This window comes from Pseudohalocynthiibacter aestuariivivens, from assembly GCF_018457175.1.
In the GTDB taxonomy this organism is placed as follows: Bacteria; Pseudomonadota; Alphaproteobacteria; order Rhodobacterales; family Rhodobacteraceae; genus Pseudohalocynthiibacter; species Pseudohalocynthiibacter aestuariivivens.
In genome coordinates, this window is record NZ_JAGFNU010000001.1 from 393725 (window position 1) to 450304 (window position 56580).

The 56580-nt window shown below is 51.6% G+C and carries 59 protein-coding genes (2 of these 59 only partly in view); 37 read left to right on the forward strand and 22 right to left on the reverse strand.

What is annotated here, in order from left to right:
* Both J4E70_RS02005 and J4E70_RS02010 read right to left on the reverse strand, forming a co-directional pair.
* Nucleotides 1–244 carry the 5' end (the start) of a metal-dependent hydrolase gene (locus tag J4E70_RS02005; RefSeq protein WP_213887381.1) on the reverse strand. 449 nt of this gene lie to the left of the window's left edge, so only the first 244 of its 693 coding nucleotides appear in the window; it begins with the start codon at nt 242–244; its stop codon lies off the left edge, out of view.
* Nucleotides 245–295: 51 nt separating this feature from the next.
* Nucleotides 296–892, reverse strand: a complete 597-nt coding sequence (locus tag J4E70_RS02010) for a TetR/AcrR family transcriptional regulator (protein WP_213887382.1) — start codon at nt 890–892, stop codon at nt 296–298.
* A 189-nt stretch (nt 893–1081) separates the two neighbouring features.
* Here J4E70_RS02010 and rpmG point away from each other — a divergent pair, with 189 nt between their 5' ends.
* Nucleotides 1082–1249, forward strand: coding sequence for a 50S ribosomal protein L33 (gene rpmG / locus J4E70_RS02015; RefSeq protein ID WP_213887383.1), 168 nt, complete (start codon nt 1082–1084; stop codon nt 1247–1249).
* 110 nt (nt 1250–1359) lie between these two features.
* Nucleotides 1360–1872, forward strand: a complete 513-nt coding sequence (locus tag J4E70_RS02020) for a GNAT family N-acetyltransferase (protein WP_246531563.1) — start codon at nt 1360–1362, stop codon at nt 1870–1872.
* Nucleotides 1873–1927: 55 nt separating this feature from the next.
* Here J4E70_RS02020 and J4E70_RS02025 read toward each other — a convergent pair whose 3' ends face one another.
* Nucleotides 1928–2647 (reverse strand): Bax inhibitor-1/YccA family protein, encoded by a 720-nt coding sequence (locus J4E70_RS02025; RefSeq protein WP_213887384.1) that lies wholly within the window; start codon nt 2645–2647, stop codon nt 1928–1930.
* 150 nt (nt 2648–2797) lie between these two features.
* Nucleotides 2798–2992: a DUF1127 domain-containing protein gene (locus J4E70_RS02030; protein ID WP_213887385.1), complete on the reverse strand. Its 195-nt coding sequence runs from the start codon at nt 2990–2992 to the stop codon at nt 2798–2800.
* A gap of 123 nt (nt 2993–3115) precedes the next feature.
* Here J4E70_RS02030 and J4E70_RS02035 point away from each other — a divergent pair, with 123 nt between their 5' ends.
* Entirely contained in the window at nt 3116–3970 is an 855-nt protein-coding gene (locus J4E70_RS02035; protein WP_213887386.1) for a LysR family transcriptional regulator, read from the forward strand.
* Here J4E70_RS02035 and J4E70_RS02040 read toward each other — a convergent pair.
* Nucleotides 3967–4926, reverse strand: a complete 960-nt coding sequence (locus J4E70_RS02040) for an NADPH:quinone oxidoreductase family protein (protein WP_213887387.1) — start codon at nt 4924–4926, stop codon at nt 3967–3969. The genes J4E70_RS02035 and J4E70_RS02040 overlap by 4 nt on opposite strands.
* A gap of 331 nt (nt 4927–5257) precedes the next feature.
* Between J4E70_RS02040 and J4E70_RS02045 the strand changes: the two genes are divergently transcribed.
* The 4 genes from J4E70_RS02045 to J4E70_RS02060 all read left to right on the forward strand — a co-directional run bounded on the left by J4E70_RS02045 (nt 5258) and on the right by J4E70_RS02060 (nt 8539).
* Nucleotides 5258–5632 carry a helix-turn-helix domain-containing protein gene (locus J4E70_RS02045; protein ID WP_213887388.1) on the forward strand — a complete coding sequence of 125 codons (375 nt, stop codon included), beginning with the start codon at nt 5258–5260 and terminating at the stop codon, nt 5630–5632.
* A gap of 76 nt (nt 5633–5708) precedes the next feature.
* On the forward strand, nt 5709–6521 hold the full coding sequence (hisN, locus tag J4E70_RS02050) for a histidinol-phosphatase (protein ID WP_213887389.1): 813 nt from the start codon (nt 5709–5711) through the stop codon (nt 6519–6521).
* Between the two features lie 150 nt (nt 6522–6671).
* Nucleotides 6672–8006, forward strand: coding sequence for an 8-oxoguanine deaminase (locus J4E70_RS02055; RefSeq protein ID WP_213887390.1), 1335 nt, complete (start codon nt 6672–6674; stop codon nt 8004–8006).
* A 59-nt stretch (nt 8007–8065) separates the two neighbouring features.
* A complete protein-coding gene (locus J4E70_RS02060; RefSeq protein WP_213887391.1) occupies nt 8066–8539 on the forward strand; it encodes a CAP domain-containing protein in 474 nt (157 codons plus the stop codon).
* On the opposite strand, the gene guaD is transcribed toward J4E70_RS02060, so the two are convergent.
* A complete protein-coding gene (gene guaD / locus J4E70_RS02065; RefSeq protein WP_213887392.1) occupies nt 8540–9841 on the reverse strand; it encodes a guanine deaminase in 1302 nt (433 codons plus the stop codon).
* Nucleotides 9842–9963: 122 nt separating this feature from the next.
* On the opposite strand from guaD, the gene mgtE reads away from it, so the two are divergent.
* From mgtE to J4E70_RS02090, 5 genes are all read left to right on the forward strand, one after another.
* Nucleotides 9964–11346, forward strand: coding sequence for a magnesium transporter (mgtE, locus tag J4E70_RS02070; RefSeq protein ID WP_213887393.1), 1383 nt, complete (start codon nt 9964–9966; stop codon nt 11344–11346).
* Entirely contained in the window at nt 11331–11894 is a 564-nt protein-coding gene (locus J4E70_RS02075; protein ID WP_213887394.1) for a 5-formyltetrahydrofolate cyclo-ligase, read from the forward strand. Before mgtE ends, J4E70_RS02075 begins: the two co-directional genes overlap by 16 nt.
* A gap of 81 nt (nt 11895–11975) precedes the next feature.
* Nucleotides 11976–12788 (forward strand): TIGR00282 family metallophosphoesterase, encoded by an 813-nt coding sequence (locus J4E70_RS02080; RefSeq protein WP_213887395.1) that lies wholly within the window; start codon nt 11976–11978, stop codon nt 12786–12788.
* The gene (locus J4E70_RS02085; protein WP_343229437.1) at nt 12785–13711 is read left to right on the forward strand and encodes a DMT family transporter; all 927 of its coding nucleotides are present in this window, start codon (nt 12785–12787) and stop codon (nt 13709–13711) included. The genes J4E70_RS02080 and J4E70_RS02085 overlap by 4 nt, the downstream gene beginning before the upstream one ends.
* A gap of 19 nt (nt 13712–13730) precedes the next feature.
* Nucleotides 13731–15512 (forward strand): SLC13 family permease, encoded by a 1782-nt coding sequence (locus J4E70_RS02090; protein WP_213887396.1) that lies wholly within the window; start codon nt 13731–13733, stop codon nt 15510–15512.
* A 367-nt stretch (nt 15513–15879) separates the two neighbouring features.
* On the opposite strand, the gene J4E70_RS02095 is transcribed toward J4E70_RS02090, so the two are convergent.
* Together J4E70_RS02095 and J4E70_RS02100 are read right to left on the reverse strand one after the other, a co-directional pair.
* Complete coding sequence (locus tag J4E70_RS02095) at nt 15880–16248, reverse strand: hypothetical protein (RefSeq protein ID WP_213887397.1); 369 nt, start codon at nt 16246–16248, stop codon at nt 15880–15882.
* Nucleotides 16249–16791: 543 nt separating this feature from the next.
* On the reverse strand, nt 16792–18573 hold the full coding sequence (locus J4E70_RS02100) for an SLC13 family permease (RefSeq protein WP_213887398.1): 1782 nt from the start codon (nt 18571–18573) through the stop codon (nt 16792–16794).
* Between the two features lie 121 nt (nt 18574–18694).
* Here J4E70_RS02100 and J4E70_RS02105 point away from each other — a divergent pair, with 121 nt between their 5' ends.
* Complete coding sequence (locus J4E70_RS02105) at nt 18695–19435, forward strand: YebC/PmpR family DNA-binding transcriptional regulator (protein ID WP_213887399.1); 741 nt, start codon at nt 18695–18697, stop codon at nt 19433–19435.
* A 118-nt stretch (nt 19436–19553) separates the two neighbouring features.
* Here the strand turns inward: J4E70_RS02105 and J4E70_RS02110 are convergent, their stop codons facing one another.
* Complete coding sequence (locus J4E70_RS02110; RefSeq protein WP_213887400.1) at nt 19554–20438, reverse strand: LysR family transcriptional regulator ArgP; 885 nt, start codon at nt 20436–20438, stop codon at nt 19554–19556.
* A gap of 84 nt (nt 20439–20522) precedes the next feature.
* Between J4E70_RS02110 and J4E70_RS02115 the strand changes: the two genes are divergently transcribed.
* Nucleotides 20523–21119: a LysE/ArgO family amino acid transporter gene (locus J4E70_RS02115; protein WP_213887401.1), complete on the forward strand. Its 597-nt coding sequence runs from the start codon at nt 20523–20525 to the stop codon at nt 21117–21119.
* 38 nt (nt 21120–21157) lie between these two features.
* Nucleotides 21158–22075, forward strand: coding sequence for a DMT family transporter (locus tag J4E70_RS02120; RefSeq protein ID WP_213887402.1), 918 nt, complete (start codon nt 21158–21160; stop codon nt 22073–22075).
* A gap of 87 nt (nt 22076–22162) precedes the next feature.
* Here the strand turns inward: J4E70_RS02120 and choV are convergent, their stop codons facing one another.
* The 3 genes from choV to choX all read right to left on the reverse strand — a co-directional run bounded on the left by choV (nt 22163) and on the right by choX (nt 25038).
* Nucleotides 22163–23188, reverse strand: coding sequence for a choline ABC transporter ATP-binding protein (gene choV / locus J4E70_RS02125; RefSeq protein WP_213887403.1), 1026 nt, complete (start codon nt 23186–23188; stop codon nt 22163–22165).
* Between the two features lie 3 nt (nt 23189–23191).
* Entirely contained in the window at nt 23192–24022 is an 831-nt protein-coding gene (gene choW, locus J4E70_RS02130) for a choline ABC transporter permease subunit (RefSeq protein ID WP_213887404.1), read from the reverse strand.
* A 98-nt stretch (nt 24023–24120) separates the two neighbouring features.
* A complete protein-coding gene (gene choX / locus J4E70_RS02135; protein ID WP_213887405.1) occupies nt 24121–25038 on the reverse strand; it encodes a choline ABC transporter substrate-binding protein in 918 nt (305 codons plus the stop codon).
* A gap of 82 nt (nt 25039–25120) precedes the next feature.
* On the opposite strand from choX, the gene betI reads away from it, so the two are divergent.
* The 5 genes from betI (at nt 25121) to J4E70_RS02160 (ending at nt 30735) form a co-directional block, all read left to right on the forward strand.
* A complete protein-coding gene (betI, locus tag J4E70_RS02140) occupies nt 25121–25702 on the forward strand; it encodes a transcriptional regulator BetI (RefSeq protein WP_213887406.1) in 582 nt (193 codons plus the stop codon).
* Nucleotides 25699–27207 (forward strand): choline-sulfatase, encoded by a 1509-nt coding sequence (gene betC / locus J4E70_RS02145; RefSeq protein ID WP_213887407.1) that lies wholly within the window; start codon nt 25699–25701, stop codon nt 27205–27207. The genes betI and betC overlap by 4 nt, the downstream gene beginning before the upstream one ends.
* A gap of 43 nt (nt 27208–27250) precedes the next feature.
* Nucleotides 27251–28711: a betaine-aldehyde dehydrogenase gene (gene betB, locus J4E70_RS02150; RefSeq protein ID WP_213887408.1), complete on the forward strand. Its 1461-nt coding sequence runs from the start codon at nt 27251–27253 to the stop codon at nt 28709–28711.
* Between the two features lie 30 nt (nt 28712–28741).
* Complete coding sequence (gene betA / locus J4E70_RS02155; RefSeq protein WP_213887409.1) at nt 28742–30400, forward strand: choline dehydrogenase; 1659 nt, start codon at nt 28742–28744, stop codon at nt 30398–30400.
* Between the two features lie 98 nt (nt 30401–30498).
* Complete coding sequence (locus J4E70_RS02160) at nt 30499–30735, forward strand: HP1242/YdcH family protein (protein WP_213887410.1); 237 nt, start codon at nt 30499–30501, stop codon at nt 30733–30735.
* A 55-nt stretch (nt 30736–30790) separates the two neighbouring features.
* On the opposite strand, the gene J4E70_RS02165 is transcribed toward J4E70_RS02160, so the two are convergent.
* Entirely contained in the window at nt 30791–32191 is a 1401-nt protein-coding gene (locus tag J4E70_RS02165) for a helix-turn-helix domain-containing protein (protein WP_213887411.1), read from the reverse strand.
* Nucleotides 32192–32255: 64 nt separating this feature from the next.
* Nucleotides 32256–33479, reverse strand: coding sequence for a multidrug effflux MFS transporter (locus J4E70_RS02170; RefSeq protein WP_213887412.1), 1224 nt, complete (start codon nt 33477–33479; stop codon nt 32256–32258).
* Nucleotides 33480–33672: 193 nt separating this feature from the next.
* Here J4E70_RS02170 and J4E70_RS02175 point away from each other — a divergent pair, with 193 nt between their 5' ends.
* From J4E70_RS02175 to J4E70_RS02200, 7 genes are all read left to right on the forward strand, one after another.
* On the forward strand, nt 33673–35205 hold the full coding sequence (locus tag J4E70_RS02175) for an acyl-CoA carboxylase subunit beta (RefSeq protein ID WP_213887413.1): 1533 nt from the start codon (nt 33673–33675) through the stop codon (nt 35203–35205).
* Nucleotides 35206–35216: 11 nt separating this feature from the next.
* The gene (locus J4E70_RS02180) at nt 35217–35657 is read left to right on the forward strand and encodes a DUF6497 family protein (RefSeq protein ID WP_247076978.1); all 441 of its coding nucleotides are present in this window, start codon (nt 35217–35219) and stop codon (nt 35655–35657) included.
* Nucleotides 35658–35853: 196 nt separating this feature from the next.
* The gene (locus J4E70_RS19495) at nt 35854–35985 is read left to right on the forward strand and encodes a hypothetical protein (protein WP_281414275.1); all 132 of its coding nucleotides are present in this window, start codon (nt 35854–35856) and stop codon (nt 35983–35985) included.
* 219 nt (nt 35986–36204) lie between these two features.
* The gene (locus J4E70_RS02185) at nt 36205–36564 is read left to right on the forward strand and encodes a hypothetical protein (protein WP_213887414.1); all 360 of its coding nucleotides are present in this window, start codon (nt 36205–36207) and stop codon (nt 36562–36564) included.
* 319 nt (nt 36565–36883) lie between these two features.
* A complete protein-coding gene (locus tag J4E70_RS02190; RefSeq protein WP_213887415.1) occupies nt 36884–37084 on the forward strand; it encodes a hypothetical protein in 201 nt (66 codons plus the stop codon).
* Between the two features lie 141 nt (nt 37085–37225).
* Nucleotides 37226–39226, forward strand: coding sequence for an acetyl-CoA carboxylase biotin carboxylase subunit (locus J4E70_RS02195; RefSeq protein ID WP_213887416.1), 2001 nt, complete (start codon nt 37226–37228; stop codon nt 39224–39226).
* A gap of 5 nt (nt 39227–39231) precedes the next feature.
* Nucleotides 39232–40794, forward strand: coding sequence for a hypothetical protein (locus J4E70_RS02200; protein WP_213887417.1), 1563 nt, complete (start codon nt 39232–39234; stop codon nt 40792–40794).
* Nucleotides 40795–40825: 31 nt separating this feature from the next.
* Here the strand turns inward: J4E70_RS02200 and J4E70_RS02205 are convergent, their stop codons facing one another.
* Nucleotides 40826–41287, reverse strand: coding sequence for a DUF4174 domain-containing protein (locus tag J4E70_RS02205; protein WP_213887418.1), 462 nt, complete (start codon nt 41285–41287; stop codon nt 40826–40828).
* A gap of 292 nt (nt 41288–41579) precedes the next feature.
* Between J4E70_RS02205 and scpA the strand changes: the two genes are divergently transcribed.
* From scpA to J4E70_RS02235, 6 genes are all read left to right on the forward strand, one after another.
* Nucleotides 41580–43715 carry a methylmalonyl-CoA mutase gene (gene scpA / locus J4E70_RS02210; protein ID WP_213887419.1) on the forward strand — a complete coding sequence of 712 codons (2136 nt, stop codon included), beginning with the start codon at nt 41580–41582 and terminating at the stop codon, nt 43713–43715.
* Nucleotides 43716–43844: 129 nt separating this feature from the next.
* Nucleotides 43845–44462, forward strand: coding sequence for a VOC family protein (locus J4E70_RS02215; protein ID WP_213887420.1), 618 nt, complete (start codon nt 43845–43847; stop codon nt 44460–44462).
* Nucleotides 44462–44947, forward strand: a complete 486-nt coding sequence (locus J4E70_RS02220; protein ID WP_213887766.1) for a GNAT family N-acetyltransferase — start codon at nt 44462–44464, stop codon at nt 44945–44947. Before J4E70_RS02215 ends, J4E70_RS02220 begins: the two co-directional genes overlap by 1 nt.
* Before the next feature lie 42 nt (nt 44948–44989).
* Nucleotides 44990–45670, forward strand: a complete 681-nt coding sequence (locus J4E70_RS02225) for a molecular chaperone DjiA (protein WP_213887421.1) — start codon at nt 44990–44992, stop codon at nt 45668–45670.
* A complete protein-coding gene (locus tag J4E70_RS02230) occupies nt 45670–46719 on the forward strand; it encodes an endonuclease/exonuclease/phosphatase family protein (RefSeq protein WP_213887422.1) in 1050 nt (349 codons plus the stop codon). Before J4E70_RS02225 ends, J4E70_RS02230 begins: the two co-directional genes overlap by 1 nt.
* A gap of 37 nt (nt 46720–46756) precedes the next feature.
* Entirely contained in the window at nt 46757–47086 is a 330-nt protein-coding gene (locus J4E70_RS02235; protein WP_213887423.1) for a hypothetical protein, read from the forward strand.
* Nucleotides 47087–47129: 43 nt separating this feature from the next.
* On the opposite strand, the gene J4E70_RS02240 is transcribed toward J4E70_RS02235, so the two are convergent.
* The 4 genes from J4E70_RS02240 to J4E70_RS02255 are packed head-to-tail and all read right to left on the reverse strand — an operon-like array spanning nt 47130 to nt 52695.
* Nucleotides 47130–48674 (reverse strand): Ppx/GppA family phosphatase, encoded by a 1545-nt coding sequence (locus tag J4E70_RS02240; protein WP_213887424.1) that lies wholly within the window; start codon nt 48672–48674, stop codon nt 47130–47132.
* Between the two features lie 51 nt (nt 48675–48725).
* Complete coding sequence (locus J4E70_RS02245; RefSeq protein ID WP_213887425.1) at nt 48726–50900, reverse strand: RNA degradosome polyphosphate kinase; 2175 nt, start codon at nt 50898–50900, stop codon at nt 48726–48728.
* A gap of 40 nt (nt 50901–50940) precedes the next feature.
* Nucleotides 50941–51624 (reverse strand): P-loop NTPase family protein, encoded by a 684-nt coding sequence (locus tag J4E70_RS02250; RefSeq protein ID WP_213887426.1) that lies wholly within the window; start codon nt 51622–51624, stop codon nt 50941–50943.
* 3 nt (nt 51625–51627) lie between these two features.
* On the reverse strand, nt 51628–52695 hold the full coding sequence (locus J4E70_RS02255; RefSeq protein ID WP_213887427.1) for an AI-2E family transporter: 1068 nt from the start codon (nt 52693–52695) through the stop codon (nt 51628–51630).
* Between the two features lie 260 nt (nt 52696–52955).
* Here J4E70_RS02255 and J4E70_RS02260 point away from each other — a divergent pair, with 260 nt between their 5' ends.
* From J4E70_RS02260 to J4E70_RS02275, 4 genes are all read left to right on the forward strand, one after another.
* On the forward strand, nt 52956–53195 hold the full coding sequence (locus J4E70_RS02260; RefSeq protein ID WP_213887428.1) for a hypothetical protein: 240 nt from the start codon (nt 52956–52958) through the stop codon (nt 53193–53195).
* Between the two features lie 207 nt (nt 53196–53402).
* A complete protein-coding gene (locus J4E70_RS02265; protein WP_213887429.1) occupies nt 53403–53609 on the forward strand; it encodes a hypothetical protein in 207 nt (68 codons plus the stop codon).
* Nucleotides 53610–53846: 237 nt separating this feature from the next.
* Complete coding sequence (locus J4E70_RS02270) at nt 53847–54053, forward strand: hypothetical protein (protein ID WP_213887430.1); 207 nt, start codon at nt 53847–53849, stop codon at nt 54051–54053.
* Between the two features lie 42 nt (nt 54054–54095).
* Nucleotides 54096–54311, forward strand: a complete 216-nt coding sequence (locus J4E70_RS02275) for a hypothetical protein (protein ID WP_213887431.1) — start codon at nt 54096–54098, stop codon at nt 54309–54311.
* A gap of 75 nt (nt 54312–54386) precedes the next feature.
* Here the strand turns inward: J4E70_RS02275 and J4E70_RS02280 are convergent, their stop codons facing one another.
* The 3 genes in view from J4E70_RS02280 to J4E70_RS02290 are tightly spaced (at most 21 nt apart) and all read right to left on the reverse strand, a layout consistent with a single transcriptional unit that may run on beyond the window.
* Entirely contained in the window at nt 54387–55460 is a 1074-nt protein-coding gene (locus tag J4E70_RS02280) for a BMP family ABC transporter substrate-binding protein (protein ID WP_213887432.1), read from the reverse strand.
* Nucleotides 55447–56214 carry an ion transporter gene (locus J4E70_RS02285; protein ID WP_213887433.1) on the reverse strand — a complete coding sequence of 256 codons (768 nt, stop codon included), beginning with the start codon at nt 56212–56214 and terminating at the stop codon, nt 55447–55449. Before J4E70_RS02285 ends, J4E70_RS02280 begins: the two co-directional genes overlap by 14 nt.
* Before the next feature lie 21 nt (nt 56215–56235).
* Nucleotides 56236–56580 carry the final stretch of an ABC transporter permease gene (locus tag J4E70_RS02290; RefSeq protein ID WP_213887434.1) on the reverse strand. Its footprint extends 588 nt past the window's final position, so the window shows 345 of its 933 coding nt (coding positions 589–933); its start codon lies beyond the right edge, outside the window; the stop codon is at nt 56236–56238.

Consider the following 56580-nt stretch of genomic DNA (forward strand, 5'->3'; position numbering starts at 1 on the left):
GGCCCAACACGGCTGCAAGGATGACACTTGTTCCGACCGAATGTGAGAAGGGCATGTGCACAAGGTGGACATCCGAGACAGATTGCATTTCTGGCCCAATATCCGTTTTCTCGAGCCCAACTATATTAAGACCTACCCAAAGGTATTCGACAGCTTCAGTCGTCAGGATCAGTCCTAAGAGGGGTGCTTCGGGGAATGTTTTTTTTAGTATTAGCGCCGTGACGGCGTGATTTATGGCTTGCATGGTGTTTTTCCTCTTTAGTTAGCAAACGCTAACCTTTTGCGTAAAAAAAAGTTAACCTAGACCCGCCCTAAGAATTTTTTCGATGCCAGCTGCATGTTTCTTCGCAGGACCCTCTATCGCGTTGAGATAGAATTGTCTGTTCAACTGATTTATTGTTCCGGTAACGAGGACCAGTAGAAGGGACAGGTCTGCGGTTTTTGAAACCAGGCCTTCCTGTTTGCCGTCTTCAAGAAGCTGACGCGTAATGGTAATAACCGTCCTGTCGCCCATAGTGCCAGAAACGCGCGGCCAGAGAACCGCAAGATTGTTGGTAGTAAATATTGAGGCATGCGGATGCTCATCGTAAAATTCGCAGAACGTTTTAACATAAGTGCGGAACTTCTCAGAAAACCCGGTTTCGCGGCATAGGGCCAATGTTATGCGGTGCATAAGTTCCTTGTAAGAACGCTCAAATAGAACGAGGACGAGTTCGTCTTTGGTTTTGAAGTGTTTGTAAAGCGCCGGGTTGCTGTAGCCAGTTGCCGAGGCGATATCCCTGATTGACGTTGCCGAAAGTCCACGCTCGGCAAACAGGCGCAGGCCTTCTACCAGAATGCGCCTTTTAGAAGGCGGATCGTCGTCCGAGATATAGAATATGGAATCAGTCATATTGGTGTAGTTAGCAAGCGCTAACTATAAGGTCAATTTATTCTGTTGCGCTTGAACCTTTCACGTTTTTCACTATTCCCCGGCTTTACGGTTGACTCGGGCCTTCAAGCGTATAAAAGGCGGGCTTCAAGGATTTCACGGGTGGCCCCGAACGCTGTTTGTTGCCGCCCCGTTGACTGGAGCAAGACCATGGCGAAGCCGACCACAATTAAAATCCGCCTGAACTCCTCGGCGGGCACAGGCCACTTCTATGTGACCAAGAAAAATGCACGCACCATGACCGAAAAGATGGTGGTCAATAAGTATGACCCCGTTGTGCGCAAGCACGTGCCGTACAAAGAAGGCAAAATCAAGTAAGCCCTTTTTAAGAAACGACACGATGAGGCCGCGCAACGAGCGCGGCTTTTTCATTTCCCCCTCTCGCCGCGCGGATCTCGACACCTCAACTGCGAAGCGGAGCGCGTGAAATGTTTAAGACACAATCACTGACGATCAAAACGGCAACTATGGCAGATCTCTCTGTTGTTGAGGAATTGCTGCGGAAGAGTTACCCAGTTCTGCTGAAGCCGGATTACAAGCCATCGGTACTTGCAATGGCATTGCCGATGATCACCAAAGCCAACCCACGATTACTTCGTTCTGCCAGCTATTACGTTGTACGGGATTCAGAAGGTGTTGCGGTCGGCGTTGGTGGTTGGACATGGATCAGCCCAATGGGTGGCGCAGGTCGAAACGATCTTGCCCATATACGCCACGTCGCGACCGATCACAGGCGCACGCGGCAAGGTATCGGGAGAGCACTGATGCGTCATATCTATCAGCGCGCCTATGAGGCGGGAGCAAGGCGTATGGATTGCATGAGCACCGTAACTGCAGAACCGTTTTACGAAGCTATGGGATTTCAGAGAATCGGCTCTGTTGAACTGAGCCTTGCAGCGGGTATCCGGTTTCCAGCGACACAAATGCACATTGGTTTGTAACAAAAAAAAGGGCCAATCCGCAGACTGGCCCTTTTACTTGAATTTTTCAGGTGTTTTATTCGCGGTTGCCGAAAAGGTGCAGCAAGAACATGAACATGTTGATGAAGTCGAGGTAAAGGTTCAGCGCGCCCATAATTGCCGCTTTTCCCATCCATTCGCTGTCACCCATGTGTGCATGTTGCAGGTAGGTATTCTTGATCTTCTGTGTGTCATAGGCTGTTAATCCCGCAAAGATCAGCACACCGATCATTGAGATCGCGAACATGATGGCAGGTGAGCCAAGGAAGATATTGATGATCGACGCGACGATCAGGCCAATTACACCCATGATCAGGAAGGATCCCCAAGCCGAGATATCTTTCTTAGTGGTGTAACCCCAGAGGCTGAGCCCGGCAAATGCGATAGCGGTCACGAGAAAGGTCTGCGTAATTGAGAAATCAGTGTAGATCGCGAAGATATAGCTGATTGATAGGCCCATCGCTGCTGCGAAGGCATAGAAAAACAACTGCGCACCTGCAGCAGACAACCGATTGATCATAGCACCGAATGCGAAAACCATGATCAACGGTGCAAACATTACGATGTAACGGGTGAACCCGGTGAACAACATTGAAAGCATTGCTTCGTTATTGCCGACTGCCCACGAAACGAGCCCAGTCATCAGAAGGCCCACGGACATAGTGCCGTAGACTTTGTTCATATGCGCGCGCAGGCCCGCATCAATGTCGGCGGTGCGTGTCCCTGCCCGTGCGCCAACTTGGTCAAATTCTGCCATTTTAGGCCTCCAAACCTGTTAATAAGGTAGGCAGCCCTCGAAAAAGGGCCGTCCTCGCTGCTAAATATCGGCAATGACGACCCATTTTACAAGATTTTCCGCAGATAAATGCGGAAATAATCTTTTTGTGCTTAAGGACTCGTTTACGAATTAGATGTCCCAGAACGCGCGGCGGCTTTCGCGCGCTGCTTCGGTGGCCGTGATGCCAAGGTCATTCAACCGGAAATCGTCAAGGCGGCTTAGTGCATTTCTTTGACGTGCGGCAGCAAATGCCAATGAGATTTTCTTACCCAGTTTTACCCGGTTGCTTGAAGCCCGTAGGGCGTTGGCGGTTATTGAAGTCATCGCTGTTCCCTTTCTATTGTGTGATGCGATTATGGTTTTTCATCAAAAGACTTGATGTATATGACAACATGTGTATCATTTTAAAAATGAATGTTTTTGAAACTATACATCAAGGATTGTGATATGCCTCGAAATATGGACATGACTGCCCTGCGTTCATTTGTTGCAGTGTCAGATGCTGGCGGCGTGACAAAGGCCGCGGGGTTTTTGCATGTGACGCAATCGGCGGTGTCAATGCAGCTCAAGAGGTTGGAGGAATCGCTGAATGTTCAATTGCTTGATCGGTCTGCACGACAGATTGGCCTCACAGTGCATGGTGAGCAGTTATTGGGCTATGCCCGGCGTATGCTTGACCTGAATGACGAGGTATACGCCCGACTCACCCATCAGGCGTTTGAGGGAGAGCTTACACTTGGTGTCCCGCATGACATCGTTTACCCGGCGGTTCCCAAGGTATTGCAGCGATTCAATGCAGCCTATCCTCGTGTCAGGGTTCATTTGGTTTCGTCCTTCACCCGCAATCTTCACAACCTATTCGGGCACGGCGAATGTGACATTATCCTGACCACCGAAGATTTCTGCGAGGCGGGGGGCAAAACATTAACAGAGATACCTCTGGTCTGGATTGGTGCCCCCGATGGCACCGCCTGGAAATCCCGACCGCTTCGATTGGCTTTTGAGCATAACTGTATTTTTCGGATAGGCGTGCAGGAAGCGCTGGATCGCGCTGGTATCCCCTGGGAGATGGCAGTTGAATCAGACAGCTCGCGTACCATCGAAGCAAGCGTAAGCGCAGATCTGGCTGTTCATACTGTTTTACAGGGAATGGGTGCTCCCTATTTGGAGCCGGTGCGTCATGGAGGGGCCCTACCAGAACTTACATCGAAAAAAATTAATCTCTATGTTTCGGATTTAGCAAAGGGGCAGGCGGCAGAAGATCTTGTGCAGTATATACGTTCTGCATTTAGCAGCCTTTAGAGCGTAACAATAACCTTGCCTGTTGATTTTCGCTGGCGCAGCGTTTCAAACGCGTCGTCCAGTTGATCGAAAGGAAAGCTGTGGCTGATATGCGGCTTTAAGGTACCTTCGGCGTACCATTCAAAAAGCCGAGCCATGCTTCCGGTCAGCGTTTCCGGGCTAAACTTAAGATACCCACCCCAGTAGAGGCCGACGACACTTATGTTTTTAACGAGCAGAAGGTTGGCGGGTATTTGTGGAACAGTCCCACTGGCAAAACCGATTACAAGTATCCGCGCTTCTGGGTTACATGCGCGAAGCGCAGCAGTGAATTGTTCTCCACCGATCGGGTCGTAAACAACATTTGCACCGCCAAGCGCTTTTACGGCTTCGCGGATATCTTGGGTGTCACTGTCAATCAGGTGGTCTGCACCGGCTTCTTTGGCCACAGCAAGTTTGTCTTTCCCGCGCGCGCAGGCAATCACCCTTGCGCCCATTTGCTTGCCAATTTGCACTGCAGTTAAACCAACACCGCCCGCTGCACCCAAAACAAGAAGAGTCTCGCCTCTGCGCAAGCCGGCTTTGTGGTCCAACGCCATATGAGACGTTCCATACGCGATCTGAAAAGCAGCAGCGTCTGAGAACGGCATGTCGTCAGGCAGGGGAACGCAACGGTCCGCTCCGAAACACCCATATTCAGCCAACCCTCCTTGCCCGGAAAATACTGCAACTCGCGTTCCGATTGACGGGGAAGTTACATTCGGCCCCAAAGCGTCAACCGTGCCTGCGAGTTCCATTCCAGGTATGAATGGAAGCACAGGCTTTTCCTGATATTGCCCTTTCATCATCAATAGATCAGCAAAGTTTAATCCGCAGGTTTCTATTTTAACGCGAACCTGACCCGCTGCGGGTTCCGGGGTCGGGATGGAGCAAAGCTGCGCCTTCACGTTGTAGTTTTTGACTTGATAAGCGCGCATTTTCCGATTTTTCCTCGTTAATTTTGCCAATGCGACTGCTAAGCATTTCGGTGTAGGCAGGTCAAGATTCGCAATTTGCGAAATAAACGAATGAGTAATAATTGCAAAAAGCATTGCAAAATGCTAAACACGCAGAGGTAGATTAAAATAATATGTGATTCTTCTTAATGGAGAAATGGAAATTATGTGGGAAAAGTCTCCTTTGAGTACCGTTCAAGGCGTGATTGGCGCGTTAAACGTGAAAAATAAAAAAATATGGATTTTTTGTTGGGTTTGGCACGAAACTTGCTTGTATATAGTTTGGTAGCTACAGATTTTGGGAGTAACGAGAATGAAGCATCCTGTTGATGTGCACGTAGGGAAACGCATACGCCATCGTCGTTGGATGGTTGGCATGACTCAGCAGCAATTGGCTGAGAAAGTCGGAATTAAGTTTCAGCAAATACAAAAGTATGAAACTGGCATGAACCGGGTAAGCGCATCTCGTCTATGGGATATTTCTGAAACGCTCGGTGTTCCGATTTCGTTTTTCTTTGAAGGCATTCGTGAAAGCGAAGGCGCAGAGGGCGAAAAAGGTCAAACCATTCCAGGTGATATTCTTGCTGACAAAGAAGCGCTGGATCTTATTAGGTCGTACTACAAGATTCCCGAGAATCAGCGTCGGCGTTTGTTCGACTTGGCAAGAGTGCTTAGCGACGCGGCTTAGGTCTCAGGTTACGCGGGCTTGACGCAGTTAATCGTTGCAAGCTAGGGCGTGGGTGTAACCCGGCTCTGGTGGTGGAATGTCAAAATTAAATGAAACAGAAAAGCAGTCTCTGAAGGAGACTGCTTTTGCTATGGCTGATGTCGCACGGGCTGTTACGCTCCGCTATTTTCGACAAGCTAACCTTCAAACCGATAATAAATATGTTGAAGGGTTTGATCCCGTCACAATTGCTGACCGTGAAGCAGAACAGGCGATGCGCGCGATTCTGCAAGAAAGACGCCCAGACGATGGAATTCGTGGTGAAGAATTTGGAGACGAGCCCGGTTCCAGCGGATTGACTTGGGTGCTTGACCCGATTGATGGTACGCGAGGTTTTATCAGCGGCACTCCGACCTGGGGGGTCCTGATTTCCATTCGGGATCAGAGCGGCCCAATTTTTGGCGTAATAGACCAGCCCTATACGGGCGAACGTTTTATCGGTGGGATGGGCGAAGCCTATATGGCCGGACCCCATGAAACAAAACCGCTGGGTGTGCGTGGTGCCCGCCCCCTGCATCAATCTGTTCTTTTTACGACATTTCCTGAAGTAGGGTCTGCCGAGGAAGGCGCTGCGTTTCACGATGTTGCCAAACAAGTGCAACTGACGCGATACGGGATGGATTGTTATGCTTATGCGCTACTCGCCCACGGGCAGATTGATTTGGTGATTGAAGCCGGGCTTCAGGATTTTGATATTCAGGCACCGATAGCGGTGATCGAAGCTGCGGGCGGAATTGTGACAGACTGGCAAGGACGTCCTGCACATGACGGCGGGCGCGCGCTGGCAGCGACGAACCCGGAAACACACGCAGCAGCGCTTGCGATCCTTTCAAAAACGCCAGAGCAATAGCCGCACCAACCTATCAATATCGCGCCAGCAAGATATTGGCGCGGAAGTGCTTATGGGTTAGTCTGTAAAAGTCTGCCGAGTCCTTTTCCCCTTTCTGTCGGCGGGAACACACATGTGCCGAAGGGGGCAGAAACATGTGTGGAGCGGAAAATGTCCGAAGTTGTTATTAAGAATGCCGATTACGTGGTCACCATGGATGATACGCGCGCGACCATTGCGAATTGCGATATCCTGATGCGCGATGGCGTGATTGCCGAAGTAGGGAAAAACCTCAGTTCAACCGGTGAAATCGTCAATGCTATTGGGTGTGTTGTGACGCCGGGCTTGGTGAATACGCATCACCACCTTTATCAAACACTGACACGCGCGGTGCCAGGTGCGCAGGACGCGCTTTTGTTTGGCTGGTTGCAGCGTTTGTATCCAATCTGGTCGCGTTTCGGACCCGAAGAAATGCGTGTGTCTGCTCAGGCTGGCTTGGCCGAGCTTGCGTTGTCTGGGTGCACCATGAGCGCAGATCATCTGTATCTTTATCCAAACGGTGCGCGGCTTGAAGATACGATAGAAGCCGCAGCTGAGGTTGGCCTCAGGTTCCACCCGACGCGTGGCGCAATGTCGATTGGGGAAAGCGATGGCGGATTGCCCCCTGATAATTTGGTCGAACGCGAACAAGACATTCTGAACGATTGCATCCGTATGGTTGATGGTTTTCACGATGCGACCGAAGGTTCGATGGTCAGGGTCGGTATCGCGCCATGCTCCCCATTTTCGGTCAGCCGCGAACTGATGCGTGACGCTGCTATTTTGGCCCGGGACAAGGGAGTGATGTTGCACACTCATCTGGCGGAAAATGATGAAGATATTGCTTACAGTCTTGAAAAGTTCGGCTGTCGTCCGGGCCAGTATGCCGAGGATCTTGACTGGACTGGCGCGGATGTCTGGCATGCCCACTGCGTAAAGCTTAATTGTCAGGAAATTGATCTGTTTGCGCGCTCCTCAACCGGTGTTGCACATTGTCCCTGTTCGAACTGTCGACTTGGCTCGGGCATCGCACCAGTTCGCGCGATGCGTGATGCTGGCGTCAATGTTGGGCTTGGGGTTGATGGCTCAGCTTCGAATGACACTGGCAACCTGATGAGCGAGGCACGGCAAGCCATGCTCTTGCAACGCGTTTTCCGGGGAGCGGACGCGATGAGTGCACAAGAAGCACTGGAGATTGCGACACGTGGCGGGGCCGAGGTGCTGGGGCGTAAAGATTGCGGCCAGATCGTGCCCGGGAAACGTGCCGATCTTGCCGTCTGGGATGTTTCGGGTGTCGAGAGTGCAGGTAGTTGGGACCCTGCGGCCTTGCTACTGGCCGGACCAAATAAGGTGCGTGATCTGTTTGTCGAGGGGCGGCAAGTTGTTCGAGACGCGCAAATGGTGACAATCGATTTGCCAAAGGTGGTAGAGCGGCAGAACGCGTTAGCACGTCGTCTCATCGAATGAGAACTGGCATATCGCGGTTCTGGTGTTAGGTTTGAAGCCCACTTTCAGAGGTTTGCAGAATGAGAAAATTGATTCTGGCGCTGATAAGTCTTGTCCTGATCTCAGCCTGTGGTTTGGGTAAGGATGATAGCACAGCAACTGCGCCCCGAAACGCGGACGAAGCCGCGCAACAGATGGTTTCGTTGCTGAACAGCACGCGCCGCACACGCGGGATTGGCATGTTGTCACTTTCCAGCGCTCTCAATACAGCGGCGCAGATCCATGCGAACGATATGTCTTCACGCAGTTATTTTTCACATATATCGCCCGAAGGTGCGACTTCGCAAAGCCGCGTCGCTATGCAAGATTACAATGCCTGTGTTGTTGCAGAAAACATATCAAAGGGCCACGTTACAGCAGCAGCGACTTTGCAGGACTGGATGAATTCCCCCGGTCACCGAGATAACAATTTACGCGCGGAAGTCTCGGAAATTGGTGTTGGTTATGCAGCCGGGGATTACTGGGTTCTTTTGTTTGCGGAACCGGGGTGCTGATTAAGTTTGGGCTTGGTAGCGCTGTCCGCCGATCCATGTGTCTATAATGGCACGGTCGTCGCCCATCATAATTGTCGGAAAAAGCGCTTCCCACAGATTTTCGGCACGGGCAGTTCGCTGTGCAATCGCTGGTGTTGAGCTGAGGTCCAGCACTACAATGTCGGCCTCCATTCCGGGCGCGAGATTGCCAATCTTATCATCAGCGCGCAGCGCGCGGGCCGAACCGACAGTTGCCAACCAGTAAATCTGTGCCGCGTGAAGCGGTGTGCCGCGTAGCTGGCCAACTTCATAAGCCGCAGCCATCGTGCGCAGCATTGAAAAGCTCGATCCTCCCCCTGTATCGGTGGCCAGACCTATGCGCTGACCCTCTGCCATCAGACCAGCCATATCAAACAGTCCAGAGCCGATGAATGTGTTGGAGGTTGGGCAATGGATCAGGCTTGCGTCAGCTTCTTTCAAGCGCGTGCGTTCGCGTTCTGTCAGGTAAATGGAATGGCCATACAAACCCCCGGGGCCAATCAGCCCAAATTGCTCATATGTGTCCAGATAATCGCGCGCATCCGGGAAAAGGTCAGCAACCCAAGCAACCTCGTCCGTTTGTTCAGACAAATGGGTCTGCATGAGGCAACCTGGATGCTCCGCCCAAAGTGAACCCATCGCGTCCAGTTGTTCGGGTGTTGAGGTTGGGGAAAATCGCGGTGTGATGGCGTAGGATAAACGTTCCTGACCATGCCATTTTTCTAACAATTGCTTGCTATCGTCATAACCCGATTTCGCCGTGTCCAGCAGCCCGTCGGGCGCATTTCGGTCCATGCAGGTTTTCCCGGCAAATACACGTTGCCCACGCGCAAGCGCTGCCTCAAAAAAGGCGTCAACGCTTTCTGGATGTATGGTGCAGAAACTGGCGACAGTTGTTGTGCCATGCGCGAGTGTCAAATCCAGATAGCGCCCCGCGACTTCGTCAGCGAAACCTTTATCTCCAAAACGCATTTCTTCGGGAAAAGTGTAGGCGTTCAGCCAGTCGATCAGCCGTTTCCCCCAACTCGTAATTATCGCGGTTTGGGGATAGTGCACATGCGCATCGACAAATCCTGCTGTGATAAGCGCATCGCCATAATCATGTACTTTTGCATGGGGATAAGCTGCGCGCAGTGTGTCACCCTCACTTACCCCAAAGATCACTCCATCTTTGACCAGCACACCGCCGTTTTGTCGAACCTCTGCTGAGTCAACAATTGGCGAGTGAAATGGATCACTGGTGTAAGATAAAGTCTGACCAAGTAAAAGATGAGTGGTTGTCATAAATGTCGCGCTCCTTGCTGCCTAAAGATACGGGGGGTTTTGGCACAGGTAAATCGCCCTATTTGCACTGTTTATTTGAAAGTCTTTTGTCTAATGTAGCGCAAAAGCTTGGGGGCAAAGGCATGAGCGAAGACATCCTTGAAAATGATGATCGCGAAGACGAAGACTTTGCACTTGATGATGAACTTGTGGATCAGGTCCTCAGGGCATTGGAAGCTCAGGATTTTGTCCATCTTGAAGCCCTGCTTGAACCTCTTCATGCGGCGGATATCGCTGACATGTTGGAACAAATCGACTACAAAGACAGACGCGCGCTTGTTGTCTTTTGGAGAGGCGGGATAGATGGCGACATCCTGTCTGAACTTGACGAAGGACTACGAGAAGAAGTTATCGGTTTTCTTGAACCGGAAGAATTGGCCGGTGCCGTTCGCGGTCTGGAAACAGACGATGTCGTCGATCTACTTGAAGATCTCGAAGGCCCTCAGAAAGAAGCTATTCTCGTTGCTTTGGAAGACGCTGACAGGGTGGCAGTGCAACAAGCGCTGTCTTATCCGGAAGAATCTGCTGGTCGCCTCATGCAGCGCGAAGTTGTCATCGCGCCGGAGCATTGGAATGTTGGTCAGGCCATCGATCATCTTCGCGCACAAAATGATCTGCCCGAAGAGTTTTATCATGTCATTCTGGTTGATCCAAGGTTTAAGCCAACAGGCTATGTCACGCTTGGAAAACTACTTGGCGCGCCGCGTGCGGTCAAATTGCGCGATTTGACTGAAGAAAGTTTCATGACAGTCAGGGTGACACAGCCCGAAGAAGATGTCGCCTATGCCTTTAATCAGTATCACCTGATATCAGCCCCAGTCGTTGATGAAAATGACCGACTGGTGGGTGTTATTACAATTGATGACGCTATGGTAGTTTTGGATGAGGGTCATGAAGAAGATATTCTTCGTCTGGCGGGTGTTGGCGAAACAAGTCTGTCTGACAAGGTTTTTGAAACAACCAAGGCGCGGTTTCCATGGCTTTTTGTTAACCTGATTACTGCGATTTTAGCCTCATTGGTGATTGCACAGTTTGAAGCTTTGATAGCGCAGCTTGTTGCGCTTGCCGTACTGATGCCAATTGTGGCGTCGATGGGGGGCAATGCAGGAACACAGGCGTTGACGGTCGCCGTGCGGGCCTTGGCAACCAAAGACCTTACAAGCTCTAACTTCTGGCGTGTTATTCGACGCGAAGCATTGGTTGGTCTCGCCAATGGCCTGGTTTTTGCCGTGGTAATGGGGCTGGTCGGTTACTTCTGGTTCGGAAACGCGTTGCTTGGCGTCGTTATCGCATCAGCTATGGTGATCAATCTGGTAGTAGCTGGGCTGGCGGGGATTTTCGTGCCCGTGTCACTTGATAAAATGGGTGTGGATCCGGCGCTTGCATCTGGTGCTTTCGTTACAACGGTGACGGATGTGGTCGGGTTTTTTGCCTTTTTGGGGTTGGCGGCATGGGTACTGATTTAGCGGTTCGTAAGGCTGAGGCTCGTAAAGCAGCCTTTGCACGCCGAAAAGCAGCGCATGCAGAAGGGCAGGGCGCAGTTGGTGCGGCACGGCTTCTGGAGTTGCTGGAACCCTACGGCGGTAAAACCATCTCTGGTTTTCTGCCGATCCGTACCGAGATTGATCCCCGTCCTGCGATGACAAAAATGGCAGAAAGCAGTTTCATAACTGTTCCGGTGATCGAGGGGGCAGGTCTCCCTTTGAAATTCAGTCAGTGGACGCCGGGCTGCGCGTTGATTGACGGGCCCTTCGGTGCGCAAATTCCGGCGGAAGCACGCTACCTCGAACCTGAAGTTTTGATTGTTCCACTGGTCGCATTCGACCGCACAGGAAACCGGCTTGGCTATGGTGGTGGTTTCTATGACCGAACGCTCGAACGGCTGCGTGCCATTCGGAAAACAATCGCAATCGGTTTTGCATTCTCAGCCCAAGAAGATAACGATTTGCCACTTGAAGAAACGGATCAACCTCTGGATTTCATTGTCACGGAAAAAGAAATCGTTAGGTTCTGACCTTACCTTTTTCCCAAAATATCCCCGCCGGAGGCATGAAAGTTTATTGCACATCCTTGATATGCGGCCTAGGCAGATTGCATGAGAATTCTGTTTTTAGGTGATGTCGTAGGCCGTTCAGGCCGCACTGCGATCAAGGAACGACTTGCAGGTCTGCGTGCAGACTGGCGGCTTGATTTTATTGTTGTGAATGGTGAAAACGCAACATCGGGCGTTGGTTTGTCGGGCGCACATGCAAAAGTATTGTTCGATGCGGGGGCCGATGTTGTCACTTTAGGTGATCACGCTTTTGATCAGCGGGATATGCTGACCTTTATCGAACGGGAACCACGCGTGCTGCGCCCATTGAATTTCGCAAAAGATGCGCCCGGTAAAGGCGCGCGATTGTATGATGCAGGTCGGGGCCGCAAGATTCTGGTGATGCAGGTCCTTGGGCAGGTCTTTATGAAACGCCCATTTGATGATCCGTTTTCAGCTGTTGAGACTGAACTGAAGAAACATCCGTTGGGCGGTATGGCGCAGGCGATTTTGGTCGACGTTCATTGTGAAGCAACAAGTGAAAAGATGGCTATGGGGCATTGGTGCGACGGCCGAGCCAGCATTGTTGTCGGAACGCACACCCATATTCCTACGGCCGATGCCCAGATATTGCCTGCTGGTACAGCCTTTCAGGCAGATGCCGGGATGTGCGGCGACTATAATTCCGTGATCGGTATGGATAAGGCAGAGCCAATGCGTCGGTTTGTGACGGGTATGGGCAAGGGCCGCTTCACGCCAGCAACAAACGAGGCGACGCTTTCCGGCCTTTTCATTGAAACAGATGACCGGACGGGCAAGGCAAACCAGGTGAAAATGGTGCGTGTTGGCGGCCGCCTTGAAGAAAGCACCCCGTGACAACCCGGATGGGGCCAATACTTGTGCTGTTGCTGATGGGGGTAGGGTGGGGTCTCACGCAGCCACTGTCAAAACTCGCGGTCAGCGGCGGCTACCGGGCGTTTGGGCTCATATTCTGGCAATTGGTCATTGCTGCTGTCGTGCTTGGTGCAGTCACAAAACTACGTGGTAAATCTTTGCCTTTTAAAGCAAGGCATCTGCAGCTTTATCTCGTGATCGCTTTGGTTGGTACACTCATGCCTAATACAGCGTCATACAAAGCGATCCAGCATTTGCCCTCAGGTGTGATTTCAGTTTTGCTTTCGCTTGTTCCTATGTTTGCCTTTCCGGTTGCTCTTTTGTTTGGTGTCGACCGTTTCAGTTGGTTGCGTCTTTTAGGCCTTTGTTTTGGATTGCTTGGTGTCCTTTTGATCATTGGCCCAGAGGCAAGCTTGCCGGAGCGGGCGATGTTGATTTTCATTCCGCTCGCGCTGATAGCTCCGGTTTTTTACGGACTTGAAGGCAACATCGTCGCAAAATGGGGCACGGCGGGACTCGACCCAATTCAGGTGCTCTATGGGGCATCCCTGATGGGTGCATTTATCGCATTTCCGCTCGCAATATTATCTGGCCAATGGATTGACCCGCGTCCGCCTTACGGTGTGCCCGACTATGCATTAGCCTTATCATCTGTAATTCATGCTATCGTCTACACGACCTATGTTTGGCTTGTGGGGCGTACTGGGCCGACATTTGCGGTCCAGGTTGCATATCTTGTCACTGGCTTTGGCGTGATCTGGGCGATGCTGGTTTTGGGGGAAAGCTACTCGGGCTACCTATGGCTCGCGATGGGAATGATGTTTGTCGGAATCTTTCTTGTGCAACCGCGTGATAACAACGAGCTTGTATCAGAGACACCTACGGGCAAAGATGCCAGTCAGTAGCTGGAATTGACAGGACCTGATGATTTCAAATTCCTTTTTCTCACCCACTGGTGAAGCCGTCGTCGCGCTGACCGTTGTTGCGGTGATGTTTATTCTTTTTATCCGCGAAAAATATCCGACCGAAGTCGTTGCAATTGCCGGGGCAGCAGTGATGCTGACGCTTGGTATTTTGCCTTATGACAAGGCCTTGACGGTTCTGTCAAATCCCGCGCCATGGACGATTGCGGCAATGTTCATCGTGATGGGTGCCTTGGTGCGGACGGGCGCACTTGACTGGTTTACACAGGTCGCGGAACGCAATGCAGAAGCACGACCCGTTTTGGCGATAGGCGCTTTGATGGGGTTTGTGATTTTTGCGTCTGCGATTGTGTCTAATACGCCGGTTGTTGTAGTCATGATACCGGTCTTTGTACAACTATCACGAAAGCTGAAAGTATCAGCTTCCAAGCTTCTTATACCTCTCAGCTATGCTGCGATATTAGGTGGCACCCTGACGCTTATCGGTACCTCGACAAACCTGTTGGTTGACGGTGTTGCACGCGCGAATGGGTTAGAAGCGTTTTCGATTTTCGAAGTCACACCACTTGGCTTGATCCTTGTGGCTTGGGGAATGATCTATTTGCGGTTTATCGGCCCGCGTTTGTTGCCTGATCGGGACTCGATGGCAAATCTGCTGTCTGACCGCACAAAGATGAAATTTTTTACAGAGGCCGCAATTCCGCCTGATAGCGATCTGATTGGACGTGAAGTGACCGGGGTGCAATTGTTCAAACGCGAAGGCGTTCGTCTGGTTGACGTTTTGCGCGGCGACGACTCCCTTCGGCGAAACCTGAAGGATGTAACGCTTCAGGTTGGGGACCGGGTGGTTTTGCGTACGGAAGTAACGGAACTGCTTTCACTGCAACGTAACAAAAGCCTGAAACGGGTGGATCAGCTTTCGGCGGTTGAAACGTCAACGGTTGAGGTTCTTATTTCACCCGGATGCAAGATGATTGGGCGTTCGCTTGGGGCATTGCGGTTGCGGCGGCGGTACGGGGTTTATCCTTTGGCGGTGCATCGGCGAAACCAGAACATCGGACTGCAGTTGGATGATTTGATTGTAAGGGTCGGCGATACGCTTCTTCTTGAAGGGGCGCCTGAAGATATTCAGCGGCTCGCGTCTGATATGGAAATGGTCGATATCAGCAAACCTTCTGGACGCGCCTATCGAAGGACGCATGCGCCCCTTGCCGTAATAACCTTGTTGTCGATCGTTGTTTTGGCGGCCTTTGGGGTCGCGCCAATTTTCATGCTCTCCGTCCTCGCTGTCGCCCTGGTCCTGATTGCGCGGTGCATTGATGCAGAAGAAGCATTTTCTTTCGTTGACGGGCGCTTACTTGCGTTGATTTTTTCGATGCTTGCCATCGGGGCCGCGCTGGAAGCTTCGGGGGCTGTAAAACTGATTGTAGACGCGGTCGCACCTATGCTTGGGAACATGCCTCCGTTCCTGATTATCTGGGCGATTTATCTGCTCACGTCTGTCCTGACAGAGCTTGTGTCGAACAACGCTGTTGCTGTGGTCGTTACACCCATTGCTATCGGGTTGGCTGACGCATTGGGAGTAGATGCGCGCCCCTTAGTCGTGGCGGTGATGGTCGCTGCTTCAGCGAGCTTTGCAACGCCTATTGGCTACCAGACAAACATGTTGGTCTATGGACCGGGCGGGTACAGATTTACCGATTTCATGCGCGTTGGCATTCCCCTTAATCTGAGTGTCGGGTTGCTTGCTTCGGCGATTATTCCATTTCTTTGGCCGCTGTAAATGTGCTCGGGACGGTAAGGTTATGTCAGATAGAAAAGGTAATGCGACAATACGGGCAGGCAACGACATGCCTATGACCAGGTGGTTATTCCGTTGTTTGACGGCTTGTTGGATATTGACCTGCTCTTAAGTGATAGAAGTACGTCAAGCCGTTGCCAAACGCATGCAAGAACAAGGTGCGGTCCTCGAAGCAAACGAGCGGAAAACTTTCATCACTGAGGTCAGCACAATAGCAGCCACCGTAGCAACGCTGCGCGGGTTGGTAAGCCCTTTGAATCGGAGTTATACCGCTCGCCGTTCATCAGAACTACCGATTCCTGAGAAGGCCCAAGCATAACAAGCGCGGTAACCCAGATCTCACGCTGTGCTAACCTGCGGGCTTGCACTCTGAGTTGCCGTAATTCCTGTTGCAGGCGCTTACTGTACACATACTGATCCGCTGATCTCTCACGGATTTGCGAATATCAACAGTTTCAATTGCAGTGTACGGAATGTATTCCGTTTTCATCTCTTGAATGCAATTCGCGGAGCCTGTGTTGCCGGATCCTTGTGTTTGGCACGTGACGTTGCCGGTAGGTACTTCGGTAGCCCTTGTTCTCTGCACGGCAATTTGCTGGTACATTGGTGGTATTTTTTCTATCCACTCTGCAGCGCAAACAGCTTTTTCGGCCTGAAACTCTTTCGTACTACAGCTGGCTACCGCAGCAAATAGTAGCAACGCATTCACGAATCTCATGGCCACCCTCCTTCAATTAAAGCGCTGAAGATAAACAAGAAATATCTCCCTCAAAAAGTTTAGTTTGATTTAAATTGTCACTATTTGGGTCCCGAAATTTATCTCTACCTTTTGTGCTGACGTGGGATCTCTTGGAGCAGCTCTTTCAAATCCATGAAACCGCAGAGGGCGTGTCGTTCAGCCGTTCGGCCCTCGCTTTTTCTCTACGAAGGGCCACCCGTACAAAGTCTTGCCGTCCTGTAGAAAGTAAGTCGTGCGGGCGAGACAGGCCGCTACTTTTCTTGCATGGGGTAGAGCGTTTTTAGGCAGTTACGAAAATGGTGATCAATTCATGGTTTCCCACTAATTATCTCAAGTTTGAACCTTAGGCGTCGCTTCAAGATTTGTGGAAAAAAATCCGAGTGGCTTACATTACATGAGCTTGACTGCACTTTCCCCCGCCGCGCCCTCGTTATCCTTAGGTTAAACGACAAGGGTGCGGGAAGTCTCAGAGTGCGTTTCGGGGTATTCGTCTGGGTAAGAGATGCCGTTATTTTTCACGTATTATAGAGGCCAGAACACCAAAATCGCCGGAATCGACACCGCGACGACAAGAATCTCAAGCGGCAGACCCATTCGCCAGTAGTCCCCAAATTTATACCCGCCCGGCCCAAGGATCAGTGTGTTGTTCTTATGCCCAATCGGCGTCAGGAAGGCGCAGGAAGCGGCGACTGCGACGGCCATCAGGAATGGGTCAGGGTTCACCTCCAATGTATTCGCCATTTGAATCCCGACAGGCGCTGCAACAATGGTTGTGGCGGTGTTGTTCAGAACATCCGAAAGGGTCATGGTTACAACCATCAGAACTGTCAGGATGCCCCATGCTGGCATGCCGTTTGTTACGGAAATCAGCGTTCTGGAAATCAACTCTGTCCCACCAGAAGTTTCAAGCGCTGCGCCGAGCGGGATCATGGAACCAAGCAACACCACAACCGGCCATTCAATATGTGTGTAAACTTCTGAAATTGGTATGATTTTAGTCAAGACAAAGGCGATGACCACAAGACCAAGCGCAACAGGAAGGTAGATCAGACCAAAGCTTGCCGCCGCAACGGCGGCCGCGAACAGCCCAATTGCCATCCAGACTTTCTTATCGTCTGTCACGGCAAGCCCGCGATCTGCAAGCGGCAACCCACCCAGCCAGTCGACTATTTCAGCTGCGTTTTGTTGTGGGACCAGCAATAGCAGAATGTCGCCCACACGAACTTCGGTCTTACGTACGTGGTCGGTGATCTGTTTGCCTTGCCGGGAAATTCCCATAAGCACCGTCTGTCGTCGCCAACTTAGCCCAATTGCCTGCGCAGTTCTTCCGTTGATACGTGAACTCTCGGTCACGACCATTTCAACAATTGCCAAACCTTCTGCGTCCGCGTGGAGCGCATCCTGACGCTTGGAATCTGTAAAATCGAGCGACAGTGCGGACCGGAATTCGTCAAGCGCATCAGGTTCTGCTTCCAGAACAAGCGCGTCTCCTGCGGCGAGTGTCGTGTTGCGCTGCGTTCCAAACTTACGCTTGCCGTCGCGCACAAGACCCAGAATAGCGACATCGTTTTTTTCCGCAGTTTCGTAAAGTTCGAACAACCGTTTCCCAATATGTTTGGACTCAGCGGGAATGGTAAGTTCGGCGATATACTGAGCAATTTCCGCCATCGGGTTGCCTGCGGCGCCAGTTTCTGCGCTTTGGGGGATAAGTCGCCAACCAATAAATGCCACGAAAGCCAGCCCGACTATCGCGGTAATGCCTCCGACCGGCGCAAAATCAAACATGCGGAACGGCTCGCCCAGCGCATCCTGCCGTATCGAGGCGATTATGATGTTTGGCGGTGTTCCGATCATTGTCACCATTCCGCCGAGAATGGTTGCAAAAGAGAGTGGCATCAGGCTCAGGCTTGGTGCACGATCAGCTTTTCGGGCGGTTTGAATGTCAACGGGCATCAAGAGGGCAAGTGCTGCAACATTGTTCATAAACGCTGAAAGGATGCCGCCTATTCCACCCATCAATGCGATGTGGCCACCTAGACTGCGTGAACTATCGACAAGTGTGCGTGTTATCAGAAACACCGCACCTGACCTGACCAATCCGGCAGAAACCACCAATACCAAAGCTACGACCAAGGTTGCAGGGTGCCCAAACCCGTTAAACGCGTCTTTCGAGGGAACAACTCCCAGCACCACACCAACCATCAAGGCAGCAAAAGCGACCAGGTCATATCGGAACCGCCCCCAAAGCAACAACGCGAAGACTGCGCCAAACAGGCTGAACAAAATAATCTGGTCACTGGTCATGAACGCGTCCTCTGCTTTGCATACAGCCAATCTGAATGGCGTGAAAATTGCAATGGCTTGCAGCCAGTAGGGACGCTGTTTTATAGAGGGCCAAATAGAAATTCCGCCCAAGGAGAAACTTATGGCAGGTCATTCAAAATGGGCCAACATCCAGCACCGCAAGGGGCGGCAGGATGCAGCGCGTTCGAAACTGTTTTCTAAGCTGTCAAAAGAGATCACAGTCGCCGCGAAAATGGGTGACCCGGACCCAGACAAGAACCCGCGTTTGCGGTTGGCGGTCAAAGAGGCAAAATCGAACTCTGTCCCCAAGGATGTTATTGATCGCGCAATCAAGAAATCACAAGCTGGCGAAGGTGATACCTACGACGAAATCCGCTATGAAGGTTATGGCCCCTCCGGTGTGGCGGTGATCGTCGAAGCAATGACCGATAATCGCAACAGGACGGCCTCTAACGTGCGTTCAACATTCGGAAAAAATGGTGGAAATCTGGGTGAAACCGGATCAGTATCTTTTATGTTCGACCGCAAAGGCGAGGTGGTTTATCCTGCGTCAGTTGGAGACGCAGACACGGTTTTAATGGCTGCAATAGAGGCAGGCGCTGAAGATGTCGAAAGCAACGAAGACGGGCATACGATCTATTGTGCAGACACAGATCTTAATGACGTCTCGAATGCGCTAGAATCGGAACTTGGCGAATCCGAATCCACCAAGCTCGTTTGGCAACCACAGACAACCACCGAGCTTGATCTTGAAGGCATGCAGAAGCTGATGAAGCTGATTGATGCCTTGGAAGATGATGACGATATTCAACGCGTGACCGCCAACTTTGAGGCATCTGACGAAGTGCTGGAACAGCTTTAAATTCTGCGAAATTCGGAACGCGGCACCTTTACTTGGTGCCGTGTTTTTCATTCTGGACTACCTCTATTCATGCAGGCAAATCGGGTTTGACCTTTTAGATCCCGGTCTGAGAGATTGTCTACCAAGCGATCAAATATCGTTTTGCCGCTGTCCGGACGGCCTTGGTCAAAGGTGCAAGTGCTTTACGCGTAGCCCGGTTTGACTGCCAGTAAAGTGGAATATCCAGGGCTGGTTTTGTGCCCAATGTCACCAAATTTCCGTTTTCAATATGTGCTTTGACCAGTGATTCGGGGTTCATTCCCCATCCAAGCCCCGCTAATGCTGCATCTACAAATCCACGGCTCGATGGCAGCATGTGTGTCGGAAATGAGATCAACGTACCAAGCTGGCCATGAAGCCATGTTTCCTGAAGTTTGTCCTTATTGTTGAAAGTTAACGCCGTTGCGTGCCGGGCGGCGTACTCAGTCAGCCCATCTGGGAAAAAAAGTTTGACGAATGCTGGACTCGCGGCCGCGATATAGCGAAGTGCCCCTAGAGGTTGCGAGTCGCACCCCTGAACCGGACCGGGATGCGCCGTTACCGCTGCCATGACCTCGCGCCGTCGCAGCAGATCAGCGGAGTGCTCCTGATCATCTGTAACAAGATCAAAAAGCATTCCAGTCGTTTCTGCCAACGCTTCAATGAACCACGTCGCAAGGCTGTCAGCATTTACAGCGATGCGTATTGTCGGAATGCTTTCATCGGGTAAAAGACCCTTCAAGTCAGCGGCAAGTGTATGTTCAAGTAAGCTGACTTCTTCGGTGTGCCGGAACAGGCGTGACCCAGCAGGCGTTGCAGAACAAGGATGACCGCGGACTATAAGAACGCAACCCAATCTTTCTTCCAACAACTTAATGCGTTGCGACACTGCTGAAGGCGTAATGCTTAAGCTATGTGCAGCAAGTTCAAAACTTCCGGTGCGCAGCACCGAGGCCAAGGCATTAAGAAGCGGGTATTCCAGCATTAGAATTACTTCATTCTCTTAAGGAAAATTAATTTGAATTAGTTTGCGCACCGGAATAGGCATGCGTCAAGTTTGGAGGTTGCAGTGCAGGCATTGAGTGCAGGGTTTTTACTTAGTTTGAGTCTGATCGTCGCGATCGGAGCTCAAAACGCGCTTGTTTTACGGCAAGGTCTGAGACGCCAGTTTGTTTTTGCTGTTTGTCTTACCTGTGCGTTATCCGATGCGATACTGATCGCTGCGGGCGTTTCTGGTTTTGGATGGGTTGCGAACGCAGCTCCGTGGATTGCGCCCATGTTTAGGTACGGCGGGGTTGTGTTTTTGATATGGTATGGTTTTCTGAATGCGCGAGCCGCTATTCGGGGCGGGGAAGCGCTGGCTGAATCGAAAGAACAAGGAAGTAGCCTTAAGAAAGTGGTTTTGACCAGTCTTGCAATCACGTGGCTTAATCCGCATGTCTACCTTGATACGCTTGTGTTGTTGGGCTCTGTCTCAACCGGTTACGAAAACCGGCTTGCATTCGGAACAGGGGCAGTCACGGCTTCCTTTATGTTTTTCTTTGTCCTTGGATACGGCGCAAGGCTTCTAGGCCCGGTGTTTGCCCAGCCAAATGCCTGGCGGGTTCTTGACGCAGGCGTTGCGTTAACGATGTGGGTGATCGCAATTGGGTTACTGATTGAATAGCGCTTGCTTGCCCCTTCTCGTTCGTATCATCTGCCATCATGAGAAATTCACCTAAACCAACAATTGCACAACGCCCTTTGTGGGGCGTGTTCTGGATGTTGGTGACGGGGCTTTGTTTTGTTGCAGTCACGGCAATCGTAAAACATGTTGGCGGGGCCGTTCCCGCTGCCGAGGCAGCCTTTTTGCGGTACGCGCTTGGTTTGGTTTTCGTGATCCCGATGATCCGTCCAATTTTAAATGCGCAGCTCACAAGACAAGACCTCGCGCTTTTTTCGCTACGTGGCGCGACGCAAACGATTGGTGTCATCCTGTGGTTCTATTCGATGACTCAGATATCAATCGCCGAGGTGACGGCAATGAACTATCTTTCCCCGGTATACGTAACAATTGGGGCTGCTCTTGTGTTGGGTGAACGCTTTGCCGCACGCCGCTTCCTGGCCGTTATGGCTGCACTCATAGGCGCATTGATTATTCTGAGACCCGGTTTTCGAGAGATATCATCAGGCCATTTTGCAATGCTTCTGACTGCCATTTTGTTTGCGTTCGGATATCTTATTGCGAAACGGATGGCCGATATCGTAAGCCCCGGCGTTGTTGTGGGAATGTTGTCTATAACGGTCACAATCGGGCTTGCGCCCTTTGCCTGGGCGGTATGGGTGACGCCGACGCTCGCACAGCTGTTCTGGCTTTTTTTGGTCGCTGTTTTCGCAACAGCAGGCCATTTTTCAATGACTCTGGCGTTTCGCGCAGCGCCGGTATCCGTCACGCAACCGGTCACATTCCTGCAGTTGGTTTGGGCAACATTGCTTGGCGCTGTGTTTTTTAACGAGCCGGCGGATAGCTGGGTTATGTTCGGTGGCGGCATCATCATAGCGGCGATCAGTTTTATCAGTTGGCGCGAAGCGGTCCTTAAACGAAGGGCGATAACGCCACCTGTTTCCGCGACAAAAGTTTAAAAGAAAGATTCAGACCATCCTACTTTCGACCCCGGAAACCCGGGCGATCTCTTTCTTTATTCTAAGAATATCCCCGCCGGAGGCATTCTAACTTCTTGGATCAAGAAGCTTTGAGAGAACCCGGTCCTTTGTAACCTGACCTATAAGTGTGCCGTTTTCGATGACTCCGACGGGTTGGCCAGTTTCCTGCACCTTTTCCATGACTTCGCGTATATCTGTGTCTGGCCCGACGGTGATGGTCGGAACACCGTCAACAGCTTCCAGAACGTCGCGCGCGCAGAGTACCCCAAGGGGATTCATATGAGCAACGAAATCGGCAACATACTCGTTCGCGGGATTTGAAAAGATATCCTGCGGTGTGCCGCATTGCACGATGCGCCCCCCTTCCATGATCGCGATGCGATTGCCTATCTTGAAGGCTTCGTCCAGATCATGGCTCACAAAGATGATGGTACGCTGGAGCTTTTCCTGAAGTTCAAGCAACTCGTCCTGTAGCCGCGTGCGGATCAACGGGTCGAGTGCCGAGAAGGGTTCGTCCATCAACAGGATCGGAGCATCTGTCGCAAAGGCGCGGGCAAGGCCGACGCGCTGTTGCATACCACCGGAAAGATCGCCAACTTTGCGCTCCGCCCAATCGGACAGACCAACCAGCGTAAGCTGTTCATCGACTTTGCGGTGCCGTTCTGCTTTGGACATACCCCCAAGCTCTAATCCGAGGCCTGTGTTTTCGCGCACAGTGCGCCAGGGCAGCAGACCAAATTGCTGAAACACCATTGCAATGCGGGTTTGGCGCATGCGCCGCAATTCTGTTGGAGGGGCCGCAGTTACGTTAATCATGCCCGATCCATCGTTGACGTGGACCGCTCCGCGAACAACAGGGTTCAACCCGTTTACCGCGCGCAGCAAGGTCGATTTTCCCGATCCGGACAGGCCCATCAAGACAAGAATTTCACCCTCGGACACTGTGAGCGAGCAGTCGTGCACCCCCAGAACCTGCCCAGTCGCGGATTGTATTTCGGCGCGCTCTTTCAATTCGTCCATCATAGGTAAAGCAAGCTGTGGTTTTTCGCCAAAAACGATAGAGACGTTGTCAAATTCTACTGAAGTACCCATGATTTAACGCTCCACTCTCAGCATACGGTCAAGCATGATTGCAACAACAACGATCACAAGACCACTTTCAAAACCAAGGGCGGCATTCACCTGGCTCAATGCGCGGACAACCGGTACGCCAAGTCCGTCAGCACCCACAAGACCCGCGATTACAACCATTGAAAGCGACAGCATAATAGTTTGGTTCAACCCTGCCATTATTTGCGGTAGCGCGTAGGGTAATTCAACTTTCCACAGAGTTTGTCGAGGTGTAGCACCAAAGGCGCGCGCGGCTTCCAAAAGGGGCATGGGAGTGGAACTGACCCCGAGGTGCGTAAGGCGGATCGGAGCGGGAAGCACAAAGATCACAGTGGCAATAAGCCCAGGAACCATACCAATGCCAAAGAAAACGATCATCGGAATAAGATAAACAAAAGTCGGCAGTGTTTGCATGAGATCAAGCACCGGACGCATGGCCTGAAACAGGCGCGGACGGTGTGCGGCTGCAATTCCGATTGGCACGCCGAGCGACATGCAGAAGATACAGGCGAACAGAACCAAAGTCAGGCTTTCCAGCGTTTCATCCCAATAGCCCTGATTGAGAATAAACAAAAAGCTAAGAAATACCAGAAGGCAGGGTTTCCAGCTCCGCTGTAACGCCCATGTTAGGGCTACAAACATCGCCACGATCACCAACGGATGCGGGTATTGGAGCAATGTGAGCATCGTTTCGATAAGCCAACCAACGCTACTTTCGAAACTGTCGAAAAACCAATCGGCGTTGTCTCGCAGCCATTCAAACCCGTTTTTTGCGGCCTTGCCGACCGGTATCTTCGTCTCTGTCAGCCAGTCCATTTCCGTCCCTCTACCGATACAAATTGTACGGTCCGTTTTGTTTTTGATTTATAAAAAAGTTTGGCCCCGACATTTGCCGGGGCCAAACTGTTTGTGATTTAGAGGCCAAGTGCAGCAGATACTGCCGCCATTGCATCACCGCCGTCTTTCGTTGTTACGCCTTCAAGCCATGGGCTGATTGCGTCTGGATTGGCTTTGAGCCAAGCGGCAGCAGCATCGTTTGCATCTTCGCCATCATCCAGAATTGCACCCATGATCTGGTTTTCCATATCCAGCGTGAACTGCAGGTTTTTCAGCAATGCACCGACGTTCGGGCACTCATCGACATATCCGGCGCGGGTGTTTGTATAAACGTCGCCTTCGGCACCAAACCATTCTTCGCCACCTGTCAGGTAGGTTACTTCAAAGTTTGAGTTCATTGGATGCGGTGCCCAGCCAAGGAATACAACTGGTTCGTCTTTGCGGCTTGCCCGATCAACCTGCGCAAGCATGCCCTGTTCAGAGCTTTCGATCATTTCAACTGCGCTTAGGCCAAAAGTGTCGGCGCTGATCAGGTCCATCACGATACGGTTGCCGTCATTTCCCGCCTCGATGCCATAGATCTTCCCCTCAAGGGCGTCTGCATTCGGTGCAATGTCAGCAAATGTTTTGATTCCAAGTGCGGCACCTGCAGCGTTAGTGGCCAGCGTATAAGCGGTGCCGTTCAGATTGTCGCCAACGATATCCACCGTTCCGGCTTCGCGATAGGGAGCTATATCACCCTCCATGGTTGGCATCCAGTTACCAAGGAATACGTCGATATCCCCTTCGGCCATCGAAATATATGTGACTGGTACAGACAGAACTTTGATTTCGGTATCGTAACCAAGCGCTTCCAGCACAAGGCTGGTTGTCGCTGTCGTTGCTGTGATGTCAGTCCAGCCAACATCAGAAAAGGTAACTGTTCCACAGTCGGCTTGTGCTTGTCCGGCAGCAGCGAGCAGAGCAAGGGCAGATAGAGCAGATTTTAAGGTCATTTTTGAGGTCCCTGTTTTTATTGATTGACGAGTCAATTAAAATGCAACATTTTCGACAAAGCAAGTCTTTTTGGAGTATGTCATGCCAAAGATCGGAATGGAACCTATTCGCCGCAAGGCGCTGGTCAGTGCCACGATCGCTGAAATTGGTCGTGCAGGCTCTCTGGATGTGACGGTAAGCCAGATCGCGAAGCGGGCAGGCGTATCTTCTGCTTTGGCACATCACTACTTTGGTGGAAAAGAGCAAATCTTTCTCGCAGCGATGCGCCATATTCTGACGATATTCGGTGCGGCGGTTCGTGGTGCATTGGTTGTTTCCGAAGGCCCTGAAGCGCGTGTCCGCGCCATCATTCGTGCAAGCTTTGAAGCCGGAAATTTTCGTGAAGAAGTGATCGCCGCGTGGCTGAACTTCTACGTTTTGGCACAAACCAGCCCGCAGGCAAGGCGGCTTTTGAAAATCTACCAGAAACGACTGCATTCGAATCTGGTTTTTGCGATGCGGCCCCTTTTTGGGAACAAGGCGGTTTCAGCGGCGGAAGGGATCGCGTCAATGATTGACGGTGTCTATATCCGTCAGGCGCTGTGCGACCATCGGGTGGGCCGGGAACAAGCCGTTGCTCTTACGATGGAACACTTTGATCTATTGCTGGAGCAAACAAAATGACAAAGCCCAATATTCTTATTTTCATGGTCGATCAGTTGAACGGTACTTTGTTCCCTGACGGCCCAGCAGACTGGCTGCATGCTCCGAACCTAAAGGCGCTGGCGGCACGGTCTGTGCGTTTTAAAAATTGTTATACCGCGTCACCCTTATGCGCACCGGGACGGGCAAGTTTTATGTCAGGGCAACTGCCGTCGCGGACCAGGGTTTACGACAATGCGGCAGAATATGCCTCCGATATCCCAACATATGCTCACCATCTGCGTCGGGCAGGCTATCAGACCTGCCTGTCTGGGAAAATGCATTTTGTTGGCCCGGATCAAATGCATGGCTTTGAGGAACGGCTGACCACAGATATCTATCCTGCGGATTTCGGATGGACGCCTGACTATCGCAAACCCGGAGAGCGGATCGACTGGTGGTACCACAATATGGGCTCCGTCAAAGGCGCAGGTGTTGCCGAAATTTCCAACCAAATGGAATATGACGACGAAGTTGCCTACAACGCGACCCGCAAGGTTTATGATCTGGCGCGCGGAAAAGATGACCGCCCCTGGTGTCTGACCGTCAGTTTCACCCATCCGCATGATCCCTATGTTGCCAGAAAAAAATACTGGGATCTTTACGAGGATTGCGAACACCTGCTCCCGGAAATTCCGGCGATGCCCTATGAAGAACACGATCCCCACGCAAAACGTATCTTTGATGCAAATGACTGGCGGAAATTTGATATTAAAGAGGAAGATATTCGCCGCTCTCGCCGGGCCTATTTTGCCAATATAAGTTACTTGGACGATAAGATCGGCGATGTTCTGGAGGCGCTGGAAGCAACACGGCAAGACGCGATCATTCTCTTTGTTTCGGATCATGGTGACATGCTTGGTGAGCGCGGCCTCTGGTTCAAAATGAACTTTTACGAGGGCTCTGCCCGGGTGCCATTGATGGTGGCCGCTTCAGGTCTTGAACCGCGGCTTGAAACTGCGCCCGTCTCAAATATCGACGTGACACCAACACTGTGCGATCTTGCAGGCGTCAGTATGGAAGAGGTGCTTTCCTGGACTGACGGTGAAAGCCTTGTTCCTGTTGCCAAAGGGGCAGCGCGCACATCCCCGGTTGCGATGGAATATGCGGCTGAGGCCTCATATGCGCCGCTTGTCTCGCTGCGTTACGGAAAGTGGAAATACAACCGCTGTGCGCTTGACCCCGATCAGTTGTTTGATTTGGAATCAGATCCGCATGAACTTCGCAATTTGGCAGATGATCCAGAACATGCGGGAACTCTGAATTCATTGCGCGCCAAATCTGAAGCCCGCTGGAACCTTGATGATTTCGACGCAGCTGTGCGCCAAAGCCAGGCGCGCAGGTGGGTGGTCTACGAAGCGCTTCGCAATGGCAACTATTTCCCGTGGGACTATCAGCCGCTGCAAAAGGCAAGTGAACGCTACATGCGCAATCATATGAATCTTGACACACTCGAAAATGATCAGCGTTTCCCTCGCGGGGAATAAGCAAACCAGTTTCTATAAATATCCCCGCCGGAGGCATTGAAGTTTGAATTACAACGCTCAACCCAAGGCCAGTCATTTCATCAATGGCGCCTACATTGAGGACACTTCGGGCGCACCTATTAAGGTGATCTATCCCGCGAGTGGAGAGGTCATCGCAACGCTTCACTCTGCGACGCCGGATATCGTCGACAAAGCATTAGCAGCCGCGAAATCGGCGCAGGGCGCGTGGGCCGCTTTAAGCGGCACAGAGCGGGGCAGAGTTTTGCGCCGCGCAGCAGATATCATACGTGAGAGAAACCGTGACCTGAGCATTCTGGAGACGCTGGATACCGGCAAACCACTTCAGGAAACCCTCGTTGCCGACGCAACCTCTGGCGCGGATGCACTGGAGTATTTTGGTGGTATCGCAGGCAGCCTGACGGGAGAGCACATTCCTCTCTCCGGGGGGGATTTCGTCTATACTGTTCGCGAAGCACTGGGTCTCTGTGTCGGAATTGGTGCCTGGAACTACCCAACCCAGATCGCATGCTGGAAAGCGGCTCCCGCGCTTGCTTGTGGAAATACGATGGTTTTCAAGCCATCAGAGACAACACCCTTATCTGCTCTCAAAGTTGCGGAAATTCTGATCGAGGCTGGCGCACCAAAGGGTATTTTCAATGTTGTTCAGGGATATGGCGACGTAGGGTCCAGCCTTGTCACTGACCCACGGGTTGCAAAGGTCTCACTTACGGGTTCCGTTCCAACCGGGCGCAAGGTTTATGCCGCGGCAGCAGACGGAATGAAACACGTCACAATGGAACTTGGCGGCAAATCCCCGATGATCATTTTTGACGATGCCAGCCTCGAAAATGCGGTTAGCGGCGCCATCCTTGGAAATTTCTATTCTTCCGGGCAGGTTTGCTCAAACGGTACAAGAGTGTTTGTGCAAAAGGGCATTAAAGAAGCGTTTTTGAAACGCCTGTCAGAACGTCTGGCGACGGCGGTGATCGGTGATCCTTTAGACGAAGCAACGAGTTTCGGCCCTTTGGTTTCCGAAAACCAGTTGAACATTGTCAAAGGCTATATTGCCAAAGGGCTGAACGAAGGCGCACGGCTGGTTTTTGGCGGAAATCAACTTAATAAACTGGGGTTTTATCTGGAGCCGACAGTTTTTGCAGATGTGACCGACGGCATGACCATTGCGCGTGAGGAAATTTTTGGCCCCGTGATGTCTGTTCTGGATTTTGAGGATGAAGTTGAGGTGATTGCACGTGCCAATGACACTGAATTCGGCTTGTCCGCGGGCGTATTTACAAATGACCTGACACGGGCGCACCGGGTGATTGGAAAGCTTGAAGCCGGAAGTTGCTTTATCAATACCTACAACCTTGCCCCGGTAGAGGCCCCTTTTGGCGGTAGCAAAATGTCGGGTGTCGGGCGAGAGAATTCAAAGAACGCGGTCAATCATTACTCAGAACTGCGCTCTGTTTATGTGTCTATGAATGATGTCGAAGCGCCTTACTGATGCGTGGTGCGAAAGTGGACGGAAAAAAGAATGGAAGCTGATTTTGTAATTGTCGGTGCGGGTTCTGCGGGGTGCGCTATGGCGTATCGGTTGTCAGAATCTGGCGCAAGTGTCCTTGTAATAGAGCACGGCGGGACTGACGCCGGGCCTTTCATTCAGATGCCAGCAGCACTTTCATACCCGATGAACATGGGCATGTACGATTGGGGATATCAGACCGAGCCAGAGCCATTTCTTGGTGGGCGTCGTCTGGTGACGCCGCGCGGAAAAGTGATTGGTGGCTCTTCCTCGATCAATGGGATGGTTTATGTGCGGGGTCATGCCCGCGATTTTGACCACTGGTCAGAGGTTGGGGCGACGGGTTGGGCCTATGCTGACGTGCTGCCCTACTACAAACGTATGGAATCATGGCATTCGGGGGGGCACGGGGGCGATCCAACCTGGCGGGGCACTGATGGCCCCCTGCATGTGACGCGCGGGCCAAGAAAGAATCCGTTGTATGAAGCATTCGTAAAGGCTGGACAGCAAGCGGGCTACAAAACCACGGGCGATTATAACGGCGAGCAGCAAGAAGGTTTTGGCCCGATGGAGCAAACCGTCTGGAAGGGTCGAAGATGGTCGGCTGCGAATGCCTATTTGCGCCCGGCGCTGAAACGCCAGAACTGCGATCTAACTCGTGCGTTTGCGCGCAAGGTAGTAGTCGAAGATGGGCGTGCTGTTGGTGTGGAGGTTGAACGCGGTGGGCGGGTAGAAGTTGTTCGTGCGCACCGCGAAGTGATTATTGCCGCGTCTTCACTGAATTCGCCAAAATTGCTTATGCTTTCTGGCATAGGGCCAGCAGCGCATCTGGCAGAGCATGACATCGAGGTGATTGCCGATCGACCGGGCGTTGGGCAAAATTTGCAAGATCACCTGGAGTTTTATTTTCAGATGGCATCAAGCCAACCCATCACGCTTTACAAACATTGGAACCTTATTTCCAAGGCCGTGATCGGGGCGCAGTGGTTGTTTACAAAGACCGGGCTCGGCGCATCTAACCAGTTTGAAAGTGCTGCTTTTATCCGCTCTGGCGCTGGTGTGGACTACCCCGATATTCAATACCATTTTCTGCCAATGGCGGTCCGGTATGATGGCAAGGCGGCGGCAGAGGGGCACGGGTTTCAGGCCCATACGGGCCCAATGCGGTCCGGCTCGCGCGGCGTGGTGTCACTTGCATCGGCGGACCCCAATGATGCCCCGAAAATACTGTTCAACTATATGTCAGTGCCGCAGGACTGGGAGGATTTTCGTACCTGCATCCGCCTCACCCGCGAAATCTTTGCGCAAGAGGCATTCAAGCCGTTTGTGAAACATGAAATTCAGCCCGGTGCAGGGCTGCAAACTGACGATGAGCTGGACGGCTTCATTCGCGAACACGTGGAAAGCGCTTACCATCCGTGTGGTACGTGCAGAATGGGCAAAGCTGACGACCCGAACGCTGTTGTTGACCCGGAGGCGCGTGTCATCGGCGTTGATGGATTGCGTCTCGCAGATAGTTCCGTTTTCCCGCGCATTACAAACGGCAACCTCAATGGACCCTCAATTATGGTTGGGGAAAAGGCATCAGACCATATATTGGGAAAAACACAATTGCCTCCGGTAAATGTTGAGCCGTGGATTCACCCAAATTGGAAAACATCTCAGCGCTAACTCCGGCAGTTGGCCTGCAATTCTTTGATCCGAGTCAAGGTTGCGGAATTGATCTGGGTCTAACCTAATCGCGAAACGGACCCAGACAGGAGAATCGCATGTCCCACACCCCTCATGAATTGGCTGAAGAATTTCCCGACAAAGTGGAACTCATTTCTGAGCTAAAACAATCTAACGCCCATTTCGCGGGCCTTGTTGACAAGTATCATGAAATCAATCGGGCCATTCACCGGGCAGAGACAAATGTTGAACCAACAGAAGAGCTGCACGAAGTCGAAATGCGCAAAGAACGCATGATGCTGAAAGACGACATCTGGAAGATGCTAAGCGCTTGAAATATCTGGCCTCGCCCTGGATCGATCCAGCGGCGAGGCCGTTTTCGATAAGAGCTTATCCGATCTCATAGGGCAATATCCCACGTTTGTTTGGATCAATCGAAAGCTGCCTTTCGAGTGGTGGGACAGAACGCTGATGACACTTTGCTCTTTCGCAAATACGGCACGAGATACCTATTGGTTCAAAGGCCGTACTTTTGCTGGTGCCAAGATCGTCTGCGTATACCAGCGCGTCAGCATGCTTGACCTCGCAACCAAGCCCTATTGCATATCTGCGAACAGGCGCCTGGAAAGAGCCGCCGGATTTTGACACATCACGCGCCAGGCAAAAATAGCGCACGCCGTCGGGCGTTTCCGCCAGTTGCCTTAAAAAACGCCCCGGTGTTTCAAATGCGCGATGCACGTTCCATAGCGGGCAGGCCCCACCGAAACGTGCAAACTGCAGCCGGGTTGCAGAGTGACGTTTGGTGATTGTGCCAGCTTGATCGACGCGTACAAAGAAGAATGGAACACCTTTTGCGCCCGGTCGCTGCAAAGTTGAAAGCCGATGCGCAATTTGTTCAATCGAGGCGCCGAACTGGTCAGACAAACGTTCAAGATCATGCCGCGTTTCCTGGGCAGCCGTCAGGAATGCAGTGTAGGGAAGCAAAGCTGCGCCGGCGAAATAGTTTGCCAGCCCGATCTTTGCAATCGCACGTGCTGCATCGGTCTGGAACCGGGCAAAGTCCAGCGTCGCTTCCAGTAAATCGTTTTGCGTAAGCAAAGCGAACTGAAGTAACAATTGGAATGTTTGCGTCGACGGGGCAGCGCGTTTTGAAAGAGTCAGACAACGGGCGGCAGGGTCATAGCCGCGCAGTGTCGTTTCATCTGTGAAAAGCGTTTCGATACCAAGATCGCTCAGGGCTTTGATGGCTGTTTGCTGAATGTTCTGATGCATACCTCTTTGTCCGGCGAAATGTTCCGCAGCCCGGTCAACCGCATCAATGTAGTTATCGCAATAATGAAAGAAATCGCGAACTTCTTCCCACGGGCTGGACTGCGCGCGGCTGTCTTCGCGGCCCAGAGCCTCATCAAGCGACGCAAGCCGCTCGTGGCTCTGCCGATAGGCACGGTGCAGGTCAAGAAACGCACGCGCCAGTGCCGGGGCATTTGAGGCTGCGAGCCGCAGATCAGCCAGAGGCGGGGTGCTATCAGCAAAGACCGGATCGGCAAGGGCCTCGCGCATGTCACTGACCATGCGCTCGGCATCGCCAGTCGACAGCTCTGCGACATCAAAGCCAAATTCTTGTGCCAGCGCCAGCACGACACCGGTGCTAACTGGCCGGTTGTTGTTTTCCATCTGGTTGAGATACGGCAGCGAAACGCCCAGTTTTTCAGCGAACTGCTTTTGCGTCAGGCCAAGCCGCGTTCGGGTTTCCCGCAGTTTTACACCGGCATAAAGTTTTTGAATTGCCATTGCATTCCCCTTGGAGTTTGCAAATTAGCACATGACTTTGAAAACTTTGCAACCTGTTTGTGAATTAAAGATCAAGGCCCGCAAGGCGGCGCTCGCGGTAGAGTACAAAAAGCATAGAAAGTACACCTGAAGCTGAACTTAAGAACATAATCCACATGAGTGGAAATGCGCCTGTTTCCGCAGTTAGCATAACGCCAGCAAGTGCTGAAAGCGCGGCGCCGCCGCCAATCATGATCGCACCGCCAAGCCCGGCCGCAGAACCTGCGAGATGTGGGCGCACGGATAACATTCCGGCATTCGCATTGGGCAGTACCATACCGTTACCCAGCCCAACAAATGTCATAGAGCCAAAGAAAAGGATTGGAGAGGAAAGCCCTGCGTAAAACAGTATTAACGCGCCACCTAATCCGGCTGCGGAAAGTGATGCACCCCAGAGAAGCATTCGATTGATGCCGATCCGCACGGACATGCGGCCGGATAAAAAATTGCCAAGAAAGTAACCAACTGCAGGTGCGCCGAAGCTGAAACCAAGCCATATACTTGACAGGCCAAATACCGTTTCACCAACAAAAGGGGCGCCGCCAAGGTAGGCAAAGAATGACCCGGATGTAAAAGCGGCGGTCAGGCAATAACCCCAAAAACGTTGTGAAACCAACAGGTCAGGGTACTGGCGCATCTGCTGCGCCATGCTTGTCGAGCGTTGTGTTGCCGTTTCACCAAGGTCGACCCATACCAACCAGAACAGACCCACACCAAGCAACGCCATCAGCCAGAAGTTAGACTGCCAGCCAAGGTATGTGTCCAGCACACCGCCCACCAGCGGGCTTAGCATCGGGACAAGCGCCATACCCATTGTGACGTAACCAAGCATGGAGGCCGCTTCTTCCATCGGCACCATATCCCGCACAACAGCACGAGACAGAACCATCCCAGTCACAATTGCGGCCTGGGCCATTCTGAACGTCAGAAAAACCTCTACAGTGGGTGCAAAAACGCACCCCACTGAGGCGATGATAAACAAAACCGTTCCCCATAGGATAACGGGGCGCCGACCGTATCGGTCAGAAATTGGTCCAACAACGATTTGCAACGCTGCATTAACAGCCAGATACAATGCGACGGACAGTTGCATCAGCCGATAGTCAGTTTGAAAATACGCTGTCATGTTCGGTAAAGAGGGTAGAAAAACGTTCATCGACAACGCAGAGAGCCCCGCAAGAAGGATCAGTGTTATGATATGGGGTGGAGTAGTGCGGTCGAGAAACCGAACAACGGGCTTTGTTGACATAGTCAATCGTTAGGCGTGAGATTTGGAAATGTCCATAGAGTCTCGTTGCTGGTAGCGCGCCCTGTCAGAGTGGTTTGCAATTATTCAATTTGCGATCATCATTCTTCTAATGGTTTGCAAATATTCCAAACTTTCCTTTTCCCTTTCACGTTTTAACGGTAGGTTCCCAAAAACTCAAAGGAGCCAGCCGCCCATGAAGGATATCCTGCAAGAACTTGAAACACGTCGTAACGTTGCCCGTATGGGTGGCGGTGAAAGACGCATCGCATCGCAGCACAGCAAAGGTAAGCTGACCGCCCGAGAGCGGATCGATTTGCTGCTTGACGAAGATTCGTTCGAAGAATTTGACATGTTTGTTGCGCACCGCTGCACGGATTTTGGAATGGAAAAAGACCGGCCTGCCGGAGACGGTGTTGTTACAGGCTGGGGCACGATCAACGGTCGTATGGTTTATGTGTTCAGTCAGGATTTCACGGTGTTTGGTGGTTCTCTGTCGGAAACCCATGCTTTGAAGATCTGCAAGATCATGGATATGGCGATGCAAAACGGCGCACCCGTTATCGGAATCAATGACAGTGGTGGTGCACGTATTCAGGAAGGTGTTGCTTCACTTGCCGGATATGCCGAGGTTTTTCAGCGCAATATCATGGCATCTGGTGTGGTGCCGCAAATCAGCCTGATCATGGGGCCTTGCGCGGGTGGCGCGGTTTATAGCCCTGCGATGACTGATTTCATTTTTATGGTCAAAGACAGCTCTTATATGTTTGTGACAGGCCCCGACGTTGTGAAGACAGTGACAAACGAGGTTGTTACGGCCGAAGAACTTGGCGGAGCCGGGACACATACCAAAAAATCGTCTGTTGCGGACGGCGCCTTTGAAAATGATGTCGAGGCTCTGGCAGAGGTGCGGCGATTGGTGGATTTCCTACCGCTTAACAACCGAGCAAAGCCACCGATTCGACCTTTCTTTGATGATCCGGGTCGTATTGACGAGAGCCTTGATACGCTGATCCCCGATAATCCGAATTCTCCCTACGACATGAAAGAGCTGATAACAAAGCTCGCCGATGAAGGCGATTTCTACGAAATCCAAGAAGATTTTGCGAAGAATATTGTGACGGGATTCGTGCGGCTAGAGGGATCTTCTGTTGGAATTGTGGCAAATCAGCCAATGGTTCTGGCGGGGTGTCTGGATATTGACAGTTCGCGTAAGGCAGCCCGGTTTGTACGGTTTTGCGACGCATTTGAAATTCCGATCCTGACGTTGGTTGATGTCCCTGGTTTCTTGCCAGGCACATCTCAAGAATATGGCGGTGTTATCAAACATGGTGCGAAATTGCTTTTTGCTTATGGCGAGGCGACCGTCCCAAAAGTTACAGTCATTACACGCAAAGCCTATGGCGGTGCCTATGATGTTATGGCGTCAAAGCATTTGCGAGGTGATTTTAATTATGCATGGCCAACCGCAGAAATTGCAGTGATGGGGGCCAAGGGTGCGACGGAAATTCTGTATCGCAGCGAACTTGGTGATGCAGAAAAAATCGCTGAACGCACGGCAGATTATGAAGACCGGTTTGCTAACCCGTTCGTCGCCGCTGAAAAAGGCTTCATCGACGAAGTGATCATGCCGCACTCGACCCGCAAACGCGTTGCTCGGGCCTTTGCGAGCTTGCGAAACAAGAGCCTGAAAAATCCATGGAAAAAGCACGATAATATTCCGCTTTAGGGTGAGCAGAGGTGAGCACCCCCAAGGCAAAAATCTGGATCACGGGTTGCGTGGTTTTGGTTTCTGCGGCGGCAGCGTTATTTGTCCTGAATTTTGAAGAAACGACCAACCCAGCCCAAATCCCGGCTCCTTCGGGGCAACCGATCACTTTTTACGAGATAATTTGGGGACAGAGAGGACCATCCGGAATGGCAGTACGGTTCAGATTTCTGGCTCCCGAGATTGCACGCGAAGGTGGACGAATCGAATTTGCGCAAGCTGAGGAAGATATGAAATTCCTGTGTGAATCATACGCCCTCCCGCGTATTGCGGAAAATGGGCCCAAGCCGACGCAGATCATAATCTCGTTGTCTGACAGGATTGTCGAATTTGGGTCTGCTGATCCGGCTGCAACCCAGTTTTTTGAGGCATATCGGCCCGAAGATACCACCTGTATCTGGGAGGGTTTCTGATGCAACCACAATATATAGCGTCTCGAGGCGCTTTTAACCCTGAATTTGAGGCTTTCTGGCCACAACCCGCCGACATGGTTCGTGATCAGTGTCTTTTGTTCTGGGGGTGCGCTATTCTACGCACAGGTTGCGCCCAAGCGGCCTGTAACTCGGTATGGGTAGTGTATTCTACCCCAAATAAAATTAGGAGAGATGGATGTCAAAGAGCATCAAGGCCGTTCTGGCTGTTGGACTTATCGCACTGGTTGCTGCGTGTGCTCAGCAAGAAGAAGAAGTTGTTTTTGTTGAAGAGCCAGTTATGGCTGAACCAGTATCCAACAAATACTAATTTAAGACCGGAGTGGGCGCATGCGCCCACTCCACCCTCTCGCTTCAATAAATTTTTAAAGCGACACTTTTTGAAACTCACTGGTTTTTTCAACGCAGGGTTTAAACTGCAGAAACCAAAGCGAAGACAGTTTCAAACAATCATCAAAGCTTTTCGAGTTTCGGTTTATTCTGCAATCAGGCAGCAGCTTGGCTCCGCGGTGCATGCGGGAGTTCACGCATGTTGAAACATCGTGGCTTCCCGGGCCGGCTTGCTGGCACCGACTTCCAGTTCGTTGTGCGCCGCCCAAACAAAAAGGGCGCGACAAAACTAATTGCTCGCGAACGTTATGCAGACCGAAGACCGGCAGACCGCCGCGCGGATGCGGCCTTCATGGCTGCGCTGATCAATCATTTTGGTGATGAACCATTTGAGCGAGGAAATCTGGACAGTGGACGTCTGTCGTGGCTGTTTGGCCGTGAAGTTATCCCGGCTGAAGATCCGTTTGATCCTGAAAGCTACGAGGCTCTTTTAAAGGTCGACGTGCAACGAGCGTCTGCATCATTCCCGGATTTGTTTGATGGGGGTAGCTCGGCGTGAATTTGCCCATGACACCTGACTTTCGGCCAATTTCGGCCAATTTTATGGACTGCAACCCGGAGGGCTATGCAGCCATGCAAATCTTCGGCACATATTCCAACAAGGCAGATGTCCCTACCCTGGCACCTGCCGATGTTAGTCTATACCGTTACCCTTCCCCTTCTCTTCGACCTGATCTTACCCGGATCAGGTCGAAGAAATCTTTTGTGGGCAGGCAGACTTTCGCCGAGAAAGCCACTTGTTCTTTGTCAATTGTTACCTTGAACAAAGCCCCTATATATAGAGTACCAAGAACTTTAAATATCGGAGGCAGAACATCATGCAATTCAAAAGTTTGGCGCTGTTGGCAGCGCTTGTCACGTCCTTATCGGGATGTCTGGATAACGACCTTGAACGCGGTGCGGCGGGCGCCGCGGCGGGCGCGGTCATTGCAGATGTTACGGACGGAAACGTTCTTACAGGTGCAGTCATCGGCGGCGCAGCTGGCGTACTCTGCGACGACGTGGGCGTTTGCGAATAATAAAAACCTACTAAAAGCTTCCGGTGCTAGCCACCGGCGAGTCAATAAATCGAACGCCATCAGAGCAAAGCGCTCTGGTGGCGTTTTTTGTGCTGCATTCGGGGCGGGTCGCCCCACAGATATGAGGGAAAGGGACAGGATATGTTCAAGAAGATCCTGATTGCAAACCGCGGCGAGATCGCCTGTCGGGTCATCAAATCAGCCCGAAAAATGGGCATCAAAACGGTTGCGATTTATTCAGACGCTGACCGGCAGGCGCTACATGTGAAAATGGCTGATGAAGCTGTGCACATTGGTCCTTCGCCCGCCAACCAATCTTACATTGTGATCGACAAGGTTATGGACGCAGTTCGTCAGACGGGCGCTGAAGCGGTGCATCCGGGATATGGCTTTCTGAGTGAAAACTCAAAATTTGCCGAGGCCCTTTCTGCCGCAGGCGTTGCCTTTATAGGACCACCCGTTGGCGCGATCGAGGCGATGGGTGATAAAATCACAAGTAAAAAGCTGGCGCAGGAAGCAAACGTTTCCACCGTTCCCGGTTACATGGGGCTGATCGAAGATGCGGACGAAGCGGTAAAGATTTCGAACGAGGTCGGCTATCCTGTAATGCTCAAGGCCAGTGCTGGCGGCGGTGGTAAAGGCATGCGTATCGCCTGGAATGATGCAGAGGCACGTGAAGGGTTTCAGAGTTCTAAAAACGAAGCTGCAAACAGCTTTGGCGATGATCGGATTTTCATAGAAAAGTTTGTAACGCAGCCTCGGCATATCGAAATACAGGTACTGGCGGATAGCCACGGCAACACCATTTATCTAGGTGAGCGTGAATGTTCGATTCAGCGCCGCAACCAAAAAGTGGTTGAAGAGGCACCAAGCCCCTTCCTAGATGAAGCGACCCGTAAAGCGATGGGTGAGCAGGCCTGTGCGCTTGCAGCAGCAGTTGACTACGCCAGCGCTGGTACTGTTGAGTTTATCGTTGACGGAGACCGGAAGTTTTATTTCCTTGAAATGAATACCCGTTTGCAGGTCGAACACCCTGTTACCGAACTGATTACCGGTGTTGATCTGGTTGAACAGATGATCCGCGTCGCTGCGGGTGAAAAGCTGTCAATCACGCAGGACGATGTAAAGTTAAACGGCTGGGCTGTTGAAAGCCGACTTTATGCAGAAGATCCATATCGTGGGTTCCTGCCGTCAATTGGCCGTTTGTCACGCTACCGTCCACCTGCAGAGCTTGCGACTGAAGATCATGCTGTTCGTAATGATACCGGTGTCTTTGAAGGTGGCGAGATCAGCATGTTCTACGACCCGATGATAGCGAAACTCTGCACGTGGGCGCCAACCCGTGCAGATGCAATTGAAGGGATGCGCAATGCATTAGATGGTTTTGAGGTGGAAGGTATTGGTCATAACCTGCCGTTTCTGAGCGCGGTTATGGATCATCCAAAATTTATTTCCGGGGAAATGACGACAGCCTTTATCGAGGAGGAGTTTCCTGATGGTTTTAACGGGGTAACGCTTGATACTGATGCGTTGAAACGCATTGCGGCTTCTGCCGCTGCGATGCACAGGGTTGCGGAAATTCGCCGCACGCGTGTCTCTGGCCGGATGGACAACCACGAACGCAAAGTCGGAAGCGAATGGGTGGTAAGCCTTCAGGGTGAAAACTATCCAGTAACGATTGAAGCAGATCACCAAGGGTCTACTGTTCATTTTGATGACGGGCGTACCCATCGTGTTACCTCGGACTGGACCCCAGGTGACAGCCTTGCAGAGCTTAGCGTCGATGGCTCGCCGCTGGTTCTTAAGGCTGGCAAGATTTCCGGCGGGTTTCGTGTTCGCAGCAGAGGTGCTGACCTGAAAGTTCATGTGCGCACCCCGCGTCAGGCCGAACTGGCATCGCGGATGCTTGAAAAAACGCCGCCAGACACTTCAAAAATGTTGCTGTGTCCTATGCCCGGGCTGATCATCAACATTGCAGTTGAAGTGGGCGACGAGGTGCAGGAAGGTCAGACACTTTGCGCGGTTGAGGCGATGAAAATGGAGAATATTCTTCGCGCCGAAAAGAAATCTGTGGTGACAAAGATTAATGCAAGCGCGGGTGACAGCCTTGCTGTGGATGATGTGATCATGGAGTTTGAATAAGCAGGATGGAACAAACCTCGCAGGCATCTTACCGGATTCCAAGCCTTGCTATTTTGTCGGCGCTCGCAATTTTTGCGGCGCTGCAAGCTCTGGCTTATGTAATTGCCGGTGGTGTCTTCGAGTATCCGTTGGATGACGTCTATATCCACCTTGCGATGGCAGAACAGATCGGGGCAGGGGGATATGGTGTGAACGCAGGGGAATATAGCTCTGCTGCGTCGTCCCCTCTATATCCTTTGCTGCTCTTGCCCTTTGCTGGTGAGGAGGCGCAGCGATTTGTCCCGCTCATCGTGAATGCAGCTGGTCTAATACTGATGGCATGGCTTTGGGGGCTGATTTTGGTTCAGGCAGGGTATGATCAGGGTCGAAAGCGGTTTTACGGAATTGTGTTTGCGTGTCTCGGCCCACTTGCGCTCAATATGGCGGGGTTGGCTTTTGTAGGGATGGAGCACGCGTTTCATGCCGCAGCGAGTCTTGCGATAATTTACGGCCTGTTGCGCATGATTGACGAAGGGCACGTTGCCTGGTTTCTGATCGCAGGACTGTTTTTTGCACCTTTGTTTCGGCTGGAAGGTCTGGCTCTGAGCTTGGTGGCAACCGGTCTGATCTTTGCCGCTGGACACTACCGTACAGCTTTGACCGCGCTTTTTCTTGCTGTGGTGCCGCTCATCTGTTTTTCAATATTTCTGATGACCCTTGGGCTAAGCCCGTTACCCAATTCAGTTCTGACAAAGTTGGGGGGTAACAGTCTCGGCCATTTGGATTGGACAACACGGTTCTTTCACACAATTGCCAAGAACATGGCCACTGCCCCCGGTCGATTGTTGGCGTTTGAGGTTGTCGTTGCCTTCGGGTTTGTTTTGATCCCCGGCTTGCTGAAAAATCCACTGCACAGGGCATTTGCGCTTGCAATTGCGCTTGCGGGTTTGGCGCATCTCTGCTTTGGCCAAGTCGGTTGGCTGCACAGATATGAACCTTATGTGCTGATTGCGCTTATGGCCGGTTTGCTTGCGCTGATTCCGAGGGCGTCATCGGTTCTGTGTGCTGTACCTGTTGCCTTGGCTTTGATGATATCAGCAATGTTTTATGTTCCAAAGCTGTTGACTGATCTCGCGCCTAATCCGCGTGCGATTCATGCACAGCAACAGCAGATGTCGCGATTCGCTAAAGACTATTGGCAGGCCCCGGTCGCAGTAAACGATCTGGGCTGGGTTGCATGGCGCAATCCTAACTATGTCCTCGATCTCTGGGGACTAGCCTCTGACGAAGCACGGGAGCTTCGTTTGTCCGAAAATATTGCTCCGGGATGGGCAGGTGCCCTGACAGATCGCCACGGTGTTGAGCTTGCTATGGTCTACGAAAGTTGGCTGGAGGATGCGGTTGGCGAAGACTGGGTCAAATTGGGCATTCTGCATGCCTTCGTGGGTTTTGCGACGGTTGGTGGCTACGATATCACCTTCTATGCAACCACCCAGGATGCCGCCGAACGGCTTGTTCCGCTCCTTAAATCGTTCTCTGAAACCTTGCCAGAGCCGGTCCATTTCGAATTTGAGCCTGATGTCGGATGAAACAGGGCGCGATATACATAAGCAATGCCCCCTACTGGTTCTCTGATGAACCGGCGGCGCGCCTGTCGCGTATTTCTTGCTGGCGTTCCGGGGTCTTGTCGATCACCCGGGTGAGCTCTCGTACATGCCAGGGAAAGGGTTTGCGCAGCTTAACACCGCCATCCTTGTCGATCAGTACCAACATGAAACCACGCGGCCGAAGCGCAGTACGCCATTCGGACATCGCTGCCGGGTCAGTATCGACAATGACAACAATATCGCGGTCAACCAGTTCTGCCAGTTCGGCCTTAAGAAGCGCCAACTGGCGAATGAATCGCGGATCAGCGGACGAATCTGCAAATACGACCACAGGGCGCGCAACCCAGAGATACTGCGCCAAAGTAACTTCTGACGCTTGTGTCGGGCTGAATTCGGTTTCAGGTGGCGGTGGGGTGTCTGCAAATGCACCTGTCGCAACGAGTAACGCAATTAAACTAGCAAGGATGAATTTCATCTGGACTCCTGTCTTACGAGATATAAGCGCAATTTCAGTCGTTTCGAAGGGGCAAGTCGCTCTTTTTCAGGAAAAAAATCATGATGCACGTTTGGGCAAGTGTTTCACCGATACCCGCCACAACCTGACGGTGGAGGTTGCAAGGCTATTCTATACACTGAATTGCGTCACCGAGGTGCGCCGACAGTTTGCAAAAACACCTGATTCAAAAGCGAAAGCAGGAAGGTCAGGAGAGAATTTATCTGTGATGCGAGAAAGCACCCCGCAGCTGCATTGAAAAGAGGAAATTGTGATGACCAAAAAAAATGAATGGGCTGAGCTTGCCGCGAAAGAGTTGCGCGCAAGATCTGTTGATGACCTGACATGGCATACATTGGAAGGGATCGACGTTAAGCCGGTCTACACCGAAGAAGACCTCGCAAACGTAGACCACTTGGGAACTATTCCGGGTGCTGTTCCATTTACCCGCGGTGTAAAAGCAACGATGTATGCAGGTCGCCCCTGGACCATTCGTCAGTATGCCGGGTTTTCAACAGCCGAAGAGTCCAATGCATTTTACCGCCGTGGCCTCGCGGCAGGTCAACAGGGTGTTTCGGTCGCTTTTGATCTGGCGACACACCGTGGCTATGACAGTGATCATCCGCGCGTTGTCGGAGATGTCGGTAAAGCAGGTGTCGCGATTGATAGCGTTGAGGATATGAAAATCCTTTTTGACGGCATACCGCTCGACAAAGTTTCGGTTTCGATGACGATGAACGGGTCCGTGATCCCGATCCTTGCGAGTTTCATTGTGACAGGTGAAGAGCAGGGTGTAGACCGCGCACTTTTGTCTGGCACAATTCAGAACGATATCCTGAAAGAATTCATGGTGCGTAATACTTACGTTTATCCGCCGGAACCGTCGATGCGGATCATTGCGGATATTATCGAATACACCGCTGCAGAGATGCCGAAATTCAACTCGATCTCGATCTCGGGTTATCACATGCAGGAGGCGGGCGCGAACCTTGTGCAGGAACTGGCTTATACGCTGGCGGACGGTCGGGAATATGTACGTGCGGCGATAGAGCGGGGCATGGACGTTGACGCCTTTGCAGGTCGGCTCAGTTTTTTCTTCGCGATTGGAATGAATTTTTTCATGGAGGCGTCAAAGCTACGCGCTGCGCGATTGCTCTGGCATCGTGTGATGAGCGAGTTCAATCCGAAAAATGAACGCTCGATGATGTTGCGGACCCATTGTCAGACATCGGGTGTCAGTTTGCAGGCACAAGACCCATACAACAACGTTGTGCGTACGGCTTACGAGGCCATGGCAGCGGCGCTGGGCGGTACACAAAGTCTGCACACGAATGCACTGGACGAGGCGATTGCCCTGCCCACAGATTTTTCCGCAAGGATTGCCCGCAACACGCAGCTTATTTTGCAAGAAGAAACCGGCATCACCAATGTCGTCGACCCATTGGCTGGCAGCTACTATGTTGAAAGCCTGACAGCCGAATTGGTCGATAAAGCCTGGGCCTTGATGGACGAGGTTGAAGAAATGGGCGGCATGACAAAAGCTGTCAATACGGGCATGCCGAAGTTGCGGATCGAAGAAAGCGCAGCCCGTCGTCAGGCGATGATCGACCGGGGTGAAGAAGTGATCGTTGGTGTAAACAAGTACCGTCTGGCAGAGGAAGACCCGATAGATATTCTGGATATCGACAACAACGCAGTTCGGGAAAGCCAGATTGCCCGCTTGGAACAAATGCGCTTAACACGTGATCAAGCCGCTTGTGATGCCGCATTAGCAGAACTTACCCGCCGTGCCGCCGAAGGTGGCAATTTGCTTGATGGGGCCATTGACGCGGCGCGCGCCCGCGCCTCTGTAGGAGAAATCAGTATGGCTATGGAAAAAATTTTCGGTCGTCACCGGGCCGAAGTTAAGATGCTTTCAGGCGTCTATGGTGCCGCTTACGCAGGGGATGAAGGCTTTGCCGCAATCCAGAAATCCGTCGAGGATTTTGCCGAAGAAGAAGGCCGCCGTCCACGAATGTTGGTGGTCAAGATGGGGCAGGACGGTCATGACCGTGGCGCCAAGGTGATAGCCACAGCCTTTGCTGATATCGGCTTTGACGTCGATGTCGGCCCGCTGTTTCAAACTCCGGAAGAAGCCGCGCAGGATGCCGTTGACAATGACGTGCATATTGTTGGCATCAGTTCTCAGGCTGCAGGCCACAAGACGCTCGCCCCAAAACTGGTAGGAGCGCTGAAGGCGGCAGGTGCTGAAGAAATAATCGTTATCTGTGGCGGCGTCATTCCGCAGCAGGATTATGATTTTCTCTACAAGGCCGGTGTCAAAGCGATTTTCGGACCTGGCACAAATATTCCTGACGCAGCAGAAGATATTTTGCGTTTGATCCGCGAGGCAAAAGCAGAAGTTGCGTAAACATGCGAAAGCCAGAAGCAAAAGCCCACGCGAATTCACGTGGGCTTTTGCTTTTGCGAGCAGCATAGCCAGTTACGCTTGCAGCGCTTCGCAATCTGGCTAGTCTCACCCAAAAGAACGAGGGTGACTATGCTTATTTTAGACCATCTGGCTGTCGCGGCTGAGGATCTGGCGACCGGTGTCGCATATGTAGAAAGTGCGCTGGGCGTCAAGATGTCGGCGGGTGGTGAGCATCCGTTGATGGGGACGCACAACCGGTTGTTAGGTCTGGCTGACGGGCTTTATCTGGAAGTCATCACCATAAACCCTGCTGCACCAGAATCGCCACATCCAAGATGGTTCGATCTTGACAATTTCCGCGGGACACCGCGGCTAACAAATTGGGTTGTTCGTACAGATAACATTAACACTGCCGTAACACATTCACCCGAAGGTGTCGGCATACCTATGGCGTTGAACCGCGGTGATTTACGCTGGAAAATGGCGGTTCCTGAGAATGGCAAGCTACCTTTTGGCGGGGCATTCCCTGCATTAATTGAGTGGGAGGGTGATGCTCATCCAGCCGCTCGATTGCCGCAATCTGGATGTCGCTTGTGCAAGTTTGAGATTTTTCACCCGAAAGCTATTGAACTACGTGCTGTTATGGGCGGGTTGTTTGAAGATGACCGCGTTTCAATAGAAGAAGCTTCTAAAATCTCCTTTCGGGCAGAGTTTGAAACTCCAGACGGTGTACGGGTATTGAAATGATCATTCGGCCTGCAAAAAAAGCTGATGCTGCTGCCGTCGCGGATATCTGGAACCCAGCGATCCGCGATAGTCTGGCGACATTCAACTGCGTTGAAAAATCATTTCATGAAATTGAGAGGATGATTGAACAGAAGGATGCTGCTGGTCATGGTTTTTTTGTTGCGGAAGAAAACGAAAGTCAGCTTGGTTTTGCATACTATGGTCAGTTTCGCGGCGGTATTGGATACGCACATACAATGGAAAATACGATCTACCTTGCACCAGAGACCAAGGGGCGAGGGGTTGGTCGAAAGCTGATGAATGCTCTAGAGAACCATGCACAAGGCGCAGGCGCACATTCGATGTTTGCGGGTGTTTGCGCTGAAAATCTGGCGGGTCTCGCCTTTCACGAGGCGGTTGGGTACACAGAAGTTGCCCGACTAAATGAAGTTGGGCGGAAATTTAACCAATGGCTTGATTTAGTCTTGTTACAAAAACGGATCTAATCTTTCACTGACAGGTTTCAACTCCCGCTCTAAGGTGCGTGTATGTCTATTTGGTCTCGTATTGGAGATGCTCTTTCTGCTCTTGCTACAGGTGAAAGCCTGAGCGAAGTCTTTGACCGGCTTCGAACACCGCCTGAGAAATCCGTTGGTTTTACGATTGCAGTGATCGCGCTTGGCGCAAAAATGGCGAAGGCGGACGGTCGCGTGACCCGCGATGAGGTCACTGCGTTTCGTGAAGTGTTCAATATTGCGCCAGAAGACGAAGCAAACGCAGCACGCGTTTTTAACATGGCACGTCAGGACGTTGCAGGATTTGAGGAATATGCTGCCCGAATTGGCAAGATGTTTGGCACCGACGATCAAACATTGTGTTTTCTTCTGGAAGGCTTGTTTCATATCGCGATGGCGGATGGTGAGTATCATCCCAAGGAAGACGATTTTCTGCAGCGTGTGTCGGATATTCTGGGGATGAACGAATTGCAGTTTCGCAGTCTGCGCACGCGGTTCGTGCGAGATTCTGACCCGAATCCCTATGAGGTTTTGGGGGTCACGCCTGAAATGGCTCTGGAGGAAATACGCCGTGTCTGGCGACAGTTGGTGCGGGACACGCATCCCGACCATGTTATCGCACGAGGCGTGCCGAAGGAGGCCGTGAAATTGGCAGAAGGCCGTATGGTCGCCATAAATCGCGCCTGGGAAGAAATACAAGAGGTGCACCCCTAATGCGTATTGCGACCTACAACGTCGAATGGTTCAATTCATTGTTCGACAGACGTGGTCGTCTGATGGAAGACCAGAAATGGTCCGGCCGCCACAACGTCACACGACGCGATCAGCTTGAAGCATTGGCAATTGTTTTTATAGCGATGGATGTAGATGCCGTGATGGTGATCGAGGCGCCGGACAGCAGTAAAAGGCGAGACGGTGAAGTCGCGCTGGAGACATTCGCGGAACGTTTTGGGTTGCGTACCAATAAGGCGGTGATCGGATTTACCAATGACACGCAGCAGGAAATTGCGCTGCTCTATGATCCAAAAAAACTGAACGCGACGCATGACCCACTAGGTGCGCTCACGGGTAGCCCGGCAGGAGGGCCTTCTGCATCGGGAGACGTGACCGGGTCTCCGCGATTTGACGGTGAGTTCAAACTTGATTTGGATATTGATGCCGCGCCTGAGAAGGTATCTTTTTCCAAGCCCCCGCTGGAGTTAGCTGTCACAACGTCTGAGGGCGCGGCGCTCAGAATGATTGGGGTGCATGTCAAATCCAAAGCCCCACATGGCGCAAGAAACCCTGACGAGGTGATGCGCATTTCGATCGCCAACCGCCGTAAGCAGGCCGCGCAATGTATATGGCTGCGTGAACGGGTGGTTGAACACTTAAAGGCTGGTGAGAACCTGATGGTCCTTGGTGACTTTAACGACGGTCCTGGTCTGGACGAATACGAGAAACTGTTTGGTCGCTCAGGCGTGGAAATCGTGTTGGGTGAAGAGGGTGAGGATTGTCTCTTTGATCCCCATGCGCGTATGGTTTTGGGCCAGAGAGTTGGTGCAATGCCATCCACGTCACGGTTCTATCTACAAAACGAGGGGCGGTATCTGTCTGCGTTGCTGGACTATATTATGGTGTCCCCTGGTTTGCGGGCAAAATCGCCGGTTTGGCGAATCTGGCACCCGTTTGACGATCAGGTTTGTTATCAGACACCCGAACTGCGTGAAGCATTGTTAACTGCGTCAGATCATTTTCCGGTCACCATCGATATTGAGCTCTGAACTTTAAATTCAGCGAAACTTGGCCTATGTTAAGGACATGAAACATATTGCAGCCTTAGCGCTTGTCGCGTCAATTTCTGTAACTCCAGTCTATTCCCAGGACAACGATGTCGAGGAAGGGTTCAGCCTCATGGAGGAGGGTGCGAAGATTTTACTACGCAGTCTTTTGCAGGAAATGGAACCGGCGATAAAAGATTTGCACGGGTTCGCTCAGGAAATGGCCCCAGTGATGCGTGAATTGCAGGGGATGATCGGTGACTTTGGGCTTTATCATTTGCCAGAGATTTTACCCAACGGTGATATTATCATCCGAAGGAAAACACCTGAGGAAATTGCAGAACCGAAAGGCGATGATGTTGAAATTTAAAGAAAATTTAGGCTTTTGAGCCGCTTCTACCGAGGGCTTCCCCTTATCGGCTAACACGAACTTTCGTTTCAGATTCCAACGCCGATGCAAGAGAGTAAAACCGTGCTTCGGCGACCTCTCCAAATAGCGGTTGGGCTTTTGGTTTCAATATCAATTCTAACAACCGTTTCTTTGGGAAATACCGCAGCTCACCCATTTTCGTTGGTGCTTCCACAGAAAACATAGCGCCGAAACGCATGGCTTTCCCCAAGACTTCGGCATCTTTGATTTCCTTTTCATCCAAAAGGCCAAACAGGGGTTCAAACCGAGAATCTGCGCGACTATTTTTGTATCGGTGCAATAGAGAAAGCCCAAGGAAAACACGCTCGCGATGACGCAAACCGCCAAGATTGGCGCGCGTAGCGTTATCAAAACACACTTCCGCCCGATAATCCGGATGCGCCCGCCAAGTCACGTCATGCAAAAGGCAGGCGGCTTTTATCAGACGAATTCTGTCTGGCTTTGCAGATTTGAAAAGAGGAAGAATGAAACTGTAAAGCGCTTTGCCAAATCCGGGCATTCGCGCATCTTTTACCTCTGCAAATCGGCACGCTTCTATCAATGGATCGCGCCGGCGCAGCCTTTCTGGCATTTGTTCATAAAGCATACCTTCGCGAATTCCGTATGAAGACACGGCAATATCACGGGGTTTGTAGGTGCGGATCAGTTGTTTCAGCACTAACGAGGCTTCTGGGACAAGCGACATTCGGGCTTCGGAAGTTCCAGTACGAGACCGCAATTCATCAAGATCATTTTCCGCGATCCAATTCACAGTTGCCATAACGGATTTCGGCGTCATCCGATATTCGTGTAACACCGTAAGAGGATAACCTCGGCGCGCCATATCCAGCCGAGCGATCGCGCGCCACGAGCCACCCACAAGAAACAGCCTGCCATGATTTCCTGGCAGTTGTGAATGCAGGTTTTCTATTGTTGTGCGAATATGACTGATAAGCCCTTTTTTCCCGCCTTTGATGTCTTTGAGCTTGAGCGGACCAAGCGGCGACGTTAAGCGTTGGCCAACACGACCCTGTGCAACCTCTGCCAGTTCCATTGATGAGCCACCTATATCGCAGACAATGCCTTGGGCTGTTGGCCAGCCAAGCAAAACACCCTGCGCCGATAAACGCGCTTCTTCCTGGCCATTGATAACATATATCCGCAAGCCGGTTTCGCGTTCGACTTCATCGCAAAAATCGCGCCCATCGCTGGCTTCACGTACGGCGGCGGTCGCCACCGCTGTCAGAGGTGCAAGCGACATTCCCTTGGCCAAAAACTGAAAGCGTTTGATAGCCGCAAGCGCGCGTTTTCGTCCATCGGGGCTCAGCCTGCCGGTTTCAGACAAGCCAGCGCCCAGTGCGCACATGATCTTTTCATTGAAAAAGTAAGCAGGAGATCGGGCGGCACCGTCAAAAATGACAAGCCGGACAGAGTTTGATCCGATGTCTACAACCCCGACTCGAGAAAGTGCACGCGCGGAAGGATCATCAAACAATGGGCGGCCAAAAAAACCCCAGTCTTCATTTCCTGATTCAGCAGTTCCGTCCATCAAATCCAACCGATATTTCTACGGTATTGTGTCGCGCATCCTAGCGCCGGATCAATCATCAGAATGAGTCAGATGTGGTACATCTGACGCCCCGGCAGACCCGCGTCCTGACAGCGATGGGTTTTCCATGAAAAAGCGGTGGCAGTTGAACGGCCGGTCATCATCTGTGAATTCAGGGCGATTAAAGGTGCCATCGGACGCCATAACCCAGCTTTGTGCCTGATCTGCCAGATTTGCAGCCATAATTTGGCTTACGATTTGGGCTTTGACCGTAGGATTTGTGATTTCAACGAGGGTTTCAACCCGGCGATGCAGGTTGCGGCCCATCCAATCGGCGGATGAAATGTAAACCCGGGCTTTCTTGCATGGAAGCCCCTGACCATTGCCAAAACAGACGATACGAGAATGCTCGAGGAATCGCCCAACAATAGATTTAACGCGGATGTTTTCCGACAAACCTTTGATGCCGGGACGAAGTGCGCAAATCCCGCGGATGACAAGGCTGATCTTCACGCCTGCCTTGCTCGCGTCGTAGAGCGCGTCAATGACGTCAGAGTCGACCACAGAATTCATCTTTGCCCAGATCTCGGCAGGCTTACCATCTAGGGCAAAATCCGCCTCGGCCTTTATCATGTCCAGCAATGTGGATTTTAACGTCAGCGGAGAAATTGAAAGGTTTTCTAGCGTTTCAGGTTGTGCATACCCCGAAAGATAGTTGAAGACTTTGGTCGCATCGCGCCCGAGGGCGGGATCACAGGTGAAAAGCGATAAGTCAGTATAGATACGCGCCGTAATCGGATGGTAGTTGCCGGTGCCGTAGTGGGTGTAGGTCACAAGTTGGTCGTCCTCGCGCCGGACAACAGTGCTTATCTTTGCATGTGTTTTGTAGTTCAGAAAACCATAAACAACATGCGCGCCCGCCCGTTCCAGATGTCTGGACTGACGAATATTCGCGGCCTCGTCAAAGCGAGCCTTAAGCTCGACAAGAGCGGTAACCGACTTACCGTTTTCGGCCGCCTCACAAAGAGCTTCCACAATTGGTGACTTATGCGAGGTGCGATACAGTGTCTGCTTGATCGCCAATACGTTTGGATCACGCGCAGCTTGCTGTAGGAAACGGATCACCATATCAAATGTTTCGTAAGGATGGTGCAGCAGCATGTCTTTCTGACGAATTGCTGCGAACATATCGCCGTCATGGTCTTGCACGCGTTCTGGTACCCGTGACGTAAAACTGGGCCACAGCAGATCAGTTCGATGATCCAGAACCAGTTCGCTAAGATCGGCCAACCCGATCATACCTGTAATTTCAACAACTTCCTGTTCTGTTGCTGGCAACTGTTCCATGATCAGTGAACGGAGCGCTTTGGGTGCTCCTGCCGAAAGCTTCAGCCTTATAACCTGTCCTCGACGGCGGCGTTTCAATGCGACTTCAAACTCTCGCACCAGGTCTTCTGCTTCATCTTCGACTTCAAGATCGCTGTCGCGCAAAACACGAAATGCGCAGAAACCCTTGGTCTTGTAGCCCGGGAACAACTGTTCCAGATGCATAAGGAGCAACTCTTCCAAAGGTAAAAAACGTTCTTTTCCGTTAAGCGATGGCAAAGAAACAAAACGCTGAACTTGGTGCGGAACAGGTAACAAGGCCTGAAGTGGGCGTTTATCGGCTTTACGTTCCAATTGAAGGGCGAGCACGAAGCCAGTGCTTGGAATAAATGGAAACGGATGTGCCGGATCAATGGCGAGCGGAGAAAGAACCGGAAAGACCTGATTGAGAAAATGCTCTTCGAGATAGGGCTTATCCTCTTCCGCGATCGAAGATCGATCCAAAAGCAGGATGTCATTGCTCTCCATCTCACGTTGCAAATCGTCCCACGTGTTTTGCTGACTTGTCATCAGTGAACGCGCTTCGGTATTGATAAGATCAAGCTGTTCGGTCGGGGTCAGCCCATCAGCAGCGGGTGTTGTGTTCCCTGCGAGCGCCAGTTCGCGCAGGCCAGCAACTCGAACAGTATAAAATTCGTCAAGGTTCGTCGCGGATATCGATAGAAAACGAAGCCGCTCCAGCAAGGGTACACGCGGGTTACATGCTTCTTCAAGCACGCGCCAGTTAAACGAAAGCCAACTGAGCTCGCGGTTGAAAAACCGCTTGGGGCCCTCAATGTCGGCCTCTGGTAGTTCTATGGGCGCAGGAAAAGGCGCCTTCAGGAAATCGGTTTCAATCATAAGACAGTTTATCTACAAAATTTGTGACTTTCAGATGACTTTATGCGCTGTTGCGGGTGTCATTGTCCAGCACGCTTGCTGCCAGCGCGCGGCTGACGGCACACCCCCTGCTAAGCGCAGCTTTATCAAGAGTGTCTACAATTTCCTTGGCAGTGGAAAAACTGCGGTCCATTCGGCGTAGCAAATAGGGTAACAAATTTGGCGGTACATCGATTTGCCGGTCGGAAAATAGTTTTATCATAACCGCGCAAAGCAGCGCGTCGTCAGGCTCTTCAAGGGTTACAACAGGGGTGCCTTGCATGCGGCTTTCAAGATCGGGTAAAGAAAGTGTCCACTTTGCCGGAGCTGTTTGAGCCGTAAGCAACAAACTATGCCCATTCGCAAGAACCAGATTATGAAGGTGGAACAAGATTTGTTCGGCATCACTGTTGCCCGCGATCTGGCAAACGTCCTCTACGGCGACGTGATTATTTGCCGATGTGCTGATGTCAATATCACCGAGTTCGCGGGCGCGAAGGATGTGAGCGCCAGCTTCTTTTGCCCAGACGTGCGAGAGATGTGTCTTGCCAGACCCTTCCGCCCCGATAAGTGCCATCTTCTGCCCTGGCCAGTTGCGCCAGTTTTCCAAGGTTTCAACAGCAACGGTATTTGCTGCTGACACAAAAAAGTCTTCGCGTTCCTGCGCTGATTTGGCTGGCAGATCAAAGGTCAATTGAACTGGCATAGGTTAGGTTTCGTCTGAATCGCTAAGGCCGCGATACAAACGGCTGCCGTGATAGCGCGTAACGGCAAAGCGGGTCACAACGCCAATTGAGGCAGCAACCGGAACCGCGACGAGCATCCCGACAAAGCCGAACAGCGTACCGAAAGCAGACAATGCAAAAATCAGCCAAACCGGGTGCAGGCCAACACTTGACCCGACAAGCTTTGGTGTCAGTACATTCCCTTCAATTACTTGACCAAAGGCAAATATTCCTCCCACAGCCGCAAGCGACCACCAGTCACCCCAAAACTGAAAAACGCCAAGCCCGAGTGCAAGAGCACCGCCAACCAAAGCACCGACATAAGGGATGAAGGTCAGCAGACCGGCAATAAATCCGGCGACAAGCCCGTATTGCAGACCAACGAACATAAGCGCACCGGCATAAAAGGTCCCTAAAATCAGGCAGACCGTACCTTGACCACGAATGAAAGACGCAAGTGTTTGGTCTATTTCAGATGCTAGCTGGCGAATAACAGGTGCGTGATCGCGGGGTAAAAGAGAGTCAATCCTGGTGACCATGCGATCCCAGTCCAGCAGCAGGTAGAAGGCGACAACCGGAACGATAATAAGCAGTACAACAACGTTGATCAGGCTGAGAGCGGAACTAATGATCCCGTTCAAAAACGCGCCACCGCGCGCCTGTATGGTCTCGCCAAGTCCAACAAGGGATCGGCGTAATGTTGAATCCGCGTCCATCAGGGACGGGACCTTTTCGGTGAGGAACTCTTGCAAATCTGTAAACAATCTGGGTGCCGTGTTGACCAATGCGATTGCCTGTTGAACAAGCGTTGGAATGATCAACAGGGCCATCAGAATAAAGACCAACAGTGCACAGACCGTTATGATTGTTGTTGCAAGTACACGCGAACATCCCGCTGCTTCGAGACGATCAGCGACCGGATCCAGAAAATAGGCAATTGCCCCGCCCAGAACGAAAGGCAAAATAACGTTTCCTAGGTACCATAGTAAGATCAGGAATACCGCTGCTGATATGCCCCAGTATTTTAATTGTTGTTGTACGGGCAGGCCCATAGTTCACCTCATAAGACACACCTTGTCTTCGCCCAAGACGCTTAGTGATGCAAGTGTGTCGACGGTTCGTATCTAAGTGATGTCAAGTTGCTGGCGTAGCTTCGGTGCATTTTCACAGCTTCCTTCGTGCGCAGATGCACTGAAAAGACGCAATGTTCACGTATCTGTGCATTGTTTTCGGCGCATTGCCGCCCCAAATCCATCGCACGGGAAACAAAACCTCCCAATCAAAATTTAAAATTAACCTAAAGGAACACGCTATGAAACGCATTGTCCTGACAAGTGCTTTCGTTCTTTCGCTTGCAGCCCCCACGTTTGCTGAGGACGCAGCAGAGTTTAACCTTTTGATCGTTGCTGCATCAAAGGGCACACAGGAGCAATCCTATAATTTTGCTGGCACTTCTGTTTCTGCCTCAGATGGGATCACGGCCCAAAGCCTCTATTTCGAGAGCCTGCAGGGATACAAACCTGCGGATTTTTTCAAACAGCATGTCGAATAAGAAAGGTAGCCTGAATGCATAAATCTTTCTTAGCGCGGTGGCTCAAAACTCAAACTTTAGCGCGCACAGCGAGATGTGCATAAACGCACGTAAATGTAAAAAATATCACAAAACTGTGCATTGAAGTTGGGAGCCGCTACCACCAATTCCAGATCATGGGACGCAACTGACCCAGACAAATACGAAATTCAACTTAAGGAACACACCATGAAACGTATCACATTGAGCACCGCTCTTGTCCTCTCCTTTGCAGCGCCGGCTTTGGCAGAAGATGCAGCTGAGTTTAACCTTCTGATCGCATCTGCTGAAAAAACTGAAAAAGTCGTTCAGACGAACCACGCAGCAATGTCAGTCTCCAGCTCAGGCAACGTGAATGCACACAGTAATGTCTTTCACGAGCCTGTTGGTCGGTAACTTACCTTTTAATTATTGGTAAATTTACGAGCGAAGGGTCCCCGGATTGAGGGCCCTTTTCTCTCCTCCAAAGTAAGTGATGGGGAATGGCGCTCACAATTTTGTGTGCGGAAAAACACCGATGCCACGCAATGCTCACGCACCTGTGCGTTGTAGTGAGAACGCTTTAATCCCATCTGAATTCCACGGGACGTCAAAGTCCTAACCAAATACCAACCCAACTCTAAGGAGTACGTTATGAAACGCATCGCTCTTACAACCGCTCTAGCCCTTTCATTTGTAGTACCAGCCGTTGCCGAGGACGCAGCTCAGTTCAATATTTTGCTGCAATCATCGCAAAAAACAGCTGCTTCTGCATCAACGAAAGTGACAACTATGTCAGTTTCAAGCACAAGCGGCTCAAACGCGCGCAGTAATGTCCATCACGAGCCTGTCGGACGTTAATATTCTCGGAAAATGCCGGGTAAATTCAATAAGGAGCACACTATGAAACGTATCGCTCTCTCGACTGCTCTCGTCTTCTCGCTAGCCGCCCCCGTTTTGGCAGAGGATGCAGCAGAGTTTAACCTGCTTATTGCAGCGGCAAAGCAGAGCCGCATTGAAGCAATCAACGCATCGGCCGATTGGGCTGGTGTTACGGTTTCAAGCACAAACAGCTCTGCTGATCGCAGCAATGTGTTTGGCGAACCAACCGGGCGCTAAACTATTTAATTTAAAGTTACACTACAAAATAAAAGGCCCCCGAAACCGGGGGCCTTTTTTTCGATGGTATCAGGATCAGTTCGGTACGTCGCCTTCAATACCTTCAACGTAAAAATTCATTCCTGCGAGCGTTCCGTCATCGGCAACTTCGCCATCTGCAAGCCAGACAGAGCCGTCCTGTTTGTTTAACGGTCCGGTGAAGGGGTGGTAGTCGCCCGCTGCGATAGAGTCAGCCAACGCCTGCGCCTCTGCCTGTATGTCCGCTGGGATCCGATCAGAGAATGCGCCGATTTTTACCATACCAGGGGCAATTCCGTCCCATGTGCTAACGGACTCCCATGTGCCATCAATTTGCGCCTGAACTCGCGCGATGTAGTAGGGTTCCCAGTTGTCGATGATAGAGGAAAGTCGTGCTGTCGGCCCAAACTGGAGCATGTCAGATGCCTGACCAAAGGCCATGATGCCTCGTTCTTCAGCAATCGTCATCGCGGCCGGTGAATCGGTATGTTGCATGATCACGTCAACACCCTGTTCAATAAGCGCGGTGGCCGCATCAGCCTCTTTCGACGGATCAAACCATGTGTAAACCCAGACTATTTTGAACTCTACATCCGGGTTCACCTTCTTTGCGTGAATATAGGCAGAGTTTATGCCGCGGATAACTTCAGGAATTGGGAATGAAGCAATATAGCCAACTTTGTTGGATTCTGTCATCCGGCCCGCGATTGTTCCGATAACAGCGCGGCCTTCGTAGAACCGGGCTGAATAGGTCGAAACGTTATCTGCATTTTTGTAACCGGTCGCGTGTTCAAAGTGCACATTCGGAAATTTTGCAGCAACGTTAATTGTTGGATCCATATATCCAAATGATGTCGTGAAGATCAGATCATGACCGGACAAGGCCATCTGGGTAAGTACCCGTTCAGCATCCGCACCTTCGGGCACACTTTCGACAAAAGTTGTTTCGACAGCATCGCCAAAGTGTTCTTCGACGGCAAGCCGCCCCTGATCATGTTCGTACGACCAACCAAAGTCGCCGACAGGGCCAACATAAACAAAGCCAACTTTCGCAGGCTCGGCAGCGGCGGTAGTTGCAGCCAGACCAAGCGCCACAGCGGCACAGGTAAGTATCGATTTAAGAGGTTTCATTCGGGTCTTCCTTTTTGGTTATTTCAGTATTACGTTTGTTTTTTCGTGGTTTCACGGTGTTTTGAGTTTCTAAAAGTGCCGCTGTGATGATGGCTGAGGGAACGGCAACAATTCCCAGCCCGATAAACAGGACGAAACTTGTAAATATACGGCCGCCGGTCGTGATCGGAAAAAGATCACCGTAACCCACAGTCGTAAAAGAGGCGACGGCCCACCATAGGCTTTGCGGTATTGACGAAAACGCATCGGGCTGAGCATCGTGTTCAAACAAGTAGATACCAACCGCACTAACATAAAGCATGAGGGCTGATAGAACGCCAAAGACGATCAGTTCTCCTTTCACCAGCGTTAAAGCACGACCAAGACGATCTAATGCAACTGATGTGCGAAACAGTTTCAACAACCTTACAAGCCGGATTAACCGTATCGTGCGAACAACCTGCCATTGGGGTTGCAACAGCGCGATCGCAGGCAGGCAGGACATCAGATCGATGATACCCCAGAAACTAAACGCATATTTGACCGGATGCTTCGAGCAGGTCAGACGCAAGACATATTCAGCAACGAAGACCAACAAGATGAAGACTTCAAAGTCATAGAGAAGCCTTGTGAAAATCGGTGGTAGACCATTCACGGTTTCCAGCGCGATCGCGATAGCAGAAAGCACAATCAGCGAATGTAGCGCCAGAGCGACGTTGTTTCCCCAGCGCTCGTGCGTTCCGTCGAGCAGTTCTACTATTGCGTGGCGCCTCACCCTGCGTCCTTTTTTAATTCCTCAGCTGGTCGCATGAAACACTTTGCCGAGCGACGCTGGCGCAGACAACGCTGCACGCGATTTATCGGCTGACATTATGACCAGCACGATTATGGTTATCAGATAAGGCGCCATGGACAAGTATTCGACAGGAATATCTGCACCTGCGACCTGCAAGTTTAGCTGCAAACCTGTCACGCCGCCGAAAAGGTAGGCACCCAGCAGTACGCGCCATGGTTTCCAACTGCCGAAAACCACAATCGCAAGAGCGATCCAGCCTGCACCTGCGGTCATGCCTTCGGTCCATTGCGGTACACGGATCAGGCTAAGATATGCCCCGCCAAGGCCAGCACAGGCCCCGCCAAA

Bases quoted from the DNA above. Each gene is read 5' to 3' on its own strand.
- J4E70_RS02010 (WP_213887382.1), bottom strand. From the start codon at position 892: ATGACTGATTCCATATTCTATATCTCGGACGACGATCCGCCTTCTAAA.
- rpmG (WP_213887383.1), top strand. From the start codon at position 1,082: ATGGCGAAGCCGACCACAATTAAAATCCGCCTGAACTCCTCGGCGGGC.
- J4E70_RS02020 (WP_246531563.1), top strand. From the start codon at position 1,360: ATGTTTAAGACACAATCACTGACGATCAAAACGGCAACTATGGCAGAT.
- J4E70_RS02025 (WP_213887384.1), bottom strand. From the start codon at position 2,647: ATGGCAGAATTTGACCAAGTTGGCGCACGGGCAGGGACACGCACCGCC.
- J4E70_RS02030 (WP_213887385.1), bottom strand. From the start codon at position 2,992: ATGACTTCAATAACCGCCAACGCCCTACGGGCTTCAAGCAACCGGGTA.
- J4E70_RS02035 (WP_213887386.1), top strand. From the start codon at position 3,116: ATGCCTCGAAATATGGACATGACTGCCCTGCGTTCATTTGTTGCAGTG.
- J4E70_RS02040 (WP_213887387.1), bottom strand. From the start codon at position 4,926: ATGCGCGCTTATCAAGTCAAAAACTACAACGTGAAGGCGCAGCTTTGC.
- J4E70_RS02045 (WP_213887388.1), top strand. From the start codon at position 5,258: ATGAAGCATCCTGTTGATGTGCACGTAGGGAAACGCATACGCCATCGT.
- hisN (WP_213887389.1), top strand. From the start codon at position 5,709: ATGTCAAAATTAAATGAAACAGAAAAGCAGTCTCTGAAGGAGACTGCT.
- J4E70_RS02055 (WP_213887390.1), top strand. From the start codon at position 6,672: ATGTCCGAAGTTGTTATTAAGAATGCCGATTACGTGGTCACCATGGAT.
- J4E70_RS02060 (WP_213887391.1), top strand. From the start codon at position 8,066: ATGAGAAAATTGATTCTGGCGCTGATAAGTCTTGTCCTGATCTCAGCC.
- guaD (WP_213887392.1), bottom strand. From the start codon at position 9,841: ATGACAACCACTCATCTTTTACTTGGTCAGACTTTATCTTACACCAGT.
- mgtE (WP_213887393.1), top strand. From the start codon at position 9,964: ATGAGCGAAGACATCCTTGAAAATGATGATCGCGAAGACGAAGACTTT.
- J4E70_RS02075 (WP_213887394.1), top strand. From the start codon at position 11,331: ATGGGTACTGATTTAGCGGTTCGTAAGGCTGAGGCTCGTAAAGCAGCC.
- J4E70_RS02080 (WP_213887395.1), top strand. From the start codon at position 11,976: ATGAGAATTCTGTTTTTAGGTGATGTCGTAGGCCGTTCAGGCCGCACT.
- J4E70_RS02090 (WP_213887396.1), top strand. From the start codon at position 13,731: ATGATTTCAAATTCCTTTTTCTCACCCACTGGTGAAGCCGTCGTCGCG.
- J4E70_RS02095 (WP_213887397.1), bottom strand. From the start codon at position 16,248: ATGAGATTCGTGAATGCGTTGCTACTATTTGCTGCGGTAGCCAGCTGT.
- J4E70_RS02100 (WP_213887398.1), bottom strand. From the start codon at position 18,573: ATGACCAGTGACCAGATTATTTTGTTCAGCCTGTTTGGCGCAGTCTTC.
- J4E70_RS02105 (WP_213887399.1), top strand. From the start codon at position 18,695: ATGGCAGGTCATTCAAAATGGGCCAACATCCAGCACCGCAAGGGGCGG.
- J4E70_RS02110 (WP_213887400.1), bottom strand. From the start codon at position 20,438: ATGCTGGAATACCCGCTTCTTAATGCCTTGGCCTCGGTGCTGCGCACC.
- J4E70_RS02120 (WP_213887402.1), top strand. From the start codon at position 21,158: ATGAGAAATTCACCTAAACCAACAATTGCACAACGCCCTTTGTGGGGC.
- choV (WP_213887403.1), bottom strand. From the start codon at position 23,188: ATGGGTACTTCAGTAGAATTTGACAACGTCTCTATCGTTTTTGGCGAA.
- choW (WP_213887404.1), bottom strand. From the start codon at position 24,022: ATGGACTGGCTGACAGAGACGAAGATACCGGTCGGCAAGGCCGCAAAA.
- choX (WP_213887405.1), bottom strand. From the start codon at position 25,038: ATGACCTTAAAATCTGCTCTATCTGCCCTTGCTCTGCTCGCTGCTGCC.
- betI (WP_213887406.1), top strand. From the start codon at position 25,121: ATGCCAAAGATCGGAATGGAACCTATTCGCCGCAAGGCGCTGGTCAGT.
- betC (WP_213887407.1), top strand. From the start codon at position 25,699: ATGACAAAGCCCAATATTCTTATTTTCATGGTCGATCAGTTGAACGGT.
- betA (WP_213887409.1), top strand. From the start codon at position 28,742: ATGGAAGCTGATTTTGTAATTGTCGGTGCGGGTTCTGCGGGGTGCGCT.
- J4E70_RS02160 (WP_213887410.1), top strand. From the start codon at position 30,499: ATGTCCCACACCCCTCATGAATTGGCTGAAGAATTTCCCGACAAAGTG.
- J4E70_RS02165 (WP_213887411.1), bottom strand. From the start codon at position 32,191: ATGGCAATTCAAAAACTTTATGCCGGTGTAAAACTGCGGGAAACCCGA.
- J4E70_RS02170 (WP_213887412.1), bottom strand. From the start codon at position 33,479: ATGTCAACAAAGCCCGTTGTTCGGTTTCTCGACCGCACTACTCCACCC.
- J4E70_RS02175 (WP_213887413.1), top strand. From the start codon at position 33,673: ATGAAGGATATCCTGCAAGAACTTGAAACACGTCGTAACGTTGCCCGT.
- J4E70_RS19495 (WP_281414275.1), top strand. From the start codon at position 35,854: ATGTCAAAGAGCATCAAGGCCGTTCTGGCTGTTGGACTTATCGCACTG.
- J4E70_RS02185 (WP_213887414.1), top strand. From the start codon at position 36,205: ATGTTGAAACATCGTGGCTTCCCGGGCCGGCTTGCTGGCACCGACTTC.
- J4E70_RS02190 (WP_213887415.1), top strand. From the start codon at position 36,884: ATGCAATTCAAAAGTTTGGCGCTGTTGGCAGCGCTTGTCACGTCCTTA.
- J4E70_RS02195 (WP_213887416.1), top strand. From the start codon at position 37,226: ATGTTCAAGAAGATCCTGATTGCAAACCGCGGCGAGATCGCCTGTCGG.
- J4E70_RS02200 (WP_213887417.1), top strand. From the start codon at position 39,232: ATGGAACAAACCTCGCAGGCATCTTACCGGATTCCAAGCCTTGCTATT.
- J4E70_RS02205 (WP_213887418.1), bottom strand. From the start codon at position 41,287: ATGAAATTCATCCTTGCTAGTTTAATTGCGTTACTCGTTGCGACAGGT.
- scpA (WP_213887419.1), top strand. From the start codon at position 41,580: ATGACCAAAAAAAATGAATGGGCTGAGCTTGCCGCGAAAGAGTTGCGC.
- J4E70_RS02215 (WP_213887420.1), top strand. From the start codon at position 43,845: ATGCTTATTTTAGACCATCTGGCTGTCGCGGCTGAGGATCTGGCGACC.
- J4E70_RS02225 (WP_213887421.1), top strand. From the start codon at position 44,990: ATGTCTATTTGGTCTCGTATTGGAGATGCTCTTTCTGCTCTTGCTACA.
- J4E70_RS02230 (WP_213887422.1), top strand. From the start codon at position 45,670: ATGCGTATTGCGACCTACAACGTCGAATGGTTCAATTCATTGTTCGAC.
- J4E70_RS02235 (WP_213887423.1), top strand. From the start codon at position 46,757: ATGAAACATATTGCAGCCTTAGCGCTTGTCGCGTCAATTTCTGTAACT.
- J4E70_RS02240 (WP_213887424.1), bottom strand. From the start codon at position 48,674: ATGGACGGAACTGCTGAATCAGGAAATGAAGACTGGGGTTTTTTTGGC.
- J4E70_RS02245 (WP_213887425.1), bottom strand. From the start codon at position 50,900: ATGATTGAAACCGATTTCCTGAAGGCGCCTTTTCCTGCGCCCATAGAA.
- J4E70_RS02250 (WP_213887426.1), bottom strand. From the start codon at position 51,624: ATGCCAGTTCAATTGACCTTTGATCTGCCAGCCAAATCAGCGCAGGAA.
- J4E70_RS02255 (WP_213887427.1), bottom strand. From the start codon at position 52,695: ATGGGCCTGCCCGTACAACAACAATTAAAATACTGGGGCATATCAGCA.
- J4E70_RS02260 (WP_213887428.1), top strand. From the start codon at position 52,956: ATGAAACGCATTGTCCTGACAAGTGCTTTCGTTCTTTCGCTTGCAGCC.
- J4E70_RS02265 (WP_213887429.1), top strand. From the start codon at position 53,403: ATGAAACGTATCACATTGAGCACCGCTCTTGTCCTCTCCTTTGCAGCG.
- J4E70_RS02270 (WP_213887430.1), top strand. From the start codon at position 53,847: ATGAAACGCATCGCTCTTACAACCGCTCTAGCCCTTTCATTTGTAGTA.
- J4E70_RS02275 (WP_213887431.1), top strand. From the start codon at position 54,096: ATGAAACGTATCGCTCTCTCGACTGCTCTCGTCTTCTCGCTAGCCGCC.
- J4E70_RS02280 (WP_213887432.1), bottom strand. From the start codon at position 55,460: ATGAAACCTCTTAAATCGATACTTACCTGTGCCGCTGTGGCGCTTGGT.